Genomic DNA, 57671 nt, shown 5'->3' on the forward strand with positions numbered 1-57671 from the left:
AACCCAAGGATAGAGAGTAACTAAATAATTTGATCAAAAGAGCAATAAAGAATGAACACTAACAATAAAACCTTCACATTGACGGCACTCGCTCTATTACTTTCAGGCTGCGGCGGGAGTGATGGCGGTAGTGGCGGCGGTGAAGCTGCAGGCACTTGGAACACAACTAACATGCTTGCCGTTGGCTATGAACCAGTAAGCGGTGTTGCAAAAAACACAAAACGTGGCTCTCGAGACTGTTCGACATTACTCCGTGCAGTGCCAGACCTTGATGACCAAGAAGATAATACCGATCTCGAATACATCTACACTGCTGATACCGATTATGGCGCATGTGAGATCAAGAGCCGAGCCGTCCTGAAAAATGAACTAATCCTTGTTGGTGACTTCGCAGGTCTTCACCTAACAAACAACCCACGCCCGCAGCACTGTGGTGTAATTATGGTTCCTCTAAACAAGGAAGATGCAGTACCTACCTGTCTAACCCCTAACGGCTCTAGCGGGTTACTTATCAGCGAGCCGTTTGTTAGCACAGACCGCTCTACTGTTTACTTTGCGTCTCACGACTACAAGCCAGATGGTGACGGCTGGCTTAACACAGCGAGCATTACCTCTTGGCGTAACGGTTATGACGCGGTTAAGAAGGTTGGTAGTGTTACCACGAGAATTGGAAATTACACAAGTGAAACAATGAACCGCTACTGGACACCAGACGGGAAAAACTTTCTTTATGAACTACTTCAAGAACGCACTGGTACTTATAAACTTAGCTACCTTACTGCTGAACACGGAAACATTGCAGACCTCGACAACCAATTAACTGAGCTTGGCGTTGAACAAGACGAAGTATTTAGAAACTCAGGCTTGATTGAAGGCTCTATCGAAAGCCTTTCAAATGACGACTACGAAAGCTCACAGCTTTTGACCAGCACAACTCGTGGGGACGGCGCGAAACTCAGCATGAGCTTTAATGAGGATGGTATCCAGTTTGGCTCCAATGGCACCGAATTAAATGTCTGGCGTGACACCACTGATGCGACTGATGCTATTAGAGATGACGAGGGTAATGTAATTGGGTTCTTTAAGTCTGTAGACAAGCCGTTAGGTTCGCTTTACAAGGTTAAATCTGATGGGGCTCACACGGATCTACTGACTAGTATTCCATCAACCCCTTTCGGTGAAATAGGGGGCGCATTTAAGCACTACTCTATAAAACATGGGTGGTATTACTTCCCGGCTAACTTCCTAAGTTCGTCATCAAGCGACACACCCTTTTTTACTTATTACAAAGTTAAAGAGGGCACTCTCAATGATCGCAACTTAATGGAAGAAGCCACAAACCTACTATCATTCATCCCACTTGGTGTCCAGATTGCTAATATCGAATACGAAACTGGACTGATGTTTCTATTTCATGGATATAATATAGGGGAAAAAGAGCTTTTATTCTTCAACACCAACACGGAACAACTAGAGCTAAACCCACCGGAAAACAAATCAACTGTTGATGAATTAGAGCCAGTGATCAGCCAAGAAATCTAACTAGGTCCCCAAAAAAGCTAGGTGAGCCCTAGCTTTTTTATACTACCAACCAGCTGTGACCAAAGAGGCCATCTAACTCGTTCTAAAACAGGTTAAAGTGGTCGTTGATGGTGTCAATGTGGGCTAACTAATTTTTGAGAGGCAAAATGTTTAGTCTTGCCTTTTGAATATTCATTCACTACGAGATGTGATGTCTCTATATCGATTACTAGTTTGCCATACTCAAACTAATCCAAAGAGTTTTGTTTGGGTTACGTACTCTAAACGATTTCTGTCCAAAACCTTGCTGACTGAAACCATGACGGTCTTATTTTTTGAAACCTAGTGTGCGCTTGAATTAACATTGATGTTGAAAGCACGGCCGAAATCGCTTCGGAATTTGATAGCGAAAAGTCCAAAAGTGACGTTTACTTTGAGTGAGATAACGCATCGCTTAGTACCTACCTTTAGTACCAAGTTGCTTGTCACCGTCTGATTAGAAATGGCGTGATAGCTAAGTCTTTGAAAGAAATAGCAAAAAGCCGCTGTAAACAGCGGCTTTTCTAAAGGGTGGAAGCCCCAGCCACATCCCCATTCGGCAATAAACCACTATTAATCATGGTCTTAACAAGCAATCTTGTTCTCATTTAGTTAGATTTAGTACTCACCTTGAGTACCAATGTTTTTGAGCAATAAACACAGTATTGATCAGTATCTAACGTATGCCAACCCACTCTTTGCTCAAATCAATGTTCGACACAGTAGTCCCCTCTTACTCAGCCCTTGCCACTTGAAAAATCAAAGGCACTTTACTCACAGTTGAAAGTAAAGTGCCAAGTCAGTATCTTTTCTAATCAAGCCACTCAAAAGGCTTTACGTCTTTCAACACATCACTAAAATCAACCATTTCAACCAATTCTTGCAGTTTTTCTAAGGCTATTTTTTTGCCATAGGTATCGTAAGTGATATTTCCATTCGCATGCCCAAGGAGAGAAGCTGGTCCTTGAACCGCTTCACCAGCTTGCTTGAAAACGTCAGTAAAACTGTGGCGAAAGCTATAAAAGCGTTTTTTTTCAAAACCAGGAAGGTTGTTAATCAAGTCCATAAACCATTCTCCAATATCACCGAAGTAGCCATTTTTGTCGCTGTAATGCAACTCAGGGAAGATAAGTTCATCACTATCAAACACTGAAATATATTTGAGAAACCCTAGCTTTATCAAGAAACTGTGTATTGGAACATGGCGATTAGCACGTTTATTTTTCAGCCGCTGATCTGTATCAGCACCTGAAAAATGAAAGTAATGAATCCCATGCTCACACTTGATATTTTTACGTTTGAGTTGTGCTAACTCATTTGGTCGGCCTCCCGACAGGACTGCCATCAAGGGTGCCCAATACTGGCTGTACTTTCGCATGTTTTTTGTACGATGTAGCTTAATATTGAACTCCGAGTATATGGGAAGCGAAAAAATCCACTTCAGATCTTGCTCACTAAATGGATCAACGTTGCGCTCAGGGTCATCTTCGTAGCCATTCTTCTTGCTCGCTACCCCAACAAATGGATTAGAGCCTGTCACCAATTTATTATGTGCAATCGCCCATTTCATAAAAGTTGATGCCTTTTCGATATAACGACCTACCGTCGACTTCGATATTCTCTCAAGCCCTACCTCTCGGTTTATTTCAGACCACATCCATTTAGGCTTTGTTAGAAAGCGCTCTTGATTTATCTTAGACCGCGAAACTATTGGGAACTCCCTGAGCATTTGGAGTGCGTACACTCCATCATCATCCTCTAGATCATTCACATCACACGTCTCTATCAATTCGAACACAACGGCACATTTTTTTACTGTATTTACTGCTTCTTTAGCCAGTCCATCAGTATTCTTTCGGCACACTTCGTCTGTAATCGTTTTTCTAATGACATATTCTACAGCCAAATATTCAAAGCTTGTTGGGCCATAAGAACTAAAACAATCCGTGAAACCTAGGGCAATTGCCACCTTATCTCTTGCACTACCAACGGAGATTTGCTCTCCCTGGAAAGTAAATGTAATTTTTTCTTCTAACTCTTTTGAGCGCCGACTTTTAGTGTTGTCCTTGTCATGACCACAAGAATAATCGTCCTGATCACACAATTTCATTTGCATCGATTTTTCCGAGATCTCTTCAATCAGACAAGTGACTTTTTCAAACTTAAGCGACTCCAGTGCGCAACGCGCCTCCTTCATGAGTTGATATTGCCATTCAAACTCAACGCGTACTGACTCAAACATTTCATCGCCCATACCCTGAAACTCACACTTGATTTCATGTGCTTTGACTAGAGCAGCTTCCTCTGGAGGCATTGAAAACGGGTAGATATCTCGAACCAATGCAAGAGCTCGAAAGTCATCAATACTTAAATGTGGTTTCTTAGCAGTACTGGACTCCCTTAGCGCTAGCAAAGCAACTGAGCTTGAGCAAGCAGCATTCTGGGCACTTTTGATTCGCTTCACCAGAATATTTCGTGCATTTGCAAGCACCTTAGTTACCTTGCGAACTAGATCGCGATACTGGGGCATTGGTACTTCACCAACTAGAGTTTTAGCTTCTGTCGTTGTTACAGTCATTTTAACCACTCTGATTCAAACATCTGTAATCACGTTAAAAAGAATCTGAACACAATTTTTTGGGAAGTGAATTTTTTGCGAGCGCACTCGCAACACGCAATCACTCCGGTGAACGATGACCTCGAAGTGCTCTTTATTAGGAATTGAACACGTCACACCTTTTTATCTGCAGCAACTGTTTTAATGTGGCCAGCACTACTTGGCAGAGAACGTCGCTGGCGAACTGAGAGTAGTTGCTTTGACTGTAAGATAGAACAAGAAAAGCGTATGTTAAGCCAAAACCAAAAGATACCTGCCCTCTGTTATACCCACTAACAGCTTATACACTGGCACCAATGCAACAGCATTGTGATCCCTCCCCTCCCTGGCGTGGTGAAATTTTAACCAAGGATGTGAGGTGTATCTCACCCATCATGATTCCACAAGCGTAAGCTCACTTAACATGCGCATACTTTTATATTTGTTTTACTAACTGAAATGGAGATAGATATGAGCATTACAATTAACAACGGTGCTGTATTCACGTTCAGTCGTAAAGGTGGAGCACACGTACTCTCAACGTTGGATATATACGCCCCAACCGACGATGGATGGGAAGTTAAAGAAAAGCTTAAATTCGAAGATGTTCTGGCCGAGACTGAGCAGAAAGTGATAAATCTTCCCAAAGGCAAGTACGAATGCCGATTAGAAACCTATATCAGACAATCGCTCAACGGGGTTTTTGAGTATGACTTAAGTACTGCCGACAAAAATATCATCAATAAGGAAGGCAATGTCAATTTAACCCCATCACCAGATGACGATCGTTACATTCGCGATGGTTTCAAATTAGAGGTGGTGTAATGGACACAAAAGTTACTGCATCTGGGGTATTTATTTTTGTAACTCTTAACCCCTTAGTTTGGGCTAACGACAACAACTCAACTGAGTTATACCGGGAGGTACTTAACGATTTAAAATGGTCAGATGTTCAAGTTGATTCTTCGTCGGGTTCAATTACTGCAATAGGAATGCTCGGCATCTCAGGAGAAAGCCTATTCAACATCGAAAACACCAAAGATATTACATTTGCTATTCAGGGTATTAGTTCGAATGATTCTGGTGTAGGGTTCGCGTTAAGTGTCACCCCTGCTCGTTCGTCAATATTACCGATGAGCTTAGTTACCTATGAAAAAGGAAATTTATATCGTTTACTCGGAAACTTAGATTTATCTTATGCTCAAGGTGATGCACAAATTAAAGATATAAATTTCGAAAGGAGAGCGGTTTCAGCTAGAACCAGCATATACCTTAATGCACAAACTGACGACCTGATACTTGCCATTGCCCATGCAGTAAAGGAAAAAGATTGTGTAATTGATTTAGGAAAGAAAAAGGGGAGTAACGTAAAAAAACTACCAACTAAAGGTGATTCAGCAAACAAAGATTCAGGGTCAGAAATTGAGTTGGATCACAAAAATGCACGTAAACAATACGACGCATGTGTTAAAAAGCTTAAAAATGAAGCACGTTGGAATGCAAGTACCTTTTCGATTGCTTACGCAACAGGGTGGATCAAACCTGAAAATGGTAGTTATTCACAAGAAAGCCTTGGGCATACCATGGCTGCAAATTTACTACTCGGCAAAGATTTTCCTAACAAAAAGCAATTTGCGCTATCTGTTGCTTACCGGTACACCGTCGATGAACCAATTTTGGATACATTAGCAACTAACGATGTGAAGTTTAAAGACACTGACCTAGTAACTGTAAAATTAATAGGGGGGTCGAATAAGTTCCGTATTAGTTTAGAGGGAAGTAACACCTCATCTAAAGATATCACCGCATCACAAAGAACCTTTCGGTATGCAACCGCAGTAGAATACCGTCTCTATCAGAATGCTTGGCTAAATCTGAAAGTCGGTGAACAGCGAACGATAGAAGGTCAAGACAGAGAGATTGGCTCTTTGCTATCTCTGTCTTATAGCCCTACATTCTCCATTGACCTTTAGACAACTTAAAGGGGAGTACAAACTCCCCCTTAATCTACATAATCTTGACGAACTTTGTTTAGGAGAACTCTTGGCACATAAGGTGGTTAATCATCAAGAATGGATGTTTTGCAGCTTGCCACTTATACGTTTACAGGCAATTTTTTGCTAGTCAACAACTTCATCCTTCTTCTCTGTGATTTCACTCATGAATTTAAGAGGCTCCATTTTCTCTCCTTTAATCGTATAAACTTCACTCACATACATGTAAAAGAAGAAAAATGACATAAAGAGCATCATTAAACCAATAACAGATGAGCTAAACTCAACACCATCCCTACTAATTTTAATGGCTGCCTTTACCTGTTCTCCCTTAGACTTTGCTTGCCGCTGTTCATCTGCGTCAAGCAAAAACTGCTGATAAGATAACCAAGCTCCGCCTATCACAAGGACACTGACAATAATAAAGACGCCCACCGTCATGAACAACTGAGTCATATACATATTTTCAGCGATACCCATCAAGTTCTTTCGATGCTCGACCTTTGCAAGCGTGTAATCCAGTTTCGCCTCGTTCTGCTTTGATTTAGTGAACCTAGACACCGTTTCTAGCTCCACCTGTGCTCGATATCTATCCGCTATAGTGTAGTTTGCAGTCGGTTTGACGCTTTCCAAAGTTTCAGCAAATGATGTAGATGCAAATGTCAGGTATACAATAAAAATACACATAAATACCCTATTCATACCGCACCTCATTGACAAAGGTCTGGAGCAATTTTACACACCTCAGGCGTAGGCTCTATTATTGCTGGCTCAACTTCTATCGTCGAAATCTCTTCCGGTTCCTGTAGTATATTCATCAGAATTTCTTCTCCAAGTACCAAACCATCATCTGATTTGGACACACCAAAGGTCATATCCAAACAACCCTCACATCTACCTAGAGCTCTCTGAAGCTCATTCTTATTCAACTCAGAGACAGGTACTGCTAAATAACCTTTCTCCGGTACGAAAACTCCGCTTGTCCCCTCCCCTCGGGGCTTCAATTGAAACTGACCTACCGGCACATTACCTACAGCAATCCCTTCAACAGCCAAAACACAAAAAGGCGCCCCAACTAATAAGAAGAGCAATAATTGTATGTATTTCATATCTAGCCTCAATTACTAAGTTAGTTCACAAAGGTTAATAAGCTACCAATCACAAATACTTCCTCTTGTTGACCAAGCTACAGCTAAAATCTAATGCCCAACGATCAACAAGTGCACTCTGTTGCACACAAGTATATCAGCACTTACAACTATCTACAGAGTAATTTTATGGCTTACCCACGCTGCTTGAAGAGTAGGTACAAGCAATATACATCGATGAATTTGGGAAGGGACTGTGGGACGCGATGAAGAATAAGTCGGGCAATATGTTTGAGGTTGACACGCTGCAAGAGCGCACCGGTGTTGCCTTACTGCGCCACCTTAACGACTTATACCAAAGTCAACCCGAGGGTAAAAAGATTGAGATAAATTTGGTCGCTCACAGTGCGGGCTCTATTGTCATCTGTGATTTGTTGGACCGCATGGTGGAGCATTATCCGAATCTAAAACTGGACAACATTACCTATATTGCCCCGGCGGTGACCACCGAACGGGCCGTGGCGTCAGTGGTTAACAACCAGGCTGCTTTTAACCGGTTTAGAATTTTCACGATGACCGACGAGCTTGAGAAGAAAGACGACTGCAAAAAGGTCTACCCAGCTTCCTTGCTGTACTTGATCAGTGGGATATTGGAGAAGCACGAAGACACCACCATTGCAAGCATGATGCGTTTTTACGAGAATGACAAGTATGTTGACCGAGAAGGCGTTGCTGAGTGGCAAGCCTATATACAGGAGGATGGTCACCTTGCGTTATCTGTCAATACCGATGCGCCAGATGGGTTTAAGACGAACTCGCGCGCTCATGGTGGTTTTGGCCATGAGGCTGAAACCGTGAAAAGTATCAGATACTTCAATCAAACACAGTAACTGCTCTTAGGTTGGTTTGGGTATAGCCTGTCAGCGCCCAATGCGGTAGCACCGCAGCTGACAGGTTATCTTACTGGCTGTTCAGAGGCTTGTTGACGTGTACTTTAGTATGTTGCCCATGGGCGAAAGTGACCGGCTAAGCCTTCATTTCTTTATAGTTTCAAATAGGCAAAAATATCGATACCGAAAAAGCACACGACGACCACTGCGACAAAGATCCCGATCCCCCATTTAGCCATCGTTTCTTCATGTTCTGACGGGATGTCATCAATTTCCATCTGAATTTTTTTGCTCTCAAAGGACATGTAGTTGCTCCATATGTTGAGATAGAATAAGTAGGAAAGCTTAATGTCTTCTTTACTTACTCTATGCTACCAGTTTAATTGTAACCTAACACATACAAGAGGGAGCGTCTGTCTCATTATTGATACACACTGGTCTTTGTCGCTCGATGATAGAGATACCGCGTCAGAGCTGCTCAGGAACGACAATTAGGTTACGCCTTCTAATTCATTGCTCTTTGGGGTGTTGTAGAACGACTGTACTGTGCTCGTGGCCCCCTTTGTCACTACAGACAGTCAACCTGGGTTATAGGTCAACACCGACGCCCCAGATGGTTTCTAGACAAAATCTCGCGCTCACGGTGCGTTTGGTCATGAGAATGAAACCCTGAGAAGTATTGAATACTTCAATCGATATCAGTAACCGCTCTTGGGTTGGTTTGGGTTAAACCTGTCAGCGTTCAACGCCAGTCCGACGTAGCTGACAGGATAACTGATGATTTCATGCGATCTTTACTTCAAAGTGCATATTCTTAACCGGATCTTAGAGTAATTGTTATAAGCTCTTTGCTTAGATCTTGGAAGTCCTGAGAGCACTTACCAATATTACAATACTCATCAACGGCGTAATGAATTTTTGTATACAACTAACGTAAGTTATTACGGAATTTTTCCGTGCTTACATTCCGTTTATGTTGCTAACACTCATTATGAACCTCATCTAGTATCAATCTACTGTGTGAATCGAAACAAAATTAGGGATAGAAATATGGAAAATGTCCGTATACCCCCTCTATGCACCGATTAGATTAGTTTGGTCTATTACAATGCTCGCAAAACGGTCTGTTCATCGGGCCTAAGAAACTTTGGGGCATAACTGTGTTACACCCCTTTGTGATTAGTTCACGTCAAAGTGTCGATTCAAGTATCTTAGCACCATCACTCCGCTTCTTTTTTCAGCAATGAATCGCGCTTTCCTGTCACCAGAGAAGCAATTTGTTTCATCTGCTCCTGAATGGGCATCTCCAACCGCTCTTCAACATGCGTATTGCGTTTGAACTCTTCTTTTCCTGCTTTCTTCGCCATATTATCAATGGCAGCTTCGACCAGCTTATCAAAAGATCGGAGTTCAAAACTCTCATCTGAGACCAGCTCAAGCAACTGGATAAACATGACTCTCATGTTCGACTCAAGGGCCTCTATCATCGTCGATACAGGTGGTGTCGACTCATCAAAATCGCCCGAGAGCATCTGATAAACATATAACTCTTGGTAAGCTTCTTTTTGGAAAAGGTGTGAACGCCACAAAACAGGCTCGAATTTTTTCATTATCTACTCCTACAATGTTAAGAATTATCTGTGTGCTGAAGAGACAAAATTTCGTCGTCAATCTGCCTCTCACACTTTCAGATACTCCCCCGCTATTAAGGATTTTTTTATGTTCGGCTTTTTTTCTGAACTACCTGCGTTGGTTCGACCCTCGGATAAGGTACTCGAACACTTAAACCGGCAGTGACGTAGAAGTAACGTAAGATACTGTACTTCTCTTTCCTAACTTGGGCGCTTTCGTGTTTACTACGCTCCCAATAACCGACGATTTGTCGCCGACCAACCGCATGCAAGCGTTCACCAAGATTCGGCTCATGCATGAATATGTCATCAAAAATGCTTAGTAGCCGCATCACTTGTTTTCTGCGGTAGGGGATATGCTTTTTGTTGTAGGCAGCCATTACCGTCATGATTTGTTTGTGCGTATTTGGGTTCACGATGTTAACCCAAATACGAGTTCGTGATGACGACACGATGGTGCCCTAAATACTCAGAGAGCTGCTTTCGCACCGCTCGGTCTTTGGCAATAGCACGCTGTAAAGAGATCCCAAGGCTGTTGGCAATAAACTGATGATGTGCCCGCCCGTGTGCGACTCCGCTTCGCACTGGGCACGCGACCCCAACATGTCGCCCATAGTAATCACATGCGTACGTTTTTCTCTCTCCATGGGTGAGGTAATTAGCATCAATAGCACGAATTTCTCGCCATGCCGCCGTTTGAAAGGCTTTAAAGCTCTGACCTTTTGGGACCAAGCTGTCATGCCCACATTCAGCCTGAGCATTCGCTACACGCTCAAGTACGATGCGTTGGTGACTGCTTTCTAGCTCAATCCACCTCGTCTGTCCGCCTTTAGTGCCTCTGTACACTACCAATTTGCCATCCTCATCTAACGTCTTAAGTGCTTTGCGTGCATCCAAAAGTGCGGCTTCACGAAAACGTAGCCCCCAGTGCCGCTGCAACTGTGCAATCAGTGAAACAGGTTGGCTCGCGTTTTTGATGAGATGTTGGTGTTGTGGCTCAGTAATGGAACCATCGTACTTTGCAATACCATTTTTTGGTGTGAACTGTAGGTCTTTAGTAGCATTCACCCTAAGCTTGTCATCCCCGCGAGCTTGAGCTAAAGCACAATTAACATGACTTAAGTAGTCACGTGCCGTCACAGCCGATATCGATGTACCGGCTTCATAGGCTTCTCTCAGGGATTCACCAAAGAGTATGACATGGGTGCGCTCAATATGATTAAGACGCTTAACCGAGGTTTCAGCTTTCAGGAACTCGCCGAACAGCCTGATAGCAGGTAACCGCGCCTTGTGTGTGTTTGACTTGATGCACGACTGCTGTTCTAAGCTCGCGTTGATAAGCGCTTTAGTCATATCTTTTGAGCCAAGGTTATAGTTGGCCTTGGTGAAGTCTCGTATTCCTGCTGTCCTGTGACCGCTGTATTTCATTGTGTCTATCGTCTCCTCGTTAAATATTTTTGATGCATAGCATGTTGCGCAGGCTGAGCCTGTGTCGATTAATGATGACGTCTATGACAAAAGTGCTCCTTCCTATCTGAAGTCTGTTGGGCTTGTTGCATCCTCACTTTTGTTGTTTGACCGTTTTCTCACTCGCTGAGAACAATGGGCGTCTTGCATCCTCGGTCCTGAAGGTAGCGCTGAAGACTGCAGCATTTCGGCTTATTGCATCCTCTACCTCGATGTATGCTATGTTTTTTGCAGGTAACCTTTGCTATGCACAGAGTGGCAGTTTAAACAGTAACGCCACTCACAAATGAGGCTTACTGCCGGGCTCTGTCGCCAATAGCGGCTGAAACTTCCTAAAACTTTTCGCATGCTTGTGAGCTTCCCCCTGCAAAAACGGGCTCGCTCAGCACTTGGCTGACTTCGTCTAATTTCTTACAAAATTAGACGAAGTCCACTCGCTCTCTCCTTTTGTCTGATTTTCAGATAGTTGTTTGGCTGCTTTTCAGTCCCTTGGGACATTTGATGTGTTGATTCCATGAATCCTCCTTGTGTCCAATGATGGATAATGATGCTCCAGATGAGCTATTCGTGACTAAGTAGGGCCTCAGCTAGAGAGCGAAAAGTTGTCGCGCTTTGTTTGTGGCAAACAAAAAAAGCTCTCCTACAAAGAGGAGAGCTTTAAGTTGCATTCACACACACTAGTCAATAATCCTTATGTCTGTGTTGAGAAGGAGCACCGGTTCGAGGTTATGTCGGTTTTTACTGTGAGTGATGCTCAACCTCATCACCGGCGCTCATTGGTCGTAGAGCAAACGCCATAAAAAGAAATCGTGTTGCGCTTTTTTTCTGATTTTTTGTCTCGACAAGGACTGCAACGCCCATTTATACCTTTTTGGCTCCCCTGCCTAGCTGCTCCCGTTTTAACAACCCATCGATAAAGAAGCGAGTGGTATCGATGACAATCAGGCTCAATGCGAAAAATATTGAATATGGATGCAGTGACCAAGCGTCTCCGTCTTGAGGAGGCATGGTCAGATAGAGAGCGGCCACGATAGTATAAGCGATATAATACTTGTCCGATTTAGCGTCTCGATACAGGTCACGATCGGACTCAAACTTCTCTTCTAACAGGTAACCTAAGGTCCAGTAGACAGCATAAGCCAGAGTCGTCAACGAACACACGAAGGCGGCGAGTCGTATCAGAACCGCATAGTCCGAAAGCTGTTCAAGTGTGCCAATTGGAGCCTGGAGCTTGTTAGCATCGAGCCCCCAGGTGAAGTGAGCGAAAAGGAACAACAAAGAGGCAACAACAAAGTTGTTCCAGGTGAGCCACCCACTAAATAGGCCAAATCGTTGCCAAATTCTATGCTCACGATATTGAGTTGGTGCATAAATGAGGTAACTGAGGTGAAACATCAAGCGACACTGCAATATCAGTGCAATGCTGTAGGCCAGTGATGAGCCAGGCATGACCTCTGCTATAAAGAACAGTCGCTCGTATACTAGCGGGGCTAGGAAGTCAGTTAGCATAAGGCAACCAATGATTTTGGCAGCACTAAATACATAATGGACTGATGTAGAAACAAAATTTGATGATGTAAGGGACATGTCAGACTCCGTTGGTTAATAACTATCACCACTTTATCAACAGATTTTTTTTCGCAAGCTCGAGCCCAAGGGGCGGACTGTGGTGCCAACGTCAATTTGTTGCGAGAAGATTTGAGGGCGATATTTGCGCTTTACAAAACTACTGTATCCTTTGGAGAGGCGGTCCCCTCCCCTAAACTCACCCAAAAGAGGCTAACTATGAGCAATAAGCACAAACTTGAAATTTTCGTTGAAGCGCATTTAGGCTTAGCGATCCTAATCGCCGTTGTTTTAGGCACCGTTGTAGGCATATTGATTTGACAGTTTAAACCCGTCAGCATTCAGCACTCTATCTGTCCTGTTTTTTAATTTTACCCAAGGGAAACTTCTCTCAAGAACAGAGCCAAGCAATATAATTCTGTGAAAATATATTTCAGGAAATCGTTTTATAGAATTCCCAGGGATAAAGGAACCAAAGCTATGCGCTATAACCTCCAATCTCATGAGAACTGCCCACTCACCTTTTAAAGCCCGTTGGTAGATGCTAAGGTAGAATTAGTATTCAATATAAGGATATAGCCATGTGTGATGCCAATAGCGCAAACCTCAACGAGCAAATGAAAGCACTTCACGAAGCCGTCAAAGAGAGCAATAACAGGGCAGAAAAATATTTAGAGGAAATTCACCAAGTGGATGTAACACCTCACCCCACCTATGTTTTTGTGCTAGCAGCAATGGTGCCCACAGTGATCTCTTGCCTAGCGCTGTATTTCGCCTTGAAATAGCTCATACAGTGGGGCGGATTGAAGTTGACCAAAGACACCAACCCAGAACCTTTTTCCTTACTCCGCCTCGTTTCCAATGCATAATCTCTCTACCGAGCATTTCAGCGGAGCGTCCCACATCCACTGACGGGAGTTCCCTTCAAATCATAGATACGATCCCAACCGCCAAAAGCTATCTGCTAGGGTGAGTACTTTTTTGAGGTAACGGGGCTACATGCCGCCATACAAGATGAGCTAGGATTAAGAAATTTGGTAAGTATCACCTTTTAGTGCCAAGTGACCAGATGCAGTACTGCAACTTTTCCCACCAAGGGCAGCTGCCAATTTACCCTTGGGCTAAGTTCGTGCGGGGAAAGCTTCAGAGGCTCGCTATCTGTGAGAACTACCTCAATCGCTATCCAGAACTTAACAAGTCGTATGGAAAAGGCACGCCTCGTTATATCTGTAATGATTTACGCCATGAATTACTTACTTCTTCATGGAAAGACGGCACTCGATTCGACAATAGTCCCTTTTTAATGGTTGGTCTTTATTAGCAGTTGGCCGCCAACTAAACGGTGGAGGCTTGAATAGCCTGCCCGAAGATGTCAGGCAGGCTTATGAGCAGTATCAAACTCACCTCAGCCTAATAGAGAAAAGTAACTGAAGTAGACTAATTTTCTATGCCACTTCAACCTGCATGAACTTTGCTAGCTCTCGCTTGATGCGATGCAGTTCATTCACTGGTACGACAAGCAGGTTCATATCGTACTTATCCTCAGGTAAAGGACTTGAGGTAATCAGAAAATACCCCATCCCAACATCTGGATGCACATTTGTAAATATGTTTACCCTTTCGTCATCAATAACGAAATGAACAATATTGTCCATATTAACAAACAGGTGGTCTTTAATTCTTATCGCTTTGGCCATTTTGATGTCTTTCTAGTTTCAAACTCAAGTTGGCTGAGGATAACACGTTACGTTTCTCTTTAACTAGTCGATTCAATTCATCTAGTTAGCTCTCTATCGGTATGTCGCTAGGAAAGTGAAAGAGGTGGTTACATTGCTAGCACATGCGCTTTAAAATTATCATCGTTACCTGGGTCGTGACATCATCTACTCGCTTTCATCGTACTCCGTTTGATGACAATTTATAAAGTTCGGAGAAAGTGGGTTGAGGGGCGCCTGAGTTGTTTGACTTGGTGCGTCACCCGAGTGAGCGTCACAGACCGTCACCGTGCCTGTCAGCAAAGTTCTGGACAAAGACGTGTTTGAACTTAGGTCTAGTAACGCCCTAAATCAGGGATAAAATAAAGCCGCGCGTAGCGGGGCTTTATTTTGTCCCTCTGGATTTTTTGGTTAGGCAACTATAGATACCACCTCATCACTTTATCTAACTCAGTATCATTTAAGATCTCTTGCTTATAGATATTTTCTAATGACACTAAATTGGAAGATGTCCCCCACAGGGCGGTAGTGTGATGATGAAAGTTGTCAAATTTAACGGCTGCACGTAGACCCAGATGGCTAGGCGGCTCTTTTTCAAGGTAGACAGTTGCCTTAGTCGAGTTAAGAGGGTCGAATGCTACCTCCTTACCAGTCGTGCTTTTATACACTTGAATTTTCTGGCCTTTGTCACTAGCAAGATAAGTAAAACAGCTATGAGCAGATATCCACTTCCGAACCGACTCACCATTGTAGCATGGGGTAACTTTAGGTGAACTTGTTCTAATTAGTACAAGATTGCATTCATACTTTGAGAAGAAAACAAGTTCTACTTGGTCTCCTGGCTGCGCGTCCCAGAAATCACGAAGAAGCTCTCTATATACACCTCTGTCGCTTCTAAGGAAGTACTTATCCTCTGCATCAATATCAGTTTCGATGGGGGCACTTATTGGTGTGTAGACAGTAAGTTTCTGTGCGGCTGCCTTATCCTCATTACTACCACCTAAGACCTCTTTAGGGAAAAGCGATAATTTCCCTGTGAACTTAATATATCCACGATTTATCGCTGAGTCTGTTAATGGGATGCTCTGAATAGACATAGCTCTCCTTGTTTTCTAACGAATGACATGGACTCCCCCCTCATCAGGCTCTGCCACACTTGGTAAGTCTGAGAGCAGTCCTTGGAGGCTACCATGTCACCATCAATTTATGACATTGATTTAGCCAAATCATTCGTTCAGTATCCACGGCGAAGATGAGCAAGGCAAGGAACTGATCCATAAAACAATAGCTCGCGCAAAAGTCCTCACGACTTTTGTCAATATTCCACCTTCTATCATCGGAATGGAAGCCTGCGGTGCTTCACGCTACTGGGAGCGTGAACTGGCTAAGCTAGGCCACACAACGAAAATGATAGCGTCTAAATATGCTGCACCTTTCAGGACGGATGCCAAAAATCACCTCAACGATGCCATCACTATCCGTATTGGTGACCAAAAGCACTGCTTCAGCATGCTTGTTTTTCGCAGCCATAATGCACAGAAATAATGAAAGTTGCAGGTAATGGACCATTTACCGCCACCGCTGTTATTGCCAGTATCTGTATAGGCGATTAATTTGATAAAAGCCGAGACTTAGAACCCGTAGTGAGTCGCCATTGGTGCGAAACCAAAGTGCCACATACCATCCAAGGGAGCGGTAGACTGAGAAAAATACGCCTGTTTTAGGGAATGAATCTGCTCGAGGTTGTCGATTGGTTTAATGTTTAACATGGTTTCTATCCTGCTTGTTGTGCAAAGACTTTTCAAAGAAGCATTGCTTTTCGATGTCACACATCATAGTTCTTGATTTTAATGATAGATTGAATAAAAACGACAATTTCTTATAGGCACTTAGCGAGCAGTAAGTAGCGATATCTCACTAAATAGAAATGAGGCTGGAACGTTTTGGGGCAAAAATGTGTCAGAACCTCAGTCAGCAAGGCTCTGGACAAAAACGTGTTAGGGCTGATACTTAATTCGATATACTTCACATAATCTAACGTAAAGTAAAACCTCTTACGAAGGGCCAGACCAAATCATCCCCTACACCAGGGCGAGCGCATGAGTTGAATCAATGTTAAATTTCACACTTCCTTAACTATGAAGCGCTTGCTCAAAGATGCTGTTTGTATAGAGTTGTTTCATTTTTAAACAGGAAGGCAGGTACTTACCTTCATTCACTCGTGATGAACTAACAAAGAAAGTGGTTTGTGTTTACAAAAAATCTACTCATGCGGTTGCCCTGTCCCCTACACATAGCTGCCTATCGAAAAAATATACATTCGTAGGGTTGTTAAAATATTCTATTAAATATTAAACCACCAGGGTTGGTAATAACGAACCAACATTTTCGCAATGCTGCTGTGCAAAGTGTTTGATAGCATGTGGATTTACCTTGATATTCTCATTCATGACCCTTGCGACGAACATATTATATGGGCGATTAATACCTAAAAATCCTATTGCAATCCTATAACACAAAGAACCGACCTTAGTATCTAACGCATCCGTGAAGTCCAAGTTGATAGCATTATAATTTCTATAGTCACTACGCAACTTACTGTATACCTCAAACCACTCTTCACTCGTAAAAACATCTCTAATAGCATCCCAATGAGCTTTACGCGCTAATACGTAGTCTGGACTATTCAAAAAGTGTACAGTTGTGTGGGCTTTAGGCACATCATCTCCCCTCGTAGTTACAACAGATTCAGATGTAAACGGGTCAAATGTGATAAGTTGATCTACTTGTTCTCTTGTAGGGTCTAACAATAAAATATCGATAACTTTTTTGTTATCGGTCACATCAAACTTTTTATATTTATGTCTCTTCTTTTTTTGGTTACATTCTTTGCATGATTGGTGTAAATTTTCCCAGTCGTAAGCCCGCTCTGGAAAATGTTTACTCCAGGGTAATAGGTGCTCTACATCATAGTTACCTTTCACACCCTTCTGACATAGGAAGCAAATATCTTTGTAAAGAGTTTCTATAGCCAGCTCTACACTTTCATGCCGATATAAACCCTTTTTTATGTCTGTACCATTCGCTATTGCTTGCTTTGCACTATTAAACTCCGCTTGATTTGCATATAACGTTGCTAGTTTTTGAGGAACTTGAATCGAGTTTCGATTGATGTATCTCACTGCAATCCCCCAATGAACTCTTCATCAGCAACTGTAATGACAATTTTATTTAGCTCACGATCTAAAGACTCTGACTTAGTAGTCAGTTGGTCATAAATAGCACGAGCATCTACATTATTGTTTTCTCTAAGTGCTCTCTTTAACTCTACCAGCTTATTTTTTACTTTCGGCGAAAAGCCTTGATCTTGTCCAAATACTTTAAGGGCTACCTCAGTAATATCGTAGTAACTGAAGTCGTCGTCCAATATCTCACCTGTAGGCAATTTTACTACAAGTGAATTTTCCCCCAACGAACGAATGAGATATGGACTATGAGTAGTAATGACAAACTGGATATTTGGAAAGAAATCTAAGAACCAAGGAAGTACTCTTTCTTGAAATGATGGGTGGTAATTCATGTCCATCTCGTCAATAAAAACAATCCCACCCGCATTTCTTATCAGCTCTAGATCAGTGTTTAAAGCAAGTTCTTTCATCTGTATCAGTATATTGATAGCCGTTACAAACCAATCACTTTGGCCAGCAGATAATGATGCTAATTCGGGTACATTTGGGAATGAGATACGTTTGTTTGGGAACTGATGAACATTAAAGTCCCCCTTAGCCGCCGGCTCAACGGTGCTCAGTATTTCCCTGAAATCATTGAATAGCGAATGGGAAGAAGAACTGTTATTCACACGTTCTATCAGATGGTCTAATACAACATCTAAAAAATAGGAGTTTGTTTTTTCAATTCCAGAAGCAACACGCATAGGGAATTTGCGTTTACCTATGACATTAACATCTGTTGCTACGACATCATGATTTTCAGACTGGCTTTCTCTTTCCCAAGTAGGTTTTTCTGCTCTATCAAACGGCCTTAGCAGTACAACGTTATGACGAACAAGATCTGGCTGATAAGAATTTATTCTGTGAAGGTTACTAATCCCAGATAAGAATTTTTTTTCTGCACCATAGAACCTACCAAGTGTGGTTTTCAGTAATTGCTTATTTACTTCAGATAATTGTTCTGGTGCGGGAACTATCGCCCTATGTGAACTTATTACAGTTTCGTTTTCTGATAGAAATAACGAGAGCAATGAGAAATTTTCACCAGGACTAGCTGATGTAGAAACATGGTTTAAGTTATCAATATAACGACTTTCCTCATCACTTGGTGAAGTGACATCGCTAGTTTGACGTAAGTTTGCATATAACGCCGATAATAGAGATGACTTATTCGCTCCGTTCTCTCCGACAAAACAGATCACGCGGTTGTCTGCGGGAATTTCCACGTCTAGATTCCGTATCTTCTTAAAATTTTTGACGTTGATTTTAGAAATTTTCATTTAATTACTTCTTTAATTATTCAAAACTACCCAGTGTGCAATGTGCCATTCTTCAAGTGTAGTGGAATCCCAAATTTGGCCACAGAGGTAGAGTTTTAGGCATGAGGGAAAATTGGTCAAACCAAGTCACTGTGGTAAGGCCCTAGCTTACTAGACATTACACAGATAAGAAAAAGTACGTCAAACCACTAGTTTATGATTTGAGAGGTTGAGCACCCCTGGCTCAGAATGGGGCAAAAATCAGTTAGGTCAACCTGTCAGTTTCGGTTGTACTGTGACTCTAACCTTGACAGGTTTAACCCTGGCTAATCTAAATTACCAGAATCAGGTTGCCTGCTTTCAAGCAGTCGTTTTTTTTGCGCTATGATTGTTGTAAACTCATACTCAAACTTTGTCGAAGGCATAGAGATTAGCTCATGTTCTCGAAATCGTTTGTATAATTCAGCCTTTCCTGCGAGTTCAGCCATCTTATTGATAATAGTTTCAATCACTTCTTCATTACCCATCCCACGCATATCGATCAAGTAAACGTCACGATATACCGTTAAAATGTCCTGCCTAAGTGAAATGGACAAGCCATACCACATTTCCTCAACTGAAGGGCCTTTACACTTAAATTTGCCAGTCAAGATCTCTCGGATATGATTTTCAGTCTTGCTGCCCTCACTAAAGAGCAATGCTCTCGAAATTAAGACGCTGTTTAGTAACATACCAACTCCTCTTTTGGGTTTCTAAGGAGTCGTAAGTTCTAAGCTACCAGATTGCTAACATGTCACGTTTCGTTAATGGCAGACAATTAATAGGTCACTACCAATGAATCGTTAAGTTAACTCAACCATTGGAATGGAGTCACCCTTGACAGTTCATTAGCAAAGTCTATTCGTTCTATATACTGTTTTAGCGCTCTCAGATTGGCCTGACTACCGTATCGGTCATAGGTTATGTTCCCATTTTTATGACCCACGAGAGACGCTGGCACTGCTGCGACTTCGCCACTTTGCTTAAACACGTCAATCACTGTATGTCGGAAACTATAAAATCGTTTATGTCCGCTGCTTAAATCTATCACCTTACTAAAGTAGCGCTTAAACCAGTCACCAAAAGCACCGTAATAGCCCGACTTTTGGCTGTAAGATAATTCAGGAAAGAGTCGCTCTTCGCTAGAAAATGACTCGAAATAGTTCTCAAATCCTAAATCAAGTAGTTTACTGTGTATTGGTACTGCCCGACGCGCCCCTTTATTTTTCAAGGATTGATCACTATCGAGATCTGAGAGGCTCATATACCAGATATCATCTTCAAACTTGATATTTTTCCGTTTAAGTTGGGCGATTTCATTTGGGCGAAGGCCTGATAGTAACGCAATGAGCGGCATCCAATACTGGCTGTACTGGATAATGTTTTTGGTTTTGTGCTTTTTGATCTTTAACTCGGTGAAGACAGCCTGAGAGAATATTTTGCTAAGATCCTGTCGACTAAACGAGTTCACATCATCTTCCTGCTTTTGATTAGGCAGGTTGCTCTTTGACGCAAGACCACAGAACGGATTAAGTATGCTTGGGAGATAATTCTCTCTGATCCACTTGTATATCGTTGAACTTTTCTCAATATAGCGGCCCACCGTGCCTTCAGAGAGAACGTCAAGGTTTGCAGATTCATTAATCCGCACCCACTGAGATTTGGGGTATGCATGGAATCGCGCTTTGTTGATCTTTGAGCCAGATACTTTCGGAAATTGTCTTAAGCTTTCAAGCGCGGTGTTAGCGTCGCTTCTACTGATTGCGTAAATGTCATTTTTACCTATCAACTCATGCACTAACAAACACATTGATACCGTTCTTTCTGCTTCTCGCGCTTGCCCATGAGCGTTCATTTTATTTTTTAATTGGTTCGTTTTTTCCCTTTTATACTGCTCGCAATACCAAGCAATATCATGGTTGGTCAGTTCTTCATTTATGTTGGTAATACTTGCCTTACTCTTCTGAACTGACTTAGAAGCACTGATTTTAGACTCATTACTTCTAGGTTGAGTAACCTTTTCAACTGTTGACAGTTGCTCTAGCCCTATTTGCTCGCAGCTAGAGATGGTTTCTTCTTGGTCGGCTTCAAAATGATTTGAGCGGATACGTTGAATGATTTGAGCAAGGGACTCTGAGTTCGAAAAGATCAATGCCAGACAGGCTTGCGATAACAAACCAAAAAAACGCTTTAGGTAAGACAATGCTTTACCGCGTATTTCCTTTGTTAACGTTGGGCAATCACACTCTAGTTGGGCTACTTGTGATAGAGCGCTTACACTTGGCTCAACCCCCTCCAAGTATATTGCTTGAAAGCCTCTCAACAGTGACGGATTAATGGACTCTGAGTAGGTCTCTTCATTTAGGACATAGTTCTGAAGAAAACGTAATGAGCGTGGTTTGAGTTGGAGTCGCTGCTTGATGTCCAAGATCCGCAGGACCGCCACCTCTGATTCCGCCTTTAATCGACAAAAGAGGGCTCGCGGCGGATGTCGGCTCTCCTCTCCCTGCTCAACATCCTCGATCCGCCCAAGACTATCAAGAAGCATATTTTCAAGCGCTAAGGCTTTGAGACGCGCCTCTCTCACACTGATGTTACCTAGTGTGCGTTTGAATTCACATTGATGTTGAAAGTACGGCCGAAATCGCTTGGGAATTTGATAGCGAAAAGTCCAAAAGTGACGTTTACTTTGAGTGAGATAACGCATCGCTTAGTACCTACCTTTAGTACCAAGTTGCTTGTCACCGTCTGATTAGAAATGGCGTGATAGCTAAGTCTATGAAAGAAATAGCAAAAAGCCGCTGTAGACAGCGGCTTTTCTAATGGGTGGAAGCCCCAGCCACATCCCATTGCTAATCCTTCATCCCTTACCCCATAAGGCTTTGAATCAAATGGTATTAGTTCAGTCGGGTGATTTAGTACCAGTTTTTAGTACCAATTAAAGTTGCTACCTAGCGTACAGAATCGGTGACCTAGTTTCAATACTATGAACAACCACCAGCATCAGCAACCTGGTGGCCAAGCATCAAGGTTCACATGCATAATCCATGCACTCTAATGAGTGCCATAGAGCCGTTCATTTGAAGCTGAATGAACGTAAAGCGATCAACCTAAGCAGCCTAGTGACGTCTCTCATTGCTCTCTCGGTCAAATCTGACTTTTTCTCATTCCAACTAAGATCTTCAGCCCCCACCTCATTGTCTAAATCTAGCCAGGCAGCAAGTACTACTTGTTCCACATATTGCTCGAATTGATAGCGTGGTAGACTCACAAGTAACTCTACCCCTTCTTGATTGCACCGATTAATGATGTTAATTTGCACAACCTTTTTCAAGCCAAGTGTTTTTTCAGCCTGCTCTAACCTATTTTCAAATTTATCCATATCAGTTTATTAAAAATATAATAATTTGGGGCACGACTTTTCAAGGGTGGTTCGGAGGGTAACCCTCCGACAAGATGACAAATAAAACGAAGTGTGTATTTGTCCTATCTTGAATCACCTGGTTAATCATGATTTGTGTTCATTGATGTAAATTAATAATTTATTAGTAAACCATGAAGAATTGGACAGTTATCACCAAGCCCGTCAAGAAAGGAACGAATGGCGTTCTTGCAAGAGAGCGATACTTAAAAAGCTCATCGCATCCTAATCACGCAAACACTGAAGCTATCATCGATATCGTTGGTAATGAGAACACATCGAAGAACATCATAATTGCAGGTGAACGATATCGCCTAAACCAAAAATTGCGCAGCAATAGAAGAGGTAGGCCTCTTAGTTCCTATGCGATGGAGTTTTGCCTCACCTTGCCAAAACCTTACCGCCCTTCTCCGGAGCAGTGGCGCACCATACTCGGTGATTGCTGCAAAGCGCTTGCAAACCATCTGAAGTTAACAGGTGACGAGAGAAAACTATTCTATTCACTGATTCGAGGTGTATGCCATCAACAAAATCAACAAGGTAGGTCCGCAGGCGACCACTGCCATTTAATCATATCTAAAGTGCTAAAAGACCGAATCCTAACTGACCTGCAACGAAAGCGCGCGACAGCCGTTTTGAAACAGGCTTTTACAGCTTCAACGACCGTGCACCTCGGCATTAGCGTCGATAGCTACAAACCTCACGAATTAAATAGAGGTAAACGACTAGAGAAGTGGCAGTATGAGTCACGGAAGTATCAAGAACAGCAGGATTCCAATAACAAGATACTTCAAAAACTCGAAAAGCAGATCGACAAATGGCAATTGGCGTTAGAAAGCCACGACGCTAAGCAACTACGCCGCCAAAGAAATAGAATTGAGAAGACACTAACCGAGCTTGATATAAGCCTTGATAGCTCCGCCCTGTCGACTCGAATAAAAGACATATTGGGTTAGTTTACACTTAGACGTAAGAGGTTATTCGACAGGCCAAATTGATTAACCTCACTTTCCACATCACTATATTTGACCTGCGCAGATGTTTCCGGATACCGTCATTTAATCTATTCAAAGATAACAAGGAGAGTTCTTTGAAACACAACATTAAAGAATGGGTTAATGACCATGATGATAAATGGCTCTTCACGCTACTTTACGTTAGTTCAGCCGTTGTTTTAAGTATGACCATATCGATGTTCTGGCTCGTGATAGTCGTAGCAGTGCATGGTCTATTGGAATGGATATCAATTAGCAGAACCTCTTCCTCTGATTGGATAAACAGGTTTGGTGCGGTGCTGTGGCATTTAAAGTTAGATATTGTGCTGATTGTCTTTGCCCTATGGCTATCTGTCTATATGGATGCAATCTTCGGCCTGGTAGGACTTAATGCTGCTGCACGTGCCAGCGCCCAAGTCGGTTCGCGGTTCGCCATCTTTGAGAAAATAATCAGAGGTTTCTTCTTAACTGTGGATGATGCCGCTCAAGTACTCAAGGCACTATCCAAGAAACGGGACGTATCAGGCCACGAAGCGGAGTTAAAAGCCTACACCAAAGGAGATATAGCGACTTTGGCTTTTGGCGTGTTATTAGTCGGCTCACTCATCCTATCACCTTTCTTAACCGACTATAGCTCTATTGAGATTAAGGCAATACTACTGGCGGAGCTAACTCCTTGGCCATAAAAGTACTTGCGTTGCCGCGCAATACATGTGACGAGCCTATCAGAATACTGTTTCTTATAACGCACTATCGGTCAAGCTAGATATCATGTCTATTCAGTAAATTTGTTTACAAGGAAGTTGCAATGAAGTTGAGTCAGGTTTTAGGACACACTAACCAAGTCGAGCGTTCAAAGTTCGTTAATTGTATTGATAAGCTTTGCCAGGAGAGCAGGAGTGATCATGAGATCTCTACTCAACTGGAAAGAATCAATGGGCAGTTAAAGGCGGCTTCAGGTAATGAAATCACTCAGCTTTTTTCTCTAGTTAAGAAATGCTTCAAGGATCACCTGCGTGAACAGATCGCGCTTGGTGGTCCACAGGTTTCTTTACTCGTTAACATCCTAACTCGTGACGGTAACTCTGTTGCGACCACTCACTGGATTGAGAACCTTTATGCCAAAGAATTTTCAAAGATTGATGCTCTCAGTAAAGAAATCACTACTGCCATAAACGAATTTGAATCACAGGGAAATTTCGAGAGAATTGACCGCCTTAAGGTCTACCATGACTGCATGTATGTCGCTTTCAGTAATGACCTAAAGTTGAACCGAGAAGCTAAGGTCACTGAAGATGAGAGAACGATACTGAATGTATTGGCGGACCGACTCGGGATATCACAAGAGGAAGTTGCTGCTATAGAACACTCTGTAAACCCTATTGCAGAGCTAGGAATCGATAACGCACTTGAGTACCTTCGAGAAAGCGGCATGGTCTTGATTAACCGAAGACGCTCAGAGGTAATGATTGCAGATGAAGTGACTAGCATTATCCACGAAATCCAAGGCAAAGAAGTTCGTGATAAGTACGCGCTTCGAATTCTTCGCTCCTTGAGTGATTCAGAACTCTCTAACGTTCTTAAGCGTCATGGTCAACGGTCTAGAGGTATTAGCCGGCAAGATAAGATTTCGGTTATTTCACACTCCGGGCTTAGTATCCGAAGTATCCTGGCGAATGATATGCACAATGACGATGCAAGCCAAAATCAGCGTAAGGAGCGTATTAAGCTCTTGATTGAAGATATGGATATCAACATTCAACGGATTGGAGCACGCCTTCAAGACAGAATTGATGTGCTTTTAGAGCACCTCAACAACTCTGAAGAAGAAGAGTTTGGTGCCTTAAGTGTCAGTGGCTTCAAAGAGCTTCTCACAACATTGTCTGTGACTGATCCTAAGGTTGAAGTCCGTATTCGAAGTGACTTCGAAATAGAGACCAAAGAGTCACTTGAGCCTGAAAAGCTCAAATCTCTTGGTATAACACCCTTTGATATTCTCTACCTGTATTCAAATGATGAAGTGAAGACTATTCGCAATGACATGGGTCTTTCACGGCGTGGTAATGCAAGAAGCCAAATCATTGAATCATACGCCAGTGCGAACGATAAACTGATCGAGAACTATGTATTGCTTGCATCCAGAGACCTCCAAGGTCTGAATCAGGTAGGCATTGACATCAAGGAAGCCGAGTTAGGTGCCAAATTCGAAGAAGTCACCCGTTCCATATTCGAGCAAATCGGACTGAACGTTGATGAGGACTTACGCAGAGATATCAACACTGCGAAGGACAAAGCCGACATCATTATCTCTCTAGATAATGAGGATGTAATCGTTGGTGAGGTTAAGTCATTCAAAAATGGGCATTTTGCAAAATATGCATCTACATCTAGACAGGTTAAGGCTTATGTCAAACGTTGTGAATCTAATGGTCACCGCGTTGCACAAGCTTTAATTATTGCACCTTCATTTTCTGAAGACTTTATTGATGCTGCCGATATGGATACCGAGATCAATATCTCTTTACTTGAGGCTGAAGGATTAAAGAAAATACTTGATGCATATAAGCAAAGAAGAAACCCGAGCTTCTCCCCTAAGCTTCTCACTAAAGGTGGGCTATTGAAAGCAGATCTTATTTCAAAATCAATCTAAAGCCATTAAGTAAGTTGTAACCTGTCAGTTTCATTTCTCGATGTGACTAGATCTGACAGGTTGCCTCAAATCGGTTTTGCCTCATTGTGTTTAGTTATGTCTGCCAATAACGTATCTAAGTTTTTTTTACCTGGCAACTCAAGTGTTCGCTAATGTTTTGTGTAAATAATTTCTACCTACTCCTACTAAGAAAGTATAAATTTCGCCTTTAGCTTACTCCCAACCGATAAACCAATTAAATCAACCACTTAGAGTAAATTACTTTTACTTGATAGAAGCAGGCAAAGGCGTGCTAAGTGAGAATTCTCTTAGTTTTGCATTGTGATGCAGTCGCTTGCATACTTGATTGATAAAATACCTTTTAATACAATACCTTACTTTTTATCGCTAGTTGATTAGGGTGGGTTCATTTACATATCCGACATTCTCACTAGTAAGCGTTAGGTTTCCTAGCAGGTTCATACAACACTAAATTGGATATCGATTAGCATGCTGATAACAGAACCCAAGACGTGGGAAAATAAGGATAAACTTCAAGGATTACTTCTATTTTGTCAGAGAACACTTGAATTATCTTATGACAAATCAGATTTCAAAGAGAAAGGAACGTCAGTATTTATTAACGACGTAATCAAAGAAGCTCTTGAGGTTGTTTCCTTCAATCAGTCTCACAAGAATGAGGTTGGATCATTCGACCTCGATTTGATACTCGCAGAGTTAATCTCAAAAATTAAACATGATAACACAGTGAAGGAAATTCTCGGCGACAAAAGGGAATATTACCTGAGCAAATTAATAAGTAATGGAGATACAAAAGTACTAATTAACACTTTAGAAGTATTGAAGTTAAAAATCAACCCAAGAAAGTACTTTGAGAAAATCAAAGTAAGAATCAAAAATTTGTTGGAAACAAATAAATATAAAGAAATTCATCAAGCCACAACTAGACTATTTGAATTCTTGATTTGGTATGGTTACCAAAAAGGGACCATTTACTATCTACTGAATAGAGAATTCTTTGATAAATCTGGAAGGCAAAAAGTAAGAACGGTAGATGATATTGATCGTTATTTTGATCTATTTGACCTAAAGGCTAAAGAGTTTGAAGTGGTTTTTGTTGGCTCAAAGCTATTTAAAGAAATTGAAGATTCATGTGCTCAATTCAACTTACGAGTAATATCGGAAAGAGATGCCAAGTATGATGAGGTGCTAGAGAGTAAATTCTACAGAAACAATCATGATAAAAAAGTGTTTCTACTTTGCGACAAAATACGAGCTGTAGATTACTTACATGCAATGAAGGTTGCCGAGGGTAAAGTATCTTTAGTTGCTGATTTATTTGCAGTTTTTCACCATAAGAGCAAGCCATGGCACTCTGATTATTGTCTGGTTTATAAGCATGACAAATCTAATGTAATCAACATTAAGAAACCAAACAATATTATGACTAACATAAGTGAGGGTGATCTTGCATCTGCGAAGAAAATTCTCCCAATCTTTTTGCGTAAATTCAATATGCAAAAAGATTCATTTGACAGATTTAACAGAGGAGTTGAGCTTCACTCCCTATCTTTAGAAACTGATGAGGTTGCATCTCAAATACTCAATTTTTGGATTTGTTTGGAAACTCTATTAATAACAGATAAAAACGGGTCTCACATATCCTCAGTGAGTAAATCAATAGAGTTAATTCAAAAGAGTTCTATACTTGATTCCAAGGTCACGAGCTTGAAGGATTTGCTGAAGCAGTGGAATGATACCTGTCTACATGATATTAAGGTGGATTTGCCAGAAGAGCTAGCTGAATCTAGTGAAAAGGATATATTAGCTGCACTCGTCTCAGTAGTAGATCTCAAAGACGTTGCAGGAAAGTTGCTAAAAAAAATGACAGACCAGCCTTTATTAAGGCTAAAGTTTATGTCATTAGTTGAATCGTTCCAGAAAAAAGAAGACCTCAAGAAGGTTTTACGTCAGGAATCCAGCAGTTCAGTTTCTGACATAAGAAGAATCTATAGGGCTCGAAATAAGATAGTTCACCAGGGGAACACCAGTGGGCATAGTGACTTTATTGTTGAGGCCGCGCACTATTATTTGGATTTGGTTTTGTTCTCAATAATTGAACGTCAAATTGCCTTTGATGACATAAGGTCCATTGATAATTTTATTAACGAATTGGTTATATCCGTTGACTGCCACTCTCATTACATTGATGCGTTAGGGACGGAAAGAGTAAAACTGCAAAATTACAAAGGTGCTATTTTTGGCTCGTCTAGTTAATGGTATGACTCAAGGTAAACATATTAGTAAAATCCAGGTGAAGCCCAAGGCTCAATTGGTTTAAACATCAGAAGTTCTAAGTTCAAACTTTTCTCTCTACAGAGGTGTACTGATGTGGTTTGTAACACAATACCAGAAGGCTGACTATACTACCTAGTCGTGACTAACCAGCGGATTTGTATGGCCGGGCCTGAGTTACCACACATTGAGCATTAATTTAATCTGTCAGCTTATTGTTCTCTTGTTTAATAGGCTGACACGTTTCCCATACTGTTTTCCGATTATGTGGAAAAGGCTTGCTTCTTTACACGCTGAACTGTTGAGACGGAAACATTGGCTAGATTAGCAGTATCACGGATAGAATGACCTGAGCTCAACAAAGCCGCTATTTGCTCATGTTTACCACTCATCTTACCAGAGTTAGGCCTGCGTCCTTGAAAGGCGTCTTGCCAACTACCAGACTCACGTAGCGCCCTTCTTCCTGCTTCTGCCGACGCCAGGCGGGTCTCACGTTCTGCCGCTGCCATAGCGGTGATCATCGATATCTGAACATTCGTGGTCATATCCATCATCGTATCACCTGTATAAGCAAAAGTACGTGATTGATTGAGAGTCTTGATGGTGACTCCTCGACCAAGTAACTCGCGTATAACACTCTCAGCGTCCTCGTAATCACGGCCGATCCTATCGACCCACCATACGATTAGCATATCACCTTTACGGAGCCCCAGGTTCGCGTCTAAGAGCCTGGAAAGCACTGGGCGCTCCATCGAAGGAATCGTACCAGACGTGCCGTGCTCCTCTGCCATGATCTCTGCGCCAGGATATTTTGATTGAATGTCTATGACCTGTGAGTCAACACTCTGATCTTTAGTCGATACTCTTAAGTAAGCTATTTCTTTCATTGACTGTATTCTTTTGGTTTGTGTATTCAACTTAAGATATTCAAATGCAGATTACTAACCAAAAGAACACACTTATCTCCACCACTTTGATGCTGGCGGCTGTGGTCATTAAGTGCTAATCAAAAGAACACACTCTATCGTCACGACCATGGTTTAACGTGCTGAGTGATGGCTTCAAAGCAAACTTTATCTACTTCAGATTTAATAGCTTTTACGTCATATTTACTGCCGTATATATCGTTGGTAATGTCTCCATTCAAATGACCTATCAACTGCCTGTGGATTGGTCTTATCTCACCATTCTTTGCAAAGAAATCGATGAAGGTATGACGCAAGCTATAGAACGATTTATGTTGCTTGGTTAAATCCATTTTTTCAGTAAAGTGACGTCTAAACCAACTCGCAGGCTTACCATAGTACCCAGAGTTTGTGATGAAAGTTAGCTCTGGGAAAAGTAGGCTGTCCTCACTAATGGACTCGAGATACTTCTCAAAACCTAGACCAATCAACTGCTTGTGGACTGGTATCGTGCGCTTTGCAGTTTTATTTTTTAAGGTTTGATCTTCCAACTCATCAGTGATCGAGAAACACAGTACCCCATCCTTCCTAACAACATTGTTTTTCCTTAGCTGACAACACTCATTTGGTCGCATTGAGGAGAGCAGGCAGATAAGAGGTACCCAGTACTGATAATTCAATCGCTTTTTATCGATTGGACTACGTCCTACCTTGACCTGTGTAAAAACTTGATGCGTGAAAATCTCGTTCAAGTCCATCGTAGTAAACGGTTTTTTCCGCTCTTTATCACTCGTTGGAGCATTTTTCTTGATTGAACTAGATAAACCTTTGAAGGGGTTGGTGGATAAGTTTTTATGATCACGAGCCCACTCGTAAACTCCTGAGCACTTGCTAATATGCCTGGATACGGTGTCAAGACTGATTGTATCTTTCCGAAAGCCCTTGTTTAGCTCAATAGACTCCAAAGCCGTTACACCACCGAAAAACTTCACATTTTTTGGATTGTTGCGGTCTTTAGGAAGCGCAGATAAATTTTCAATTGCCTCAAGTACATCATCGCGCGTTACGTCATGTAGGTTTGTTTTACCTACTAACTCGTGGACAGTGCTCACCATTTTCACAACTGCGTTTATCGTCTTTTCCTTAGTATTCTTGATCTTCTGCTCCCTACTGTAGCTAGCAAGAACCTCGGTCAAATCAAGACTTTTCTGAGTAGTCGTTTGGACGTGGTTGCCCACATCAGCAAGCGTCACTCTCAAATCCTGATCATGCGCAGGTTCAAACGTGCTGCATTCAGAAGTGTCGAATTCTTCAGCGCTTAATGGGACACCAACCTTTTCAATCGGTAGCCATTCGAACCTCTCTACCTCCTTAATGATTGATTTAGCACCCGACAGATCAAGTACATCAAGACGAGACTGAAACTCCTGTAAGTAACTACTTAAGGTTATTGCAATATTTCTAATTTCTTCAAAGTAGTAAGCAGCATCGGGATTTTTAGCATAAGGCAATCGTTCAAGGTGCCTATCTGCCATTTGGAATGGAGTCATATTGCGATCGAACAGCGATTCAATCATTTCAATAGAGCTAATGGGGTCAGACGCATGGTTTCTCTGCAACCGAATCCGTGCTTGCTGCGCTCTTAAAAGCTGTGGTTGCGCTTCTAACTTGGTCAGACAGCCTCTCAAAGTCTTCAGAACTTTCTTTTTCTCACCATCCGAGAACCCCCAAACATGGCGCTCCTCAAGTTGCATGTATCTGGTTAGTAAAGACATAAGACCATGATCATTGGTATCTGCGTGATGCTCTAACAAAAGTAACTCCTGCCACAAAACCTGCTCTAATTTAGATGCCTTTAATTTAGCAACATTTCGGCATCTTGTGTGAAGTGATCGCTTGAACTCACGTAAGCCAGAAAAGTAGGGTTGGAATTTGGGCGGAACTTGATATCGAAAGTACCAAATACCTGAAGATCGTTGAGAAAGATAGCGCATGTTTAGTACCACTATTTAGTACCAATTTGCTTTCTTAGCTACATGATGAGGATTAAGTTATTGAAAGTTAAGATTAAACTAGGAAGAGGGTGGAGCCCCCAGCCACATCCCGGCACACAAGTCACTCGCTGCGGCTGCTTCCTTCCGGACCTGACCGAGTTCACGAGCTATTGTTGCGAGAGGACCAGGGCCTCCATAGATTCGTTTGTTGGAAGGCTTGCCTCTCAACGTGTGGGCATTATTCATTATCCGCAGGCTGAATGCAAGGGCTTCACAAGCCATTTGCTTTCAAATGCCTAACTCTTATACAAATGGTGCCCACCCGACTGATAGTTGGTCGCGATGACAGCGCCCCAGATGGTCAATCTTCTGACTCGAGCTCCATCGTGCGCAGGATGTAGTCCGTCATCCATGCACTGCCAAGTAAACAGAACCACAGCACAAAAACGGGATGAGGCACATCAACATTAGGGTGAACAATCAGTCCTGCAAAACCCACTGTTGGCAGTGTCCAGGTCAACAGCTTGCTCCAGCGAAAGTCTCTTAGCGCAGATAGGCGCTCAACAGAGCCCATTATCGCGGTGATGCATAGCGTCACCAATGCAGGATAAATCAAGCCCGAAATCCACATCGGGACTAAAAGGCCCAACGTCCACCAGCTGTGCGCGCGAGATGGCTGCCAGTAATGCAGGCACCAGGATATCGACACCACACACAGGGTTTGTACCACCGTCAGTAGCGGGGTTCCGTCAAGTTCACCGGCGGCTTGGGTGTAGGTGATGCCGCTAAGCAAGGCCATCGCAATGGCGCCATTCATGGCGATCACCCAAATACTACTACGACGCGAGAACACCACCATCAACATGGGAGTTAGCATCCACAAACTTATCGATAGCGAGACGGGCTGGTGTGACAAGGTAAACCCATAGATCACCATAGTGACCACAAACCATATACCGGCAAAGCGTAATCGACTTGCAAGCCAAAGCGCGGGGATGATCACGACAAGCGCTGGCAACTCCCCTTGGCTGAACATCATCGCCTGCGAACATATGATCGCTAGAAAAACGGTGGCTAGGAACTGAATCGTTGCATAAACCATATACTCTCCTTATGGCGCTCCCCTGCGGGGTTATTATCTATTAGCAATAACGCTGCTGACTCGATATCGATAGGCACTAGTTTCCTCTATACCACGGTAAGTGGCTTTTCATGTTTACGCATTTCAGTGTTAGGCTGGGGCGATAAACGCCTCAGTAATACGGGTATAAATTGAGTATGAATGAATTTTTAGCGCAAATCTTTGCTGTAATTCAACAAATTCCGCATGGAAAGGTCTCCACCTACGGAGATGTCGCAAAACTCGCCGGTTATCCCGGCTATGCACGCCAGGTGGGCACGGCGCTTTCTCGCTTGCCTGATGGCACCAAACTACCGTGGCACCGGGTGATCAATAGTCAGGGTAAGATCTCGCTAAGTGGCGATCGCTTGGCAGTACAAATTGAGAAGTTACGTGCAGAGGGCATTCTGGTCGCTGAGGGTGGAAAAATCTCGCTAAGGCAGTATCGGTGGTTAGTAGAGACGAAATAAAGGGAGCCTAAGCTCCCTCTACAAATCCTTGTTTGTGCTAACGAACGCCAATCAGACGCAGGTCTATGTTGTGCGTTTTGTTATTGTCCGTGATCACCGGGTTTGAGGTGTCAGTGATAAAACGAAGTCGTCCATCCACCTCAATTCTGGCGCTAACGCTGTATCGATGGCGTTGCTCGATCTCTGACACTGTGTACGGCAACTCGAACTTAAATGGCACTTGTGCACCATTGGTTTCAAAGCGCTGACGCGCCAAAACTCGAGCTTTCGCATCGGCCAGTGACACGTCTTGCAATGTCACCTCAACGACGGCGTTTTCAGGAAGCGCAATGCGCTCGCGATAGGTAATTGTCCCTGCTACCATTTTTACTTGAGAAACTAACTCCTGTTTCTCGGACTGCTGACAACCAACTAGCGTTGTGGTCCCTAGTATGACTGACGCAGCCAACAGTAGTGCTTTTTTCATAAAGCCTCTAATATTCAAAAGGACGCATGGATTATAGTTATACGCGAATTTCGTGTCTCTAGTGAGTATTATTTTTTACAGTTATCTGACTCGGCGAGAAAAGTGTGATCTCTCCGCAAGCTTCTGTGCCAACTTATTGAGTGTCAGCTCACTTTCGCAATCTCGGTAGTGTTGTTATACCCTGTCATATATTGAAAAAAAGAAAACACATGTGAGGTTTTATGAGCCGTTCTCTTGATGAATTGTTAAGGCTTTTGCAACTAGAGAGACTCGAAAAGGGGCTATTTCGGGGCGATAGCCAGAATCTAGGCCTGCCGCAGGTCTATGGAGGCCAAGTGATCGGTCAAGCCTTATCGGCTGCTCGCTATACAGTACCAGAGGATCGCTATGTGCACTCCTGCCATAGCTATTTTCTCCATCCCGGCGACCCTGAAAAACCGATCATCTATGACGTTGAAAACCTGCGCGACGGCCGCAGTTTCAGCACTCGACGGGTGAAAGCAATCCAAAATGGGCGCTCAATCTTTTTTCTTACCGCCTCTTACAATCACAATTCTGAGGGATTTGAGCACCAAAACGCAATGCCTCAGGTTCCCGGCCCTGAAAATTATGCCTCTGAGAGTGAGCTGGCCGCTCAGATTGCCCATGTCTTGCCGGAAAAGCTCAAGCAGACCTTTTGTGGCGAAAAACCCATCGAGGTGCGCCCGGTGACGGTGATCAATCCCCTCAAGCCGCAAAAAGCCGAGCCAACCCAATACTTATGGATCAAAGCCAATGGCCAATTGCCTGACAACCAATTGCTTCATCAATACTTGCTCGGCTATGCATCCGACTGGGGCTTTTTAGTCACGGCGCTTCACCCTCATCAAGTCTCACTGATGACGCCTAAACTGCAGGTGGCGACCATCGACCACTCCATCTGGTATCACCGTCCATTTAACTTTGACGACTGGCTGCTGTTTGCAATTGAAAGCCCGACTGCGAGTAACGGTCGCGGCCTAGTCAGGGGCGATATTTATAACCGTCAAGGCCACTTGGTGGCGAGCGCGGTTCAAGAGGGGGTGATGCGCTACACTTAAGACTACTCGACTTGAGCTTTATTTTTCGGCCCCAGCACTCGCTCTGAGATGCCATCGGTGGCGTCACCTATGAGGCTGAATGGGGTCATCACAACCCCTTTGACTGCACCTTGAGTAGCCTGCTCGGTGATTTTTTTACTGTTTTCCACCAGATGGTTGGCATTGGCGAGCATCACCGGCACATCTTGTCGCAGTTGCTGTGATTCTTGGATGACATTCGGCACCACATCGGTTCGATAGCCATGTAGCTCTGTAACCAAGTCAGGCAGGGTCTGCTGGCGATACTGACTGAGCTCTTCAAGTGCTGCGGGCATGGTTTGTGTTTGCAGCAACTCAACTTGGCTTAATATCGCCGGAATTTTGCTGTCCACCGAACGCACGGTTGCTTCCACCTCACTCATCACCTGACTCACCTCAGCCACAGTCCCAATAACCTCGGGCAGTGTGTCATCAAACGAGCGACTGAGTGCCAGCCACTCTTCCACTTGCAGGCTTTGAGTGATCTGCTCTATGTCAGCTACGACCTCGGGATAGACCGTCAGAACTTGGTCGACCTTTTGTCCCACTTGATAGACCGAGAAACCGAGATAACCAATAGCCACCGCCATGGCAAGGCGGCTCAGTGAGGCGAAATAATCCTTCATTTCATCGTCCTTTGTTAATCAATCGGCAATGCCGTGGTGTACTTTAATGGCTCCATGGCAAAGGTTGAGGTGACGTTAGAGATCCCCTCCACACTGTTGACCAACTTCTTATAAAACGCATCAAAGCACTTCATGTCTCTGACTTGTACTTTCATCATATAGTCATACTCACCCGCCATGCGATAAAACTCCATTACCTCAGCAAAATCTTTGACCGTAGTAACAAAGTCCTGATACCACTGGTGGGAGTGGTTACTGGTTTTGACCATCACAAAAGCGGTAAATGCTAATTCAACTTTCTCAGGGTCAAGCAGCGCGACGCGCTTGCCAATCACCCCACTCTCTTCGAGTTTCTTTAATCGCTTCCAGCAAGGTGTGGTGGTTAAGTTGACCGCTTCGGCCAACTCGTTCAAGGACAGCGTTGCATCGTGCTGCAGCAATTTGAGTATTTTTCGATCAGTCGTATCTATCATATCGAGCAATAAGAGAAAATTTTTCTACATATGGGTAATTTAGCAATAAATATAGCAAAGTTTTTCTCACCGTAACGATATACATTAACTCAAACATCTCAAAAACTAGGACCACCTCATGTGCACCGATCACCAGTGGATTAAATCTGCTATCCAAAAACTCGATGCGGATTTTCAACGCTCTGCCGACACTCACCTAATCAAGCTTGATTTGCCAAGCCTAAGTGGTGTTGATATCTATCTAAAAGATGAGAGTACCCACCCCACTGGCTCACTGAAACATCGTCTGGCTCGCTCGCTATTTTTGTATGCGATCTGTAATGGCTGGGTTGGTCCTAACACGCCAATTATTGAATCCTCTTCAGGTAGCACCGCGGTTTCAGAGGCCTACTTTGCCCGCTTGCTTGGCTTACCCTTTATTGCAGTGATGCCAAAAACTACCGCCAAGAAAAAGATCGAACAGATTGAGTTTTATGGTGGTCGGGCTCACCTGGTTGATCGCTCAGATGAGATTTATGCCGAGTCACATCGCTTGGCAAAGGAGCTTGGCGGTCACTATATGGATCAGTTTACCTATGCTGAGCGCGCGACCGACTGGCGCGGTAACAACAACATTGCCAACTCCATCTTCAGCCAGATGACCATGGAGACACATCCTGTGCCAACTTGGATTGTGATGAGCCCGGGCACCGGTGGCACCTCTGCCACCATCGGTCGCTTTATTCGCTATCAACAACACAACACCAAGCTGTGTGTGGTTGACCCTGAGCAATCGGTGTTTCACCGCTATTTCCAGACCGGGGATTGCAGTGTCACCCATAACTGCGGGAGCAAGATCGAGGGCATTGGTCGTCCGCGCGTCGAGCCAAGCTTTATTCCTGGCGTGATTGATCAGATGCGCACCATCACTGATGCAGCGAGCGTCGCAACCACACACTGGTTGGAGGGTATCCTAGGACGCAAAGCTGGTCCGTCGACTGGCACCAACTTGTATGGTGCGCTGCAGCTAGCAACTGAAATGAAGCAACGCGGTGAGACCGGCTCTATCGTTACCCTGCTTTGTGACAGTGGTGAGCGTTACCTAGATACTTACTTTGATAAAGAGTGGGTGGCGAACAATATCGGCGATTTGACGCCATATCTTGAGCAGCTAGAAGGCTTACAGCAAACAGGCAAGTTAGCCGCGCTATAAACAATCGCGCTAAAAAACAATAAAGCCTCCCATCGCTGGGAGGCTTTAGTTTTCAAACGAATAATTAGACGTAGTTAGTTAAACAGCCCTTTTAGCAAGCCATCCACCGCCTTGCGGGTCTTTTCGTCTTTTATCTTATCGCCGAGTTTTTCATCCAACCTTTTTAGGCCGCGGTCAATCTCTTGCTGCGCTTTTTGCTTCATCACATCATCAAACACCAGAGCAAACTTCGGCTCTGCCCACTCACCATGAATGCGAATTGGGATAGTAACATCCTTAAGCTCATCGATATCCTCACCACCCTGACCTTTCAATGAGCCAACGATTGAGGTACTGATGGTCATGTCCATCGACTCTTTGATGTAGTTTGCCTGCCCTTCACCACTCACGCGAAGCAGCGGTGATTGTGCCGCCAAATCATTGGTTTTCATGACGCCTTGGTTGAGTTTCAGCGTCGCAGTCATGGCTGAGAAGTCGGTTTTTTGTGGACCATCAACATCATCGATCTGCTTACCAGTAAAGCGGGCGTAGTTTTGACGGATCAACTGCGCGACGTTAATCCCATTCACGGCCCCATCAGCAAAGTTAATCGCGACCGTACCAGCAAGATTTTGCTTGATCCCGGTTGGAGTCAGGCTTTTACCTTTGACATCAATATCGATATTACCCGTGCCTTCAAGCAGATCGACGTCGGCGGCATCGGTCAGCAGTGGCTGAACCTGAACGCCCGTCACCGTCGCTTTTTTGCTGTAGGTTGCTGGTGACTTATTGGCGTTTAGCTGACCAGTCGCTTTCACTGAACCTTGATAAAGATTTGCAGAGAAAGAAGACAGCTTGGCGACGCCTTTGCTCACCGACAGCGCAGTCTCGATATCGCTCAGCTTGACATTACTTGCCTTGAACTGACCGATGCTCACTTTACCTTCAAGATCGAGCGCTTGTAATCCGCTTAAATCAGGCTCAACCTCCTCGGCTGGCTCAGACTGAGTTGAGCCAGATGAAGCTTGCTCCTGACCCTCTTGCTCGGGCAATAGCGCATCAAGATCAATCTTTGGGCTTTGCAGATCAAAGCGGATCTTGGCGATCTCCGACAAACCAACCGACACGCTGCCCATCAACTCCGTATCCAATGCACTCAACCGCTTCAATGCCACCTCTAGCTGACTAGCCGGAACATCAAACTGGATATCACTGCTCAGCGAAGACTCCAGCGGGGAAACCGGCAAATCATCCCCAGTCACGCTTGTTGAGAGCTCAAGATTTGTCAGGTTAATTTGCTCGATAGCTTGATCGATATTTAGAGTGGCACTGCCAGTGGTATTGAGACCCAGCTCCGCTAGCTGGCCAATCAGTTCAAAACTCAATGCGTTATCTTGGTCAAAAGCAAAGGTGTCCAGCTTAAGCGCAGCCCGCTCAATCTGATTGACCAGGTCTTGCATACTGGCTTCAAGATTAATCTCGCGCAGTTGATAACTTGCCAGCCCCTCTGCGAGCAAAAGCTCCAGTCGGGCTGAGGCTGAAAATGTCTGCTGATTAAGCTGACCTTTGAGTGACGCCTCTAGTTTTGACCATTGGCCAAACGCAAACTCAGTCAGTCTCAGATTGACATCAGACAGTGCGATGTCTTGCCCCGCTTGCGCGTCTGTCATCATAAAGGCCGCGTTGCTTATGGTGATCCCCGCTAGGTTGATATCCCACGCTTGGTTACCAGCAGAAGTCGCGCTAGGCGCATCGGATGTTGACTGAGTCGCGGGGGCTGGCTGCTCAGATGTCGCCATGAGTGCATCGAGGTTACTGCTGCCATCGCTGCGACGCTCAATGGCAATGTTGGCACCATCAAGCACCACATTTCCAATCTCAAGCCGCTGATCAAACAGGGGCATGACTGAGACATTGACCTCGACTTGGTCCACCTCAAACAGGTTGGCTTGGCTAAAACCTTCGGGATTACGCAGTTCAGTGCGTCCAATTGCTAGACCAACCGATGGGAAGAACTGCCAGCTGATATCGCCGTCAATCACCAGCGACATCCCAGTATGTTGCTCGACTTGCTCGACAATAAGTGGCTTAAATTGATTGGGGTTGACCAATGTCACCAATGCGATGATCGCACTGGTCACAATCACAACCAACACACCAAGGATGATTAAGAGTTTTTTCATTAGCGTCGTCCTTGCTAAAAACAAAAAAAGTGGCGCCGAAGCACCACTTTTTTATAAATATTAGAGACTTGTCTCAATGGGCTTTGCCCTAAAGCATTACCTAATTCTAGGCTTTTAGCAACCTAGCAATGTGCGCCTTGAGCACATCAATGGCGATACGGTTCTTACCACCGCGTGGCACGATAATGTCGGCGTACTGCTTTGATGGTTCAATGAAGCGCATGAACATCGGACGTACCGTTTGCTGGTACTGCTCAAGGACAGACTCCATCGTACGACCACGCTCTTCCACGTCGCGTTTCACACGGCGTAGCAGACAGATGTCGAGTGGTGTGTCCATAAAGACTGATGCGTGCATCAGATCACGCAGACGCGGGTCAGTCAGCAACAAGATACCTTCAAGGATAATCACTTTTTTCGGTGTCATGGTGCTGGTATTAGTAGTACGGGTATGCTCAGAGTAGCTGTACTCTGGTACTTCTACTGACTGGCCGCTGACCAACTGCTGTAGGTGCTCGCACAATAGGTCATGATCAAGCGCTTTTGGGTGGTCATAGTTGGTTTTTACGCGCTCTTCCATGCTGAGGTGACTTTGATCGTTGTAGTAACAATCCTCTGTTATTACACCAATTTGGTGATCACCCACTTTTTCACGCAATTCTTTGTAGATGGTACTCGCAATAAGGCTCTTTCCTGAAGCCGACGCTCCTGCGATACCGACAATTACGCATTGATTATTATCAGACATTATGTGCACCCGATGATGATGGACTGAGAAAACCGGCAGATTATAGGCTCTGACAAGCTCGGTTGCCAGCACTTACGTGAACTTCATCACAATTAGCTGCAATTAGAGCTAATTTCGTCAATTTTTTTGGCATCAATATCAAATTAAATGAATATTAAATGCACTCATAGTTCCAGACTTACCATATTCAGGCTTTCAATTCTCATGTCTTCCGTTATCAAGCCTTCAATTATCAAGCATAGTAAAGGTGATTGAATCCGGTCGAGCTTTTCCATGCCAATACAACTTACTACACACCTGATCAGCCAGTTCGGCATACAAGTACCCATGCTCGCTGTCCGGTCTTCTTACCACCGTTGGCTCACCACAATCAATGTCCTCCCGTACATCGATATGTAGAGGCACTTGCGCGAGCACATCAAGATGATAATCCGCTGCCAGTTTCGCTGCGCCACCGGTGCCAAAGATCGCTTCTTTATGGCCACACTGACTGCAAATGTGATAGCTCATGTTTTCCACCAGCCCGACAACAGGCACTTTGACCTTATCAAACATAGCCGCTCCCTTGCGCGCATCGGCAAGCGCAAGATCTTGCGGGGTGGTAACGATGATTGCCCCAGTTACTGGGATCTGTTGCGACAAGGTCAATTGGATATCGCCGGTTCCCGGTGGCATATCCAGCACCAGATAATCCAATTCCGGCCACTCAGTCTCATTGACCATCTGCGCCAATGCCTTCGATGCCATCGGACCGCGCCAGATCGCCGCCTCCTCTTGATTGACAAGGTAACCTATCGATTGCGTCGCGATACCGTGCTGAATGATCGGTTGCATCCATTTGTTATCTCGCACCTGCAACTTGGCATCCAATGTGCCCATCATTAGTGGTATCGAAGGGCCATAGATATCTGCATCAAGAATCCCCACCTTTGCGCCCGTCTGCGCGATGGCCAGCGCCAAGTTGACCGCGGTGGTCGATTTGCCTACGCCACCTTTGGCAGAGGTCACAGCAATGACATTTTTTACCCCTTTGATTGCTGGGGCCTGCGTTTCTAAGGCTTTAGGCATCAACTCAACCTCTACCGCAGGCAGCTGATAATGTTGATGCTGGGCTGAAATCCAATCCGATAATTGATGCACTAAGGTGTGGGATGCAAAAGGGACGCGCACCTGGATAACCCCTTGCGCGTTGGCAGTTATAAGGCCTGGCTGCTTTGCCCAGCCAGCGATCAGGTGTGGGTGCTCAAACTGCTCCAGCAGCTGCTGAAAGTCTTGAAGAGAAGAGATTTGGTGCATTCGGCCTCCTTGATGCCTGCCCTACCTCACTGACGAACTCGTTTCTAGAGGTGACTTAAGTCTATTAATACTAGCAGTATCAAGGGGTTTGCATAACCATAATTATATTGAGGCTTCTTGCGCCGAGAGGCAGAATAAAACTTCATCACTCCCCCGCTTGACGCCTTGGCGTGACGAGCGTCATGGGGTAGTATATTGCATCAATTTTATACCTATCACTAGAAGCGAATTATTAAGTATGGCAACCGATCCAAGAAAACTTTTGGTAACTTGTGCCCTTCCGTACGCTAACGGTTCAATCCACCTTGGTCATATGCTTGAGCATATCCAAGCCGATATCTGGGTTCGTTACCAGCGTCTACGCGGCAACATTGTAAACTTCATCTGTGCTGACGATGCACACGGCACGCCGATCATGCTTAAAGCGCAACAGATGGGTATCACCCCAGAAGAGATGATTGCAGCAGTCAGTGAAGAGCACCAAAAAGACTTCGCTGGCTTTGATATCAGCTTTGATAACTACCACAGCACGCACTCTGAAGAGAACCGTGAGCTGGCATCGCACATCTACCTTGAGCTGAAAAAGAACGGCTTTATCTCAAGCCGCACCATTTCTCAGCTGTTTGACCCAGAGAAAGAGATGTTCCTACCAGATCGTTTCGTTAAGGGTACTTGTCCAAACTGTAAGTCGGAAGATCAGTACGGCGATAACTGTGACAACTGTGGCGCGACCTACAGCCCAACGGAGCTTATCAACCCACAATCTGCTGTTTCTGGTGCGACACCAGTAATGAAAGACTCAGAGCACTTCTTCTTTGACCTGCCTCAGTTTGAGAGCATGCTCCAAGAGTGGACTCGCTCTGGCTCACTACAAGCAGAAACTGCCAACAAGATGCAAGAGTGGTTTGAATCAGGGCTACAACAGTGGGACATCTCGCGCGATGCCCCTTACTTTGGCTTTGAGATCCCAGGCGAAAAAGACAAATTCTTCTACGTATGGCTAGACGCACCGGTTGGCTACATGGCGTCGTTCAAAAACTTGTGTAACAAGACTGAAGGCCTAGACTTTGACGAGTACTGGAAGAAAGACAGCACGACTGAGCTTTACCACTTCATCGGTAAAGACATTGTCTACTTCCACTCGCTATTCTGGCCAGCAATGCTAGAAGGCTCAGGCTTCCGTAAGCCGAACAACGTGTTTGTTCACGGCTACGTAACCGTAAATGGTGCCAAGATGTCAAAATCAAAAGGCACCTTTATCAAGGCAGCAACTTACCTTGATCACCTCGACCCAGAGTGTCTGCGTTACTACTACGCTGCCAAGCTGAACAGCCGCATCGATGATCTTGATCTTAACCTTGAAGACTTCACTCAGCGTGTCAACGCCGATGTAGTGAACAAGATTGTTAACCTAGCCTCACGTAACGCAGGCTTCATCAGCAAGCGTTTTGACGGCAAGCTGTCTGATAACTTCGCTGAGCCTGAGCTGTACAACGAGTTCACAGCTGCTGCCGATCGCATCGCCGAGCTGTTCGAGAGCCGTGAGTTCGGTCGCGCTATCCGCGAAATTACCGCACTGGCTGACAAAGCCAACCAGTACGTTGACGAAAAAGCCCCTTGGGTTGTAGCAAAACAAGAAGGCAAGGATCAGGAGCTACAAGATATCTGTTCTGTAGGCATCAACTTGTTCCGCGTGCTGATGACTTACCTGAAACCAGTCATGCCAGCACTTGCTGCACGCACAGAAGCTTTCCTAAACCAAGAGCTAACTTGGGAAGGTATCGCAGCACCGCTGACCGGCCATGAGATCACTAAGTTCAAGGCGCTATTTAACCGCATCGATCCGAAGAAGGTTGAGGCTATGGTTGAAGCATCAAAAGAGGATGCGGCAGCAGAGCAAGCCGCTAAAGCGCAAGCAGAAGCGGCAAAAACTGAGACTGAGCTGAGCAAAGACCCAATCGCGGATGAGATTGAGTTTGACGATTTCGCTAAGGTTGACCTACGTATCGCCAAGATTGTTGAGTGTGAAGAAGTGCCAAAAGCCAACAAACTTCTGAAGCTGCAACTGGATATCGGTGGCGAAACACGCCAAGTATTCGCTGGCATCAAGTCTGCTTACAAGCCAGAAGATCTGATTGGTAAGCACACGGTAATGGTCGCCAACCTGAAACCACGTAAGATGAAGTTCGGCATGTCAGAGGGCATGGTACTAGCAGCCGGCCCTGGCGGCAGCGACCTGTGGATCTTAGAGCCACACGAAGGCGCACAACCAGGCATGCGCGTGATGTAATCGCACTCGCTTCGATCTCGCGATCAGTTTTATAGAGCCAATAGCGTTTATGCGCTGTTGGCTTTATTTTTAGGGGCGAGGAGCGGGTTACACTTCGTTCCGAGGCGCGAGTAGTCTTTCGCATGAGTTTGACCGCTCGAGCCTCTTGCGCATCCGATAATCAGATAGCTTCGTCTCCTCACTCGCAGCGCAGCGTCCCCGTAGCAACGTGTCCTCGAACCTCGCACCTGCTTTTCACATCTCCGCACCATTTTAGTGCACCCTCCACAAACAAAATAGTCTAATAAACTGATTTAATTACCTTTAATTCTTGGCATGGCAAATGCTAGATAATAGATATTGATGTTTTTTCGGAGGGTTGGCTATGTTCGTTGTTATCTCGATTGTTGTCTCGATCAGCATCATTGCGTTGCTGTTGTTTCTCTCCAAGCAAAATTCTACTGTATCGGCACGTCGCTATCACATAGTGATGGATATGCGTCAGGTACTGTTGCTTTGCCGCCAGCACCGAGGCTTGTCGCACAAAGTGAAGCTGCGCAAAGGCGCGGATCACGCGGTGTTACAACAGGTTGAGGCAGAGCTTATTCGCCGGGTGACCCAGCTGGTCGATGATGCCCCGTTTGAGAGTAAGCCCCTATACCGGGTATTGGAAATCAAAGTTAAGGCAATGCTGAACCAGTGGCAAGACGTCTCGGTAGCTAAGAATCAAATGGTGCACGGCAAAGTGATCCGCCACTGCATGTACTTGCTCGATGATGTCGTACTGGCGTGGCTGGCGGAGTCGGGTCGTGATGATCTCTATGAAACCTATCACTACAACTGGCAAGCGGTACTTGATGCCATGGAGACACTAACGCGCCTGCGCATCGCTATTCAAGAGCAAGACACGCCCTGTGCATCCGAGCAGGTACGTTACTACTGCGGGCACATCTTACAGCGTATGAATCGCCTTAAAATCATCGACCCAGAGATCGTCTTTACGCCGCAGTGCCACGCCGCCATGACTAAGCTGAATGAGATCAGTGAGTCAGAATTAGAGGCGATAGATGCTAATACACTTTATGGTTTAACCAGCGAGATCTCGACAGCGATTTCCGATGTGTATGACGATATTCTCAAGTCCTTTTCCGAGCAGATCTACCAACCCTTGGCTGAGGTTGAGCCGGTCACTGCCGCTCTCTAGCACAACGGTGCCCGAGCAAAAATGCCCAGCTAAGATTAAACATACCCTCAGCAGGCTTTGTTTTCGAATCTAGTTTATCCCCTTCCCTTAAATGCCTCCATGGGAAGGGGAATTTTTATCTTTAACGCTTTGTTTAATTACAGAATACTCTTTGAACTAAAGAACGGTTAACTGAGCATTTTGCGCGCCGCCTCGACCACCACCTCAATCGAGCGCGTCTCAGCTAGCTTAAGTGTGTCGTGATCCGGCGTCTCCTTTTGCGTGCGATTGATAATCACGCCCGCTACACAACCCGCCTTGAGGCCAGAGCTGGCGCACATGGTCAACAGCGTCGCCGACTCCATTTCAAAGTTTAACACCCCCATCTCTTGCCATTCCTGCATCGAGCCCTGGAAACGCTTGACCACGCGACCGGAGAAGGTGTCATAACGCTCCTGCCCAGGGTAGAAGGTGTCGCTTGAGGCAGTGACGCCAAGGTGAACATTGGCCCCACTCTCCTCTGCTGCCGTTTTCATCGCACTAGCGACTGCAAAATCAGCGACAGCCGGGAATTCCATTGGCGCGAAGTGCAAACTTGCCCCGTCTAATCTTACTGAAGCGGTGGTCACTATCATGTCACCCACCTGAACGTGTGGCTGAATCGCCCCCGTCGTTCCCACGCGTAAGAAGGTGTTGACGCCAAGTTGAGCGAGCTCTTCCACGGCTATCGAGGTCGAGGGGCCACCAATGCCAGTCGAACAGACCACAACAGGCTTTCCATCAAGTAGCGCGCGATAAAGCGTATATTCTCGATGACTGGCGAGAAAGGTTGGCTGCTCCATCTGCTGGGCAATTTTCTCAACCCGAGCCGGATCGCCAGGGATAATCGCTAGGGTCGCACCCGCAAGGTCGTCGGCTGTGACGCCTAAATGAAAAACAGGCTGTGTCATATGGGCTCCTCATTAAAAGAAGGTTTGAAAGCGGCTCACTTAGTGATTGATGTGAACTCATTGCTACGATGGGTTCACTGTAGACCCTCCACCCACAGATTTTCGTGATCGAGCTCCCAGCCCAATGATGACTATCTGCATGACTTTCACGCCCAATCGATTGGCATCACAGCAAACGCACTAGATATCAACATTTATCACTATGTGTTCACTAGGATACGCGTTCACTGGGGCATGCGTTCGCTAGGGCGTGCGCGGCGACTCTTGCTCCAACTCATCAACCGCTAGGTGAGCTTCATCAATCACCAGGGCATCATGACTACAAAATGGTTGGTTATTGACACAGGTGATCTGCAGCTCTTCTTCTAGCTGAGGCTCCTCACCTTTGGCTACATCGCTGAGGTGTTTACGCAGTACCACCAGCGCAAGCAAACCAAACACTACCGTACCCACAGCTTGCCCATACATAACGCCCAAGGCACCAAACCACTGGGCGCCAAAATGAACAAAAGGAATGGTGCCTAAGCTCGCTTTACCTAAGTTTAATGCGGTTGAATACAGAGGCTTGCCAAGGTTATTAAACGAGGTGTTGGCAACAAATAGGGTGCCATTGAAGATAAAGCTGATCGCAACAAAGGTGCAAAAAGCGACAATCACTGACGCCGCATCACCCTCAAGGCTGAAGATCAGTACAATCCAATCTTGGACAAAGTACAGCGCCACACACACCACCACCGTATAGACGATTGTGACCAGTAACGAGTTCTTCAAGGTCTCCTCAACCCGGTCGAATCGCTCGGCGCCAAAGTTCTGTCCTATGATTGGCCCTACGGCGCCAGATAGAGCGAAAATCACCGCAAAACACACCGGGGTCAAGCGACCAATCACGGCAAAACCAGCGACAAAATCCTCGCCAAACTGCGCCATCGCCGAGGTAACGATCGCATTACCAATTGGGGTGGCAGTATTGGTGATGATTGCTGGGACAGCGATAGCAAGCACTGGCTTTAGATGCCCCAGCCAGTGGGTATAAGAAGGCATAGCTACCAAGTTGTGCACACGGATAAGGGGCATGAGTGAAAAATAGAACACGGTAAAACGCGCTACAACCGAGGCGGTGGCGGCGCCCTCCACATTCATATCGAGAGCAAAGATAAAGATCGGGTCTAGGATTGCATTGACAATGCCTCCCCAAAGGGTTGCCCACATCGAACGCTTGGCATCACCGGCCGCCCTCAGGCCCGCGCCTGCCGCCATCGCTAACGCGACCAGCGGACCACTGGGGATAATTATGCGCAAGTATGCTTCTGCTCGTTCTGCAGTGTAGCCTTCCGCGCCCAGCAGTTCGAGCATTTCGGGGATATACAGGTAAAACATCAAACTGACAAAACTGCTGATCATTAGCGCCGTGATCAAGATACTCGCGGCAACCCGTTTAGCCTGCAGTCTGTGTTTCGCCCCTAGCGCCTTGGACACCAAGGCGCCCATCGCAATCGACGTGCCAATCGAGATCGAAGTTGGGAAGAACACTAAGGTGCCAGCAAACCCCACTGCAGCGGCCAGCTCATCCTGGCCAAGCATACTGATAAACAGCATATCTATTAGGTCAACGATGAACAGTGCCATCAAACCAATCGAGCTCGCACCTGACATCACTAGGATGTGTTTCATGGTTGAGCCTTGGGTAAATTTTGCTTCTTGGTCTGGCTTTGGTTGAATCTTGGTCTTTTGGCCCATCGTAACCCCAAAGGTAGGCAAAAACACAAAGGCGCCAAATGGCGCCTTAATTATTTTATAACCCTTCGTTTAAACGGGGTTCTTGAAGCAGAGGTCGATGTTCTTCGCAATGGCTTTTAGCACATCTCTGCGTGTAATGATGCCGACCAACTTTTCATTTTCAACCACCGGATAGACCTTAGGCTTGCCGACCTTCATCATATCGGCTAGCTCAATCACCGACATTTCAGGGGACACGGTCAACACCTCTCGGTACATACAGTCGGCAACGATATGGGTATCCTGACACATGTAGCTGACCTTGATCAGCTTCTCGAGCAAATCTTGCCCGGAAATAAAGCCGACCACCTTTTTATTCTCATCAAGAACCGGCCCACCAAGATAGTCAGAGGTTAACACTTTATCTAACGCAGCACTCAAGGACATGTCCGGTGTAAAGGTCACCGCTTGGAGCCTCATGTAATCACGTACTTTTAATGATTGCATCTTCTACCCTCGTTATACATCCATTTCTTATACGTTAAGTGTTGCCTAATTTCCTGATTTTACTAAATAGAAAATTACGATTTTAACAATTGGTATAACCAATTAGAGTATGGAGCGCGCTGTCACAAGGGCTGCGAGCTCGGATTGCAGCCAATAAAAAAGAGCCTTAAAGGCTCTTTTGCAGACTTTTTTGCGCTCAAAGGCTAGCTCAAGACTCACCACCCTGTTGCCAACGCGCCGCTGCCGCAGCATCACAGTCACGCGATTCAATCCAGCGACTTTGCTCACTCGTGCGCTCTTTCTTCCAGAAAGGGGCTTGGGTTTTTAGATAATCCATCACAAACTCACAGGCCTCAAAGGCGGCTGCACGATGAGCGCTAGACACACCGACAAACACAATCTGATCGCCCAAGTCGAGATCGCCAATACGGTGGATAACTCGAATCGACAACAGTGGCCAACGCTGCTCTGCTTGATCACAAATCGCACTGAGGGATTTTTCTGTCATTCCCGGGTAATGCTCAAGGTGCAGCCCTGTCACCTTGTCGCCAAGGTTCATATCACGCACCTTACCGACAAAGGTCACCACGGCACCGGCCGCCGTTCCGGCGGACAAGGCCGCGTATTCATCCGCTAAACTAAAATCAGCTTGCTGCACTGCAATGCGAGGGTCTGCCATCGTCTATCCACCCGTCACAGGTGGGAAGAAGGCAACCTCATCACCATCTTTAATCGCCGTGCTCAACGGCACGATCGACTGATTGACGGCCGATAACAGCTTACCGGACTCCAGTGCGAGCGACCACTTACCGCCCTGCTGAGCGAGATGCTCGCGCAACGCCTCAACACTCGTAAAGCTCGCTTCAACCTCGACCTCGTCTTGACCAAGCAGCTCACGAGTTTGCGCAAAAAACAGTACCTTAATCATGACTCCACCTTAAAGTGTCCCGATTTTCCACCCGTCTTCTCCAACAGCCGCACTTGTCCAATCACTATGTCTTTTTGCACCGCTTTACACATGTCGTAGATCGTCAGCGCCGCAACCGACGCAGCGGTCAGCGCCTCCATCTCTACCCCGGTTTTTCCTGCGAGCTTGCACAGCGACTCAATGCGCACACAGCTGGTTGACTCTATGGCCTCAAGCTGCACCTCAACCTTAGACAAAAGCAAAGGATGGCACAGTGGGATAAGATCCCAGGTTTTCTTTGCCGCTTGAATACCGGCGATCCGCGCTGTGGCAAAGACATCCCCTTTATGATGTTGTCCTGAGACGATCAAGGCCAGGGTTTCTGGCGCCATATGCACAAACGCCTCTGCACGCGCCTCACGGACTGTCTCCGCCTTCGCAGAAACATCGACCATGTTGGCCTCGCCGCTGGCGTTAATATGAGTAAATTCGCTCATCCTTGCCTCTTAAACCGACAGGTGCGGCATAAAGTTACACGGACGATGGCTGGCATCCAGCTGCTGCTTGATGATCTTAGTCCAACCAGTACGGCAAGCCCCTGTTGAGCCAGGCATGGCAAAAATTACCGTGTGATTGGCAAAGCCAGCCACAGCGCGAGACTGGATAGTTGAGGTGCCAATCTCTTCATATGACACCATACGAAATAGCTCACCGAAACCTTCTACTTCCTTATCAAATAGAGGCTTAAGCGCTTCGGGTGTGCTATCGCGTGAGGTAAAGCCGGTGCCCCCTGTCAGCATAATTGCATGAACCTGTTCATCGGCAATCCACTGCGAAACTATCGCCCGAATCTTATACATATCATCGATCACGATCTGTTTCGCGACGACCTTATGCCCCGCCGCCTCAGCCGACTCCACCAAAAATCGACCGGAGGAGTCGTTCTCTTCAGTGCGGGTATCTGATACCGTCAGTACGGCAATATTTGCGGGTTGGAATTTGCTCTCTGCGTGTCCCATTAACTTTACCTGTCCATTTTTCGTTATAGTGTTGTGGCCCTTCCAAGGCAAGGTGCTATTTCCTTTGGAGCAATTTCTCTAGGCGCTTGAAAGGGAGGTTATTTGATTTCTTGTTCTAAGCTAGCCGCCAATCGACGCCAAATTAGGCGTCATTCCAGGGTTGCCGTCATGGAGGAAGTGGCTCACTTTTTTGGTCTGTAGGTGCTCTTGAATACGCGCAATCAACTGGGGCTCTTGCTGATCACTCTCGAGTAAATCACGCAGCTCAACCCCATGCTCACCAAACAGACACAGATGCAGCTTACCCAATGCCGATACGCGAAGTCGATTGCAGGTTTCACAAAAATCTTTCTCGTAAGGCATGATCAGACCAATCTCACCCAGGTAATCCGGGTGATAGAAAACCTGAGCGGGTCCGTCACTTTGACCTCGAGGACGCAAAAGCCAGCCATCGGCAATCAGTTGATTGCGGATCGCCACACCTGAAACATGATGGTTACGGAATAGGTCATTCATGTCACCGGTCTGCATCAGCTCGATAAAACGTAATTGAATTGGCCGAGTCTTGATCCAGTGAAGAAATTGCGGCAGTTGTTGATGATTAAGATCTTTCATCAACACCACGTTGACTTTGACCTGCTCGTACCCCACCTCAAAGGCGCGCTCAATCCCATCCATCACATCGTGGAACTTGTTCTCGCCTGTGATCTGGTGAAATAGCCGTGGATCCAAGCTATCGACACTGACATTGATATGAGTCAGGCCAGCCTGATGCCAATCTTGAACCTGACGCTTCATGCGATAGCCATTGGTGGTCATAGCGACCTTGTCAATGCCTGGAGTTTGCGCGACTAGGCCAACGATATCGGTAAAATCCTTGCGCAGCGTTGGCTCGCCCCCCGTGATACGCACCTTAGAGGTGCCACAATCGGCAAACGCTTTGACCACGCGACTGATCTCATCGAGCGAAAGGAAGGACGAATTACGCCTTCCCGAAGGTTTATAACCATCAGGCAGGCAGTAGGTGCATTTGAAGTTGCACACGTCGGTCACCGACAGGCGCAAGTAATAAAACTTACGGTGAAAAATATCTTCTAATTGTTGAGCCACGGAACACCTTTCCAAACACGGGAGGCGTCGTCATTTCTAACGAAGCCCTGGTGGTACTTGACCACTGGCTTTGAAAGCATATCTAGAACATTTCCACTGCGTATCACACTCTCTGCAGATCCCTGCTTGTGTGAACCCATATCGCAATGCACCGACGTAGCTTTCAGAGCTCGGAGTTATGGCAATTATCCCGGCCATCGTGGTGGCCTAGGTTGGATAACAGCTTCAGCTAAAATACTGAATAATGACATTGTTGGCTAGAGGATTTACCAATAAACGTTGCTTATAATATGGTGCAGCTCCGATTTTGTGGCCAACCACTGTGCAACAGGTCATCATTAAGATAAAGTTTAGCCCAAATACGCCACTTTATAAGAAGAACTATGACTATCTATCGCAACAATAAAATCGTGGCAGTCGGCGGCGGCCATGGGCTAGGGCGAATGCTGGCAGCATTAAAGGATTTCGGCTCCAACGCCACCGGAATCGTCACCACCACAGACAATGGTGGCTCCACCGGTCGGATCCGCGAGTGCCAAGGCGGGATCGCTTGGGGAGATACTCGTAACTGTATCAATCAGTTGATCACCCAGCCATCCATCAGCTCAATGATGTTTGAGTACCGCTTTCGCGGCGCGGGTGAGCTTAACGGTCATAACCTTGGCAACCTGATGCTCACCTCCCTGGATCACCTTTCAGTCAGACCACTTGATGCGATCAATTTGATCCGGGATATGCTCAAGGTCGATATCAATATCGTGCCGATGACAGAACACCCATCAGATTTGACCGCTCTGTCAAAAGACGGCGTTTGGGTGACCGGCGAGACCTCGGTCGATGAGATGGAACAAGACCTCTTGCGTATGGACCTGTCTCCTGAAGTGCCGGCGACGCGTGAGGCCGTCATCGCTCTCGAGCAGGCAGATTGCATTATTTTGGGCCCTGGCAGCTTTCTCACCAGTATTATGCCTCCGCTTTTGCTTCCCGAGATTGGCCGGGCGATCGCAAAAAACACCAAAGCAAAACTGCTGTTCGTGGATAACCTGTCCCCAGAGTACGGCCCAGCTGGAAGAATGAGTCTGGTAGAGAAACTACAGTGGTGCGAACGCGCCTGCCAAGCACGAAAAATTGATGTCATTGTGGCGCAAGAGCCCGACGTTGATGTGGCGAAAGAGTGGGAATATTTCATCACCCCCCTCGCCTCAGCCAACCGCGACTGGCGCCACGACCGCGACAAACTCAAACTGGCGGTTGAATCGCTCTTAAATTAAACACAGGGGCGAGATTAAAAGCAGGTTCGAGGTTCGGGGACGGGCTTTGCCCTACGGGGTTCGAGGAGTTTCGCGCGCGGGGATGGATGACTTGGCACAAGGAGCTTCAAACGCGCGCTATATTACTCGCTCCTCGGAACGGAGTGTTACCCACTCCTCGCCCCCCAAGAGCAGGTTTGAGGGGCGAGTACGGGCTTTGCCCTACGAGATTCGAGGAGTTTCGCGCGCGGGGGTGGATGACTTGGCACGAGGAGCTTCAAATGCGCGCTAAATTACTCGCACCTCGGAACGGAGTGATACCCGCTCCTCGGAACGAAGTGTTACCTGCGCCTAGCGCCTTTGTTTACGATATAGTCAGTGTAGGCGCGCTCGGTTTCTGCCAGCATCGCGTTGGTTTGGTTGACGTAATCTCCCGAAGTGAGGTCGGTGCCTAGCTTGTAGAGCCGGTCCATTTCTCTTGCGTGTTCACATAGGGCGTCAGCGCCAAAGCTCGCGGCGCTGCTCTTGAGGGCATGGCAGATCTCAGCCAGTTGCTTTGAGGTTTTGCTCGCCTCACACTGCGACAGTGTTTGCTGATAGTCAGCCAGTTCCGTGGTGAAAATTTCGAATAACGGGGTGAGATTCTCTTGTCCGATTTGCTCACCAAGCTCTTCAATGGCCACTCGATTAATAATACTCACTCGCTAACCTCTTTGCGTTGTTCCCATGATTGGAGTTTGCGATATAGCGTCGATGGACTGACCTCTAAATAACGAGCTGCGCGGGGAATATTGCCATCACACAGCTCAATCGCTCGCTCAATCGTACGTTTTTCACTCTCCCACAGTGGCATGATGTCATTGACTGAGAGAGTCGGTTCCACAGCCTCTCGTTCGATTGGCAGCACCAGTCCAGCCGTGGCAGGGTTGTTCACCTTGTTTGGCACCGGCTGATTGAGTGGGGGTGGTAACATATCCAGACCAATCTCTTTACCACTGTTGAGTACCACAATGTTGCGCAGCACATTTTGCAATTGGCGCACGTTACCTGGCCACTCATAATTAATGAATCGATTGACCACCTGCGGTGACATGGTCGTAAACTCTTTCCCCTCCTCGTTAGACATAAAGCCGAGCAAGGAGTAGGCAATCTCAATAATGTCCTCACCACGCTCACGCAGTGGCGGTAGGTGCAGTGGGATCACATACAGTCGGTAATACAAATCTTCACGAAAACGCCCTTCCTGAACCTCTTTCCAAGGGTCACGGTTGGTCGCACACACAAAGCGGACATCAACACTCTTCATCTTGGAAGAGCCCACTTTTTGGAAAGTGCCGGTTTGAATAAAGCGCAGCAGCTTGGTTTGAAGATCCAGGTCCATCTCGCAGATCTCATCGAGGAACAGAGTCCCTCCATCAGCCATTTCGGCCGCGCCTTGGCGATCCGTTGAGGCGCCAGTAAATGCGCCTTTCACGTGGCCAAACAGCTCGCTTTCAATCAGGTCTTTAGGAATCGCCGCACAGTTGATCGCGATAAACGGATTGTCACTGCGATTGCTCGCGGCGTGCACCGCCTCTGCACATACCTCTTTACCAGTACCGCTTTCTCCGGTAATGAAAATACTTGCCTTACTGGTGGCGGCTGAGTCGATCACCCGATAAACCGACTGCATACTGGCACTGCTGCCAATAAAACCCTGATAACGGTGGTTTTTGGGGTTGTCATTATCGATCTTAAGCTTGGATGCCTTGCGCATTGCGTTGTTGACGGTGATACGCAATTGATCCGCCTCACACGGCTTGATCAAAAAGTCTTGCGCGCCAAGGCGCATCGCTTCAACCGCAGTCTCGATCGAGCCATGAGCCGTCATAAAGATCACCGGCACGTCTTTGTGCTTGCGTTTGACGGCGGCAAGTACATCCATCCCGGTCATATCTGGCAGGCGTAAATCGAGCAAGATAAGGTCAGGAATCCGATGCTCAAGACTCTCGATGGCATCTTGCCCATTGACCACAATGTCAATATCAATGCCGAGCGGCGTGAGGTAGGTCCGATATAGGGTCGCGACAGATGCGGTGTCCTCTACCATTAATAGGTATTTGTTATTTTTATCTGTAGTTTGCATAACTAAGCCAAGTGCGTTGCAATATGATAATTATTTGTCGCTCATTTTGCATTTTGCAATTGCATATATCAAATTTTTCTTTGCAAGCGACATACTGTCTTGTCAAGCCTCAGTGACCTCCATACCATGACCAAACACAAAAACATGACATAACAATAACTTATATCTTATAAAATAATTATTCTAAAAACTGGCATGGATAGTGCTCTATGTAGTTCGACCCGCAAGGGTCACCTAGCCAACTGACGTTGTTAGTGAAATTTTTTCACATAAAGGGCCAATAGAAATTCTATTGGCTATTTTTTTGCCCGTGTTTCGGTCCATCACCTAGCTGTTAGCGATAAACTGCTGACGGAGTTTCTCAATCTGGTCGCGCTTTTCAGCCGCCAATTCAAACTCTAAGTCCTGCGCATGTTTGTACATCTGCGCCTCGAGTTTGCCGATCTCTTTGTCTAATTCCTGTGGCGATAGCGCTCCGTAATCTGCACCCTGCTCAGCAACATTCGATAATGGCACCACCTTAGACTTACGCTGATTTTTCGCTTTGGTGATATCGCCAAGCTCCATGATATCTTTGATATTACGTTTCAGCGCCTGTGGCTCAATCCCTTGCTCTAGGTTGTGCGCCTGCTGCTTCTCTCGACGACGATTGGTTTCATCCATCGCTCGCTTCATCGAGTTGGTGATCTTATCCGCATACAGAATAGCCTTGCCCTGCAGGTTACGCGCTGCGCGACCAATGGTTTGGATCAATGAGCGTTCCGAGCGCAAAAAGCCTTCTTTATCCGCATCAAGGATGGCCACCAGCGAAACCTCGGGCATATCCAGCCCCTCACGCAACAAGTTGATACCCACCAAGACATCGAATTCGCCCAAACGTAAATCTCGAATAATCTCAACCCTCTCAACGGTATCAATATCTGAGTGTAGATAGCGCACCTTGACGTCGTGTTCATGCAAGTATTCTGTGAGATCCTCCGCCATACGTTTGGTCAGCGTCGTCACCAGTACGCGCTCGTCCTTCACCGATCGGATGCGAATTTCCGACAGCAGATCATCCACCTGCGTCGCCACCGGGCGCACCTCTAGTTCAGGGTCGAGCAGACCGGTTGGTCTGACGACTTGATCAACGATATCTCCACTCGACTTCTCCAGCTCATAGTTTCCCGGCGTGGCAGAGACAAAAATCGTTTGCGGTGAGATCGCCTCAAACTCATCAAACTTCATTGGACGGTTATCCAACGCTGATGGCAAGCGAAAACCATACTCGACCAACGTCTCTTTGCGCGAGCGGTCCCCCTTATACATGGCACCAATCTGCGGCACAGTCACGTGAGACTCGTCGATGATCAACAAGCCATCTGCGGGTAGGTAATCAAATAGGGTTGGTGGCGCCTCCCCTTCGGCTCGGCCACTGAGGTAACGAGAGTAGTTCTCAATCCCGGAGCAAAAACCCAGCTCAGTCATCATCTCAATATCAAACTGAGTACGTTGGGTAATGCGCTGCTCTTCGAGTAACTTGTTATTGTCTTTAAGGTACTTCTGACGGTCCTCAAGCTCTTCTCTGATACCCTCGATGGCTTCAAGAATTCGCTCGCGCGGGGTCACGTAGTGGGTTTTGGGGTAGACGGTTATTCGTGGGAGATCACGCTGCTTGACGACGCCCGTTAGGGGGTCAAAGATGCTAATGTTGTCCACCTCATCGTCGAACATCTCAATACGCACCGCGTCTTGATCCGATTCTGCTGGGAAGATATCAATCACCTCGCCACGCACGCGAAACTGACCGCGCTCAAACGCAATATCGTTGCGACTGTATTGCAGCTCAGCCAAGCGGCGTAAGATATCACGCTGGCCAATCACATCTCCACGACACACATGCAGCATCATTTGTAAGTATGACTCGGGATCACCCAGACCATAAATCGATGACACCGATGCGACAATAATCGCATCCTTGCGCTCCAGCAGCGCCTTAGTTGCGGATAAGCGCATCTGCTCAATGTGCGCATTGACCGAAGCATCCTTTTCTATAAAGGTGTCCGTGGTTGGCACGTAAGCTTCTGGTTGATAGTAGTCATAATAAGAAACAAAGTACTCGACCGCATTATTGGGAAAGAATGCCTTCATCTCACCGTAAAGCTGTGCAGCGAGCGTTTTATTGGGGGCTAGAACCAAAGCCGGACGCTGTGCCGTGGCGATGACATTGGCCAAGGTGAAGGTTTTACCCGATCCCGTCACACCCAGCAGCGTCTGATGGGCAAGACCAGAGTCTAAACCACTGAGCAATTTTTCAATCGCCGCTGGCTGGTCGCCCGAGGGCTGGTAATCGGATTTGAGCTCGAAGACTTTACTCATTTTGGTCGCTCTCATTTGTTATTGTTTGTCTCGCCAGTATACCCGAGTTAGATAGATACCCAAGTTACTGGCATAGTGAATAAAAGATAGCCAAATGAGAATGACTTTGGTATAGTTCACGCCCCTCGCAGCTGAGCTGCCGATTTCCCTTAAAGTAGAATTCACAGCTTTTCCACATATACAAAGCTATTCACAACTTATTCAGCTTGCACTCCCAAAGCCACTTTGAACAATAATTCTTCAACCTTTAGTTAATCTCTTCCAAATTAGTAGATTAGATCGCCATCTCTGGTCAAATTCCAGCGCGCATCTCGATTGATTGCTTGTTGTACAATTCTATTAATAGTCAATCAACACACTTATCCACAAATTTGGTGGATAAGTTTAGCCAAGCCTTTGCGCCCAAGGGGTTGGTATAAGTAAATACTCTAATAGCGAAAATTATTTCCGTTTTTTAGTTGACAGCCACGCTGAGCCTCGATAAGATTCGCACCGCTTTCGAGCAATTCCCCCTTAGTTCAGTTGGTAGAACGGCGGACTGTTAATCCGTATGTCGCAGGTTCGAGTCCCGCAGGGGGAGCCAAATTTTTGAAAAAAGCCACGTCACTCGACGTGGCTTTTTTCGTATTCAGAGGCGAGGTGTTGGTTCACGTAGCTTCTGTGCTCAACCTAACTCCACCGCACGTCGCCTATCCTTTTGCTAAGTAATCCATGTACCTATCCCTTACTCGACTCTCTTATCCCGCTAGTGGAGAAGATTGTGTTTTCCGTTTCTAAATTCATAACCAACAGGCGGACATTAGTTAACGTAATTTCTGCGCTCAAGCTAACAACACCAAGCATCGTCTTTATTTTCCTTGGCTCTATCCACGAGTAAGTTACCCCCTCGATTCTCGCCTCTCGACTCTCGCCTCTCCCCCCAGCAGGGGGATTTTTAGTCAACAGAATAAAACCTTAGCTTTACTCGGTTGTTATTAGCCTCACAAAGCACGATAATATTGGGATCAGATAATTATGTAGAAACCATCATGACCGAGTATTTCTTGTTGCTAGTGGGTACCGTGCTAGTCAACAATTTTGTTTTGGTAAAGTTTTTAGGCCTGTGCCCGTTTATGGGGGTATCGAAAAAACTCGATACCGCGATAGGCATGGGCTTGGCGACGACCTTTGTATTAACACTCGCCTCAGTGAGTGCGTATCTTGTTGAAAGTTATATACTCGTCCCTCTGGAATTACAGTACCTGCGCACCATGAGTTTTATTCTTGTGATTGCGGTTGTGGTCCAGTTCACTGAGATGGTGGTACACAAAACCAGCCCGACGTTATATCGAT

General features: G+C 45.6%; 51 protein-coding genes, 1 tRNA gene, 1 other RNA gene, 2 pseudogenes and 1 riboswitch (1 of these 56 running past the window's edge). Of the genes and pseudogenes, 17 read left to right on the top strand and 38 right to left on the bottom strand.

The window, feature by feature from the left end:
- Positions 1-51 precede the first annotated feature (51 nt).
- Positions 52-1542, top strand: coding sequence for a hypothetical protein (locus tag ACSTTG_RS20430; RefSeq protein ID WP_438476038.1), 1491 nt, complete (start codon positions 52-54; stop codon positions 1540-1542).
- 829 nt (positions 1543-2371) lie between these two features.
- Here ACSTTG_RS20430 and ACSTTG_RS20435 read toward each other — a convergent pair.
- Positions 2372-4138, bottom strand: coding sequence for a site-specific integrase (locus ACSTTG_RS20435; protein WP_438476040.1), 1767 nt, complete (start codon positions 4136-4138; stop codon positions 2372-2374).
- Between the two features lie 489 nt (positions 4139-4627).
- On the opposite strand from ACSTTG_RS20435, the gene ACSTTG_RS20440 reads away from it, so the two are divergent.
- Both ACSTTG_RS20440 and ACSTTG_RS20445 read left to right on the top strand, forming a co-directional pair.
- On the top strand, positions 4628-4981 hold the full coding sequence (locus ACSTTG_RS20440; RefSeq protein ID WP_438476041.1) for a hypothetical protein: 354 nt from the start codon (positions 4628-4630) through the stop codon (positions 4979-4981).
- Positions 4981-6129, top strand: a complete 1149-nt coding sequence (locus ACSTTG_RS20445; protein WP_438476042.1) for a hypothetical protein — start codon at positions 4981-4983, stop codon at positions 6127-6129. Before ACSTTG_RS20440 ends, ACSTTG_RS20445 begins: the two co-directional genes overlap by 1 nt.
- Before the next feature lie 147 nt (positions 6130-6276).
- Here the strand turns inward: ACSTTG_RS20445 and ACSTTG_RS20450 are convergent, their stop codons facing one another.
- Both ACSTTG_RS20450 and ACSTTG_RS20455 read right to left on the bottom strand, forming a co-directional pair.
- Positions 6277-6852, bottom strand: coding sequence for a hypothetical protein (locus ACSTTG_RS20450; protein ID WP_438476043.1), 576 nt, complete (start codon positions 6850-6852; stop codon positions 6277-6279).
- Between the two features lie 8 nt (positions 6853-6860).
- Entirely contained in the window at positions 6861-7259 is a 399-nt protein-coding gene (locus ACSTTG_RS20455; protein WP_438476044.1) for a hypothetical protein, read from the bottom strand.
- Between the two features lie 245 nt (positions 7260-7504).
- Between ACSTTG_RS20455 and ACSTTG_RS20460 the strand changes: the two genes are divergently transcribed.
- On the top strand, positions 7505-8128 hold the full coding sequence (locus tag ACSTTG_RS20460; RefSeq protein ID WP_438476045.1) for a hypothetical protein: 624 nt from the start codon (positions 7505-7507) through the stop codon (positions 8126-8128).
- Positions 8129-8280: 152 nt separating this feature from the next.
- Here the strand turns inward: ACSTTG_RS20460 and ACSTTG_RS20465 are convergent, their stop codons facing one another.
- The 5 genes from ACSTTG_RS20465 to ACSTTG_RS20485 form a co-directional block, all read right to left on the bottom strand.
- Positions 8281-8433, bottom strand: coding sequence for a hypothetical protein (locus ACSTTG_RS20465; protein ID WP_438476046.1), 153 nt, complete (start codon positions 8431-8433; stop codon positions 8281-8283).
- 915 nt (positions 8434-9348) lie between these two features.
- Positions 9349-9738 carry a hypothetical protein gene (locus ACSTTG_RS20470; protein ID WP_438476047.1) on the bottom strand — a complete coding sequence of 130 codons (390 nt, stop codon included), beginning with the start codon at positions 9736-9738 and terminating at the stop codon, positions 9349-9351.
- Positions 9739-9845: 107 nt separating this feature from the next.
- Positions 9846-10175, bottom strand: coding sequence for a hypothetical protein (locus ACSTTG_RS20475; RefSeq protein WP_438476048.1), 330 nt, complete (start codon positions 10173-10175; stop codon positions 9846-9848).
- A 4-nt stretch (positions 10176-10179) separates the two neighbouring features.
- Entirely contained in the window at positions 10180-11187 is a 1008-nt protein-coding gene (locus ACSTTG_RS20480; RefSeq protein ID WP_438476049.1) for an integrase domain-containing protein, read from the bottom strand.
- Between the two features lie 900 nt (positions 11188-12087).
- Positions 12088-12813 carry a hypothetical protein gene (locus ACSTTG_RS20485; protein ID WP_438476050.1) on the bottom strand — a complete coding sequence of 242 codons (726 nt, stop codon included), beginning with the start codon at positions 12811-12813 and terminating at the stop codon, positions 12088-12090.
- A gap of 560 nt (positions 12814-13373) precedes the next feature.
- Between ACSTTG_RS20485 and ACSTTG_RS20490 the strand changes: the two genes are divergently transcribed.
- On the top strand, positions 13374-13577 hold the full coding sequence (locus ACSTTG_RS20490) for a hypothetical protein (RefSeq protein ID WP_438476051.1): 204 nt from the start codon (positions 13374-13376) through the stop codon (positions 13575-13577).
- A 660-nt stretch (positions 13578-14237) separates the two neighbouring features.
- Here ACSTTG_RS20490 and ACSTTG_RS20495 read toward each other — a convergent pair.
- The 8 genes and pseudogenes from ACSTTG_RS20495 to ACSTTG_RS20530 all read right to left on the bottom strand — a co-directional run bounded on the left by ACSTTG_RS20495 (position 14238) and on the right by ACSTTG_RS20530 (position 22417).
- Entirely contained in the window at positions 14238-14489 is a 252-nt protein-coding gene (locus ACSTTG_RS20495) for a hypothetical protein (protein WP_438476052.1), read from the bottom strand.
- A 437-nt stretch (positions 14490-14926) separates the two neighbouring features.
- Entirely contained in the window at positions 14927-15604 is a 678-nt protein-coding gene (locus ACSTTG_RS20500; protein WP_438476054.1) for a hypothetical protein, read from the bottom strand.
- Between the two features lie 537 nt (positions 15605-16141).
- Positions 16142-16276, bottom strand: a pseudogene (locus tag ACSTTG_RS20505) (GNAT family N-acetyltransferase); the annotation flags it as partial.
- Positions 16277-16858: 582 nt separating this feature from the next.
- On the bottom strand, positions 16859-17689 hold the full coding sequence (locus ACSTTG_RS20510; protein ID WP_438476056.1) for an HNH endonuclease: 831 nt from the start codon (positions 17687-17689) through the stop codon (positions 16859-16861).
- On the bottom strand, positions 17686-19017 hold the full coding sequence (locus ACSTTG_RS20515) for an AAA family ATPase (RefSeq protein WP_438476057.1): 1332 nt from the start codon (positions 19015-19017) through the stop codon (positions 17686-17688). Before ACSTTG_RS20515 ends, ACSTTG_RS20510 begins: the two co-directional genes overlap by 4 nt.
- 305 nt (positions 19018-19322) lie before the next feature.
- Positions 19323-19727: a hypothetical protein gene (locus tag ACSTTG_RS20520; protein ID WP_438476058.1), complete on the bottom strand. Its 405-nt coding sequence runs from the start codon at positions 19725-19727 to the stop codon at positions 19323-19325.
- A 116-nt stretch (positions 19728-19843) separates the two neighbouring features.
- Complete coding sequence (locus ACSTTG_RS20525; protein ID WP_438476059.1) at positions 19844-21742, bottom strand: site-specific integrase; 1899 nt, start codon at positions 21740-21742, stop codon at positions 19844-19846.
- Positions 21743-22111: 369 nt separating this feature from the next.
- Entirely contained in the window at positions 22112-22417 is a 306-nt protein-coding gene (locus tag ACSTTG_RS20530; RefSeq protein ID WP_438476061.1) for a hypothetical protein, read from the bottom strand.
- Between the two features lie 173 nt (positions 22418-22590).
- Between ACSTTG_RS20530 and ACSTTG_RS20535 the strand changes: the two genes are divergently transcribed.
- The 4 genes from ACSTTG_RS20535 to ACSTTG_RS20550 all read left to right on the top strand — a co-directional run bounded on the left by ACSTTG_RS20535 (position 22591) and on the right by ACSTTG_RS20550 (position 28378).
- The gene (locus ACSTTG_RS20535) at positions 22591-23412 is read left to right on the top strand and encodes a hypothetical protein (protein ID WP_438476062.1); all 822 of its coding nucleotides are present in this window, start codon (positions 22591-22593) and stop codon (positions 23410-23412) included.
- A 134-nt stretch (positions 23413-23546) separates the two neighbouring features.
- Positions 23547-24137 (top strand): hypothetical protein, encoded by a 591-nt coding sequence (locus ACSTTG_RS20540; protein ID WP_438476063.1) that lies wholly within the window; start codon positions 23547-23549, stop codon positions 24135-24137.
- Between the two features lie 122 nt (positions 24138-24259).
- Positions 24260-26101: a hypothetical protein gene (locus tag ACSTTG_RS20545; protein WP_438476064.1), complete on the top strand. Its 1842-nt coding sequence runs from the start codon at positions 24260-24262 to the stop codon at positions 26099-26101.
- Between the two features lie 489 nt (positions 26102-26590).
- Complete coding sequence (locus tag ACSTTG_RS20550) at positions 26591-28378, top strand: hypothetical protein (RefSeq protein ID WP_438476066.1); 1788 nt, start codon at positions 26591-26593, stop codon at positions 28376-28378.
- Between the two features lie 281 nt (positions 28379-28659).
- On the opposite strand, the gene ACSTTG_RS20555 is transcribed toward ACSTTG_RS20550, so the two are convergent.
- From ACSTTG_RS20555 to ACSTTG_RS20575, 5 genes and pseudogenes are all read right to left on the bottom strand, one after another.
- Positions 28660-29283 carry a recombinase family protein gene (locus ACSTTG_RS20555; RefSeq protein WP_438476068.1) on the bottom strand — a complete coding sequence of 208 codons (624 nt, stop codon included), beginning with the start codon at positions 29281-29283 and terminating at the stop codon, positions 28660-28662.
- A gap of 140 nt (positions 29284-29423) precedes the next feature.
- Positions 29424-31115, bottom strand: coding sequence for a site-specific integrase (locus tag ACSTTG_RS20560; protein WP_438476112.1), 1692 nt, complete (start codon positions 31113-31115; stop codon positions 29424-29426).
- Positions 31116-31133: 18 nt separating this feature from the next.
- Positions 31134-31295: pseudogene (locus ACSTTG_RS20565) on the bottom strand (DUF6538 domain-containing protein); the annotation flags it as partial.
- Positions 31296-31388: 93 nt separating this feature from the next.
- Positions 31389-31485, bottom strand: an RNA gene (gene ffs / locus ACSTTG_RS20570) — signal recognition particle sRNA small type.
- Between the two features lie 171 nt (positions 31486-31656).
- A complete protein-coding gene (locus ACSTTG_RS20575; RefSeq protein WP_438457679.1) occupies positions 31657-32397 on the bottom strand; it encodes a VP0952 family biofilm-associated protein in 741 nt (246 codons plus the stop codon).
- 176 nt (positions 32398-32573) lie between these two features.
- Between ACSTTG_RS20575 and ACSTTG_RS20580 the strand changes: the two genes are divergently transcribed.
- Complete coding sequence (locus ACSTTG_RS20580; RefSeq protein WP_438476110.1) at positions 32574-32885, top strand: MGMT family protein; 312 nt, start codon at positions 32574-32576, stop codon at positions 32883-32885.
- A gap of 37 nt (positions 32886-32922) precedes the next feature.
- Here the strand turns inward: ACSTTG_RS20580 and ACSTTG_RS20585 are convergent, their stop codons facing one another.
- Positions 32923-33351, bottom strand: a complete 429-nt coding sequence (locus ACSTTG_RS20585; protein WP_438457677.1) for a YbaY family lipoprotein — start codon at positions 33349-33351, stop codon at positions 32923-32925.
- 221 nt (positions 33352-33572) lie between these two features.
- On the opposite strand from ACSTTG_RS20585, the gene tesB reads away from it, so the two are divergent.
- Entirely contained in the window at positions 33573-34430 is an 858-nt protein-coding gene (tesB, locus tag ACSTTG_RS20590; protein WP_438457676.1) for an acyl-CoA thioesterase II, read from the top strand.
- A 2-nt stretch (positions 34431-34432) separates the two neighbouring features.
- Here the strand turns inward: tesB and ACSTTG_RS20595 are convergent, their stop codons facing one another.
- Positions 34433-35074, bottom strand: coding sequence for a hypothetical protein (locus ACSTTG_RS20595; RefSeq protein WP_438476069.1), 642 nt, complete (start codon positions 35072-35074; stop codon positions 34433-34435).
- 14 nt (positions 35075-35088) lie between these two features.
- Positions 35089-35547, bottom strand: a complete 459-nt coding sequence (locus tag ACSTTG_RS20600) for an Lrp/AsnC family transcriptional regulator (protein WP_438457674.1) — start codon at positions 35545-35547, stop codon at positions 35089-35091.
- 118 nt (positions 35548-35665) lie between these two features.
- Between ACSTTG_RS20600 and ACSTTG_RS20605 the strand changes: the two genes are divergently transcribed.
- A complete protein-coding gene (locus tag ACSTTG_RS20605) occupies positions 35666-36739 on the top strand; it encodes a PLP-dependent cysteine synthase family protein (RefSeq protein WP_438476071.1) in 1074 nt (357 codons plus the stop codon).
- Positions 36740-36813: 74 nt separating this feature from the next.
- On the opposite strand, the gene ACSTTG_RS20610 is transcribed toward ACSTTG_RS20605, so the two are convergent.
- The 3 genes from ACSTTG_RS20610 to apbC all read right to left on the bottom strand — a co-directional run bounded on the left by ACSTTG_RS20610 (position 36814) and on the right by apbC (position 40945).
- The gene (locus tag ACSTTG_RS20610; protein WP_438476072.1) at positions 36814-38901 is read right to left on the bottom strand and encodes an AsmA family protein; all 2088 of its coding nucleotides are present in this window, start codon (positions 38899-38901) and stop codon (positions 36814-36816) included.
- A gap of 106 nt (positions 38902-39007) precedes the next feature.
- Positions 39008-39649, bottom strand: coding sequence for a uridine kinase (gene udk / locus ACSTTG_RS20615; RefSeq protein WP_438457671.1), 642 nt, complete (start codon positions 39647-39649; stop codon positions 39008-39010).
- A gap of 225 nt (positions 39650-39874) precedes the next feature.
- The gene (gene apbC / locus ACSTTG_RS20620; RefSeq protein WP_438457670.1) at positions 39875-40945 is read right to left on the bottom strand and encodes an iron-sulfur cluster carrier protein ApbC; all 1071 of its coding nucleotides are present in this window, start codon (positions 40943-40945) and stop codon (positions 39875-39877) included.
- A gap of 238 nt (positions 40946-41183) precedes the next feature.
- Between apbC and metG the strand changes: the two genes are divergently transcribed.
- Both metG and ACSTTG_RS20630 read left to right on the top strand, forming a co-directional pair.
- Positions 41184-43235: a methionine--tRNA ligase gene (gene metG, locus ACSTTG_RS20625; protein ID WP_438476074.1), complete on the top strand. Its 2052-nt coding sequence runs from the start codon at positions 41184-41186 to the stop codon at positions 43233-43235.
- A 364-nt stretch (positions 43236-43599) separates the two neighbouring features.
- Positions 43600-44418, top strand: a complete 819-nt coding sequence (locus ACSTTG_RS20630; RefSeq protein WP_438457668.1) for a hypothetical protein — start codon at positions 43600-43602, stop codon at positions 44416-44418.
- A gap of 167 nt (positions 44419-44585) precedes the next feature.
- Here ACSTTG_RS20630 and udp read toward each other — a convergent pair whose 3' ends face one another.
- The 8 genes from udp to moaA form a co-directional block, all read right to left on the bottom strand.
- Positions 44586-45347, bottom strand: coding sequence for a uridine phosphorylase (gene udp / locus ACSTTG_RS20635; RefSeq protein WP_438457667.1), 762 nt, complete (start codon positions 45345-45347; stop codon positions 44586-44588).
- A gap of 243 nt (positions 45348-45590) precedes the next feature.
- Positions 45591-47084 (bottom strand): MATE family efflux transporter, encoded by a 1494-nt coding sequence (locus ACSTTG_RS20640; protein WP_438457666.1) that lies wholly within the window; start codon positions 47082-47084, stop codon positions 45591-45593.
- A gap of 69 nt (positions 47085-47153) precedes the next feature.
- The gene (locus ACSTTG_RS20645) at positions 47154-47570 is read right to left on the bottom strand and encodes a CBS domain-containing protein (protein WP_438457665.1); all 417 of its coding nucleotides are present in this window, start codon (positions 47568-47570) and stop codon (positions 47154-47156) included.
- A gap of 208 nt (positions 47571-47778) precedes the next feature.
- Complete coding sequence (gene moaE, locus ACSTTG_RS20650; RefSeq protein WP_438476076.1) at positions 47779-48249, bottom strand: molybdopterin synthase catalytic subunit MoaE; 471 nt, start codon at positions 48247-48249, stop codon at positions 47779-47781.
- A gap of 3 nt (positions 48250-48252) precedes the next feature.
- Positions 48253-48498, bottom strand: coding sequence for a molybdopterin synthase sulfur carrier subunit (gene moaD, locus ACSTTG_RS20655; RefSeq protein ID WP_438476078.1), 246 nt, complete (start codon positions 48496-48498; stop codon positions 48253-48255).
- Entirely contained in the window at positions 48495-48974 is a 480-nt protein-coding gene (gene moaC, locus ACSTTG_RS20660) for a cyclic pyranopterin monophosphate synthase MoaC (RefSeq protein WP_438457662.1), read from the bottom strand. Before moaC ends, moaD begins: the two co-directional genes overlap by 4 nt.
- Positions 48975-48983: 9 nt before the next feature.
- The gene (gene moaB, locus ACSTTG_RS20665; RefSeq protein ID WP_438476079.1) at positions 48984-49496 is read right to left on the bottom strand and encodes a molybdenum cofactor biosynthesis protein B; all 513 of its coding nucleotides are present in this window, start codon (positions 49494-49496) and stop codon (positions 48984-48986) included.
- A gap of 120 nt (positions 49497-49616) precedes the next feature.
- A complete protein-coding gene (gene moaA / locus ACSTTG_RS20670) occupies positions 49617-50606 on the bottom strand; it encodes a GTP 3',8-cyclase MoaA (protein WP_438476081.1) in 990 nt (329 codons plus the stop codon).
- Positions 50595-50794, bottom strand: a riboswitch (molybdenum cofactor riboswitch). (Overlaps the previous gene by 12 nt.)
- 195 nt (positions 50795-50989) lie before the next feature.
- Here moaA and yvcK point away from each other — a divergent pair.
- Positions 50990-51877 (top strand): uridine diphosphate-N-acetylglucosamine-binding protein YvcK, encoded by an 888-nt coding sequence (yvcK, locus tag ACSTTG_RS20675; RefSeq protein ID WP_438457659.1) that lies wholly within the window; start codon positions 50990-50992, stop codon positions 51875-51877.
- 320 nt (positions 51878-52197) lie between these two features.
- On the opposite strand, the gene ACSTTG_RS20680 is transcribed toward yvcK, so the two are convergent.
- The 3 genes from ACSTTG_RS20680 to uvrB form a co-directional block, all read right to left on the bottom strand.
- The gene (locus ACSTTG_RS20680; protein WP_438476082.1) at positions 52198-52557 is read right to left on the bottom strand and encodes an Hpt domain-containing protein; all 360 of its coding nucleotides are present in this window, start codon (positions 52555-52557) and stop codon (positions 52198-52200) included.
- Positions 52554-53981, bottom strand: a complete 1428-nt coding sequence (gene luxO, locus ACSTTG_RS20685; RefSeq protein WP_438476084.1) for a quorum-sensing sigma-54 dependent transcriptional regulator LuxO — start codon at positions 53979-53981, stop codon at positions 52554-52556. The genes ACSTTG_RS20680 and luxO overlap by 4 nt, the downstream gene beginning before the upstream one ends.
- Positions 53982-54308: 327 nt before the next feature.
- Positions 54309-56339 carry an excinuclease ABC subunit UvrB gene (gene uvrB, locus ACSTTG_RS20690; RefSeq protein WP_438457656.1) on the bottom strand — a complete coding sequence of 677 codons (2031 nt, stop codon included), beginning with the start codon at positions 56337-56339 and terminating at the stop codon, positions 54309-54311.
- Positions 56340-56846: 507 nt separating this feature from the next.
- Between uvrB and ACSTTG_RS20695 the strand changes: the two genes are divergently transcribed.
- Both ACSTTG_RS20695 and rsxA read left to right on the top strand, forming a co-directional pair.
- A tRNA-Asn gene (locus ACSTTG_RS20695) sits at positions 56847-56922 on the top strand.
- A 445-nt stretch (positions 56923-57367) separates the two neighbouring features.
- Positions 57368-57671 carry the 5' portion of an electron transport complex subunit RsxA gene (gene rsxA, locus ACSTTG_RS20700; RefSeq protein WP_438458383.1) on the top strand. It continues 278 nt past the right edge of the window, so 304 of the gene's 582 nt are visible here — the first part of the coding sequence; the start codon lies at positions 57368-57370; the stop codon falls past the right edge of the window.

The organism is Vibrio glycogenivorans, from assembly GCF_051660965.1.
In the GTDB taxonomy this organism is placed as follows: Bacteria; Pseudomonadota; Gammaproteobacteria; order Enterobacterales; family Vibrionaceae; genus Vibrio.

What these genes read in the sequence shown, in the direction of transcription:
- ACSTTG_RS20430 (WP_438476038.1), top strand. Translation starts at nt 52, where the DNA reads ATGAACACTAACAATAAAACCTTCACATTGACGGCACTCGCTCTATTA.
- ACSTTG_RS20435 (WP_438476040.1), bottom strand. Translation starts at nt 4,138, where the DNA reads ATGACTGTAACAACGACAGAAGCTAAAACTCTAGTTGGTGAAGTACCA.
- ACSTTG_RS20440 (WP_438476041.1), top strand. Translation starts at nt 4,628, where the DNA reads ATGAGCATTACAATTAACAACGGTGCTGTATTCACGTTCAGTCGTAAA.
- ACSTTG_RS20445 (WP_438476042.1), top strand. Translation starts at nt 4,981, where the DNA reads ATGGACACAAAAGTTACTGCATCTGGGGTATTTATTTTTGTAACTCTT.
- ACSTTG_RS20450 (WP_438476043.1), bottom strand. Translation starts at nt 6,852, where the DNA reads ATGAATAGGGTATTTATGTGTATTTTTATTGTATACCTGACATTTGCA.
- ACSTTG_RS20455 (WP_438476044.1), bottom strand. Translation starts at nt 7,259, where the DNA reads ATGAAATACATACAATTATTGCTCTTCTTATTAGTTGGGGCGCCTTTT.
- ACSTTG_RS20460 (WP_438476045.1), top strand. Translation starts at nt 7,505, where the DNA reads ATGAAGAATAAGTCGGGCAATATGTTTGAGGTTGACACGCTGCAAGAG.
- ACSTTG_RS20465 (WP_438476046.1), bottom strand. Translation starts at nt 8,433, where the DNA reads ATGTCCTTTGAGAGCAAAAAAATTCAGATGGAAATTGATGACATCCCG.
- ACSTTG_RS20470 (WP_438476047.1), bottom strand. Translation starts at nt 9,738, where the DNA reads ATGAAAAAATTCGAGCCTGTTTTGTGGCGTTCACACCTTTTCCAAAAA.
- ACSTTG_RS20480 (WP_438476049.1), bottom strand. Translation starts at nt 11,187, where the DNA reads ATGAAATACAGCGGTCACAGGACAGCAGGAATACGAGACTTCACCAAG.
- ACSTTG_RS20485 (WP_438476050.1), bottom strand. Translation starts at nt 12,813, where the DNA reads ATGTCCCTTACATCATCAAATTTTGTTTCTACATCAGTCCATTATGTA.
- ACSTTG_RS20490 (WP_438476051.1), top strand. Translation starts at nt 13,374, where the DNA reads ATGTGTGATGCCAATAGCGCAAACCTCAACGAGCAAATGAAAGCACTT.
- ACSTTG_RS20495 (WP_438476052.1), bottom strand. Translation starts at nt 14,489, where the DNA reads ATGGCCAAAGCGATAAGAATTAAAGACCACCTGTTTGTTAATATGGAC.
- ACSTTG_RS20500 (WP_438476054.1), bottom strand. Translation starts at nt 15,604, where the DNA reads ATGTCTATTCAGAGCATCCCATTAACAGACTCAGCGATAAATCGTGGA.
- ACSTTG_RS20515 (WP_438476057.1), bottom strand. Translation starts at nt 19,017, where the DNA reads ATGAAAATTTCTAAAATCAACGTCAAAAATTTTAAGAAGATACGGAAT.
- ACSTTG_RS20520 (WP_438476058.1), bottom strand. Translation starts at nt 19,727, where the DNA reads ATGTTACTAAACAGCGTCTTAATTTCGAGAGCATTGCTCTTTAGTGAG.
- ACSTTG_RS20525 (WP_438476059.1), bottom strand. Translation starts at nt 21,742, where the DNA reads ATGCGTTATCTCACTCAAAGTAAACGTCACTTTTGGACTTTTCGCTAT.
- ACSTTG_RS20530 (WP_438476061.1), bottom strand. Translation starts at nt 22,417, where the DNA reads ATGGATAAATTTGAAAATAGGTTAGAGCAGGCTGAAAAAACACTTGGC.
- ACSTTG_RS20535 (WP_438476062.1), top strand. Translation starts at nt 22,591, where the DNA reads ATGAAGAATTGGACAGTTATCACCAAGCCCGTCAAGAAAGGAACGAAT.
- ACSTTG_RS20545 (WP_438476064.1), top strand. Translation starts at nt 24,260, where the DNA reads ATGAAGTTGAGTCAGGTTTTAGGACACACTAACCAAGTCGAGCGTTCA.
- ACSTTG_RS20550 (WP_438476066.1), top strand. Translation starts at nt 26,591, where the DNA reads ATGCTGATAACAGAACCCAAGACGTGGGAAAATAAGGATAAACTTCAA.
- ACSTTG_RS20555 (WP_438476068.1), bottom strand. Translation starts at nt 29,283, where the DNA reads ATGAAAGAAATAGCTTACTTAAGAGTATCGACTAAAGATCAGAGTGTT.
- ACSTTG_RS20575 (WP_438457679.1), bottom strand. Translation starts at nt 32,397, where the DNA reads ATGGTTTATGCAACGATTCAGTTCCTAGCCACCGTTTTTCTAGCGATC.
- ACSTTG_RS20580 (WP_438476110.1), top strand. Translation starts at nt 32,574, where the DNA reads ATGAATGAATTTTTAGCGCAAATCTTTGCTGTAATTCAACAAATTCCG.
- ACSTTG_RS20585 (WP_438457677.1), bottom strand. Translation starts at nt 33,351, where the DNA reads ATGAAAAAAGCACTACTGTTGGCTGCGTCAGTCATACTAGGGACCACA.
- tesB (WP_438457676.1), top strand. Translation starts at nt 33,573, where the DNA reads ATGAGCCGTTCTCTTGATGAATTGTTAAGGCTTTTGCAACTAGAGAGA.
- ACSTTG_RS20595 (WP_438476069.1), bottom strand. Translation starts at nt 35,074, where the DNA reads ATGAAGGATTATTTCGCCTCACTGAGCCGCCTTGCCATGGCGGTGGCT.
- ACSTTG_RS20600 (WP_438457674.1), bottom strand. Translation starts at nt 35,547, where the DNA reads ATGATAGATACGACTGATCGAAAAATACTCAAATTGCTGCAGCACGAT.
- ACSTTG_RS20605 (WP_438476071.1), top strand. Translation starts at nt 35,666, where the DNA reads ATGTGCACCGATCACCAGTGGATTAAATCTGCTATCCAAAAACTCGAT.
- ACSTTG_RS20610 (WP_438476072.1), bottom strand. Translation starts at nt 38,901, where the DNA reads ATGAAAAAACTCTTAATCATCCTTGGTGTGTTGGTTGTGATTGTGACC.
- udk (WP_438457671.1), bottom strand. Translation starts at nt 39,649, where the DNA reads ATGTCTGATAATAATCAATGCGTAATTGTCGGTATCGCAGGAGCGTCG.
- apbC (WP_438457670.1), bottom strand. Translation starts at nt 40,945, where the DNA reads ATGCACCAAATCTCTTCTCTTCAAGACTTTCAGCAGCTGCTGGAGCAG.
- metG (WP_438476074.1), top strand. Translation starts at nt 41,184, where the DNA reads ATGGCAACCGATCCAAGAAAACTTTTGGTAACTTGTGCCCTTCCGTAC.
- ACSTTG_RS20630 (WP_438457668.1), top strand. Translation starts at nt 43,600, where the DNA reads ATGTTCGTTGTTATCTCGATTGTTGTCTCGATCAGCATCATTGCGTTG.
- udp (WP_438457667.1), bottom strand. Translation starts at nt 45,347, where the DNA reads ATGACACAGCCTGTTTTTCATTTAGGCGTCACAGCCGACGACCTTGCG.
- ACSTTG_RS20640 (WP_438457666.1), bottom strand. Translation starts at nt 47,084, where the DNA reads ATGGGCCAAAAGACCAAGATTCAACCAAAGCCAGACCAAGAAGCAAAA.
- ACSTTG_RS20645 (WP_438457665.1), bottom strand. Translation starts at nt 47,570, where the DNA reads ATGCAATCATTAAAAGTACGTGATTACATGAGGCTCCAAGCGGTGACC.
- moaE (WP_438476076.1), bottom strand. Translation starts at nt 48,249, where the DNA reads ATGGCAGACCCTCGCATTGCAGTGCAGCAAGCTGATTTTAGTTTAGCG.
- moaD (WP_438476078.1), bottom strand. Translation starts at nt 48,498, where the DNA reads ATGATTAAGGTACTGTTTTTTGCGCAAACTCGTGAGCTGCTTGGTCAA.
- moaC (WP_438457662.1), bottom strand. Translation starts at nt 48,974, where the DNA reads ATGAGCGAATTTACTCATATTAACGCCAGCGGCGAGGCCAACATGGTC.
- moaB (WP_438476079.1), bottom strand. Translation starts at nt 49,496, where the DNA reads ATGGGACACGCAGAGAGCAAATTCCAACCCGCAAATATTGCCGTACTG.
- yvcK (WP_438457659.1), top strand. Translation starts at nt 50,990, where the DNA reads ATGACTATCTATCGCAACAATAAAATCGTGGCAGTCGGCGGCGGCCAT.
- luxO (WP_438476084.1), bottom strand. Translation starts at nt 53,981, where the DNA reads ATGCAAACTACAGATAAAAATAACAAATACCTATTAATGGTAGAGGAC.
- uvrB (WP_438457656.1), bottom strand. Translation starts at nt 56,339, where the DNA reads ATGAGTAAAGTCTTCGAGCTCAAATCCGATTACCAGCCCTCGGGCGAC.